Source organism: Paenibacillus endophyticus (assembly GCF_014192395.1).
Lineage (GTDB): Bacteria > Bacillota > Bacilli > Paenibacillales > Paenibacillaceae > Pristimantibacillus > Pristimantibacillus endophyticus.
The window spans coordinates 115343-173013 of sequence record NZ_JACHXW010000004.1; the positions used below are offsets into that span (position 1 = coordinate 115343).

53 protein-coding genes (2 of these 53 running past the window's edge) are annotated in these 57671 nt (G+C 46.5%); 7 read left to right on the top strand and 46 right to left on the bottom strand.

Annotated features, from left to right (window positions below):
* The 10 genes from FHS16_RS08060 to FHS16_RS08105 form a co-directional block, all read right to left on the bottom strand.
* Positions 1 to 381, bottom strand: partial view of a DUF4129 domain-containing protein gene (locus FHS16_RS08060; RefSeq protein ID WP_246431681.1) — the start only. It extends 945 nt beyond the left edge of the window; 381 of the gene's 1326 nt are visible here — the first part of the coding sequence; the start codon lies at positions 379 to 381; the stop codon falls past the left edge of the window.
* 2 nt (positions 382 to 383) lie between these two features.
* Positions 384 to 1526: a DUF58 domain-containing protein gene (locus tag FHS16_RS08065; protein WP_183560749.1), complete on the bottom strand. Its 1143-nt coding sequence runs from the start codon at positions 1524 to 1526 to the stop codon at positions 384 to 386.
* A gap of 10 nt (positions 1527 to 1536) precedes the next feature.
* Entirely contained in the window at positions 1537 to 2496 is a 960-nt protein-coding gene (locus FHS16_RS08070) for an AAA family ATPase (RefSeq protein WP_183560751.1), read from the bottom strand.
* Between the two features lie 15 nt (positions 2497 to 2511).
* Complete coding sequence (locus FHS16_RS08075) at positions 2512 to 3435, bottom strand: polysaccharide deacetylase family protein (RefSeq protein WP_183560753.1); 924 nt, start codon at positions 3433 to 3435, stop codon at positions 2512 to 2514.
* On the bottom strand, positions 3432 to 4415 hold the full coding sequence (locus FHS16_RS08080) for a phosphotransferase (protein WP_183560755.1): 984 nt from the start codon (positions 4413 to 4415) through the stop codon (positions 3432 to 3434). Before FHS16_RS08080 ends, FHS16_RS08075 begins: the two co-directional genes overlap by 4 nt.
* 5 nt (positions 4416 to 4420) lie before the next feature.
* Positions 4421 to 5101, bottom strand: a complete 681-nt coding sequence (locus tag FHS16_RS08085; RefSeq protein WP_183560757.1) for an MOSC domain-containing protein — start codon at positions 5099 to 5101, stop codon at positions 4421 to 4423.
* 455 nt (positions 5102 to 5556) lie between these two features.
* Positions 5557 to 6153, bottom strand: a complete 597-nt coding sequence (locus FHS16_RS08090; protein WP_183560759.1) for a response regulator — start codon at positions 6151 to 6153, stop codon at positions 5557 to 5559.
* Between the two features lie 64 nt (positions 6154 to 6217).
* Positions 6218 to 6829: a DUF3298 and DUF4163 domain-containing protein gene (locus tag FHS16_RS08095; protein ID WP_183560761.1), complete on the bottom strand. Its 612-nt coding sequence runs from the start codon at positions 6827 to 6829 to the stop codon at positions 6218 to 6220.
* A 15-nt stretch (positions 6830 to 6844) separates the two neighbouring features.
* Positions 6845 to 7357: a GNAT family N-acetyltransferase gene (locus tag FHS16_RS08100; protein WP_183560763.1), complete on the bottom strand. Its 513-nt coding sequence runs from the start codon at positions 7355 to 7357 to the stop codon at positions 6845 to 6847.
* Positions 7354 to 8079: a phosphonate ABC transporter ATP-binding protein gene (locus FHS16_RS08105; RefSeq protein WP_183560765.1), complete on the bottom strand. Its 726-nt coding sequence runs from the start codon at positions 8077 to 8079 to the stop codon at positions 7354 to 7356. Before FHS16_RS08105 ends, FHS16_RS08100 begins: the two co-directional genes overlap by 4 nt.
* Positions 8080 to 8237: 158 nt before the next feature.
* Between FHS16_RS08105 and FHS16_RS08110 the strand changes: the two genes are divergently transcribed.
* Positions 8238 to 8462, top strand: a complete 225-nt coding sequence (locus tag FHS16_RS08110) for a hypothetical protein (protein ID WP_183560767.1) — start codon at positions 8238 to 8240, stop codon at positions 8460 to 8462.
* A 67-nt stretch (positions 8463 to 8529) separates the two neighbouring features.
* Here the strand turns inward: FHS16_RS08110 and FHS16_RS08115 are convergent, their stop codons facing one another.
* Entirely contained in the window at positions 8530 to 8667 is a 138-nt protein-coding gene (locus tag FHS16_RS08115; protein ID WP_183560770.1) for a hypothetical protein, read from the bottom strand.
* A gap of 145 nt (positions 8668 to 8812) precedes the next feature.
* Here FHS16_RS08115 and FHS16_RS08120 point away from each other — a divergent pair, with 145 nt between their 5' ends.
* Positions 8813 to 9547 carry an HAD family hydrolase gene (locus FHS16_RS08120; RefSeq protein WP_183560772.1) on the top strand — a complete coding sequence of 245 codons (735 nt, stop codon included), beginning with the start codon at positions 8813 to 8815 and terminating at the stop codon, positions 9545 to 9547.
* Between the two features lie 93 nt (positions 9548 to 9640).
* On the opposite strand, the gene FHS16_RS08125 is transcribed toward FHS16_RS08120, so the two are convergent.
* The 10 genes from FHS16_RS08125 to pdhA all read right to left on the bottom strand — a co-directional run bounded on the left by FHS16_RS08125 (position 9641) and on the right by pdhA (position 22464).
* Complete coding sequence (locus FHS16_RS08125; protein WP_183560774.1) at positions 9641 to 11899, bottom strand: type IA DNA topoisomerase; 2259 nt, start codon at positions 11897 to 11899, stop codon at positions 9641 to 9643.
* Between the two features lie 239 nt (positions 11900 to 12138).
* The gene (locus tag FHS16_RS08130) at positions 12139 to 13287 is read right to left on the bottom strand and encodes a hypothetical protein (protein WP_183560776.1); all 1149 of its coding nucleotides are present in this window, start codon (positions 13285 to 13287) and stop codon (positions 12139 to 12141) included.
* 476 nt (positions 13288 to 13763) lie between these two features.
* A complete protein-coding gene (locus FHS16_RS08135; protein WP_183560778.1) occupies positions 13764 to 15251 on the bottom strand; it encodes a glutamate synthase subunit beta in 1488 nt (495 codons plus the stop codon).
* 244 nt (positions 15252 to 15495) lie between these two features.
* A complete protein-coding gene (locus FHS16_RS08140) occupies positions 15496 to 15987 on the bottom strand; it encodes a dihydrofolate reductase (RefSeq protein WP_183560780.1) in 492 nt (163 codons plus the stop codon).
* Positions 15988 to 16023: 36 nt separating this feature from the next.
* A complete protein-coding gene (locus tag FHS16_RS08145) occupies positions 16024 to 16983 on the bottom strand; it encodes a thymidylate synthase (RefSeq protein WP_183560782.1) in 960 nt (319 codons plus the stop codon).
* A gap of 57 nt (positions 16984 to 17040) precedes the next feature.
* Positions 17041 to 17529 (bottom strand): acyl-CoA thioesterase, encoded by a 489-nt coding sequence (locus FHS16_RS08150; protein WP_246431663.1) that lies wholly within the window; start codon positions 17527 to 17529, stop codon positions 17041 to 17043.
* Positions 17530 to 17629: 100 nt separating this feature from the next.
* Entirely contained in the window at positions 17630 to 19045 is a 1416-nt protein-coding gene (gene lpdA / locus FHS16_RS08155; protein ID WP_183560784.1) for a dihydrolipoyl dehydrogenase, read from the bottom strand.
* Positions 19046 to 19048: 3 nt separating this feature from the next.
* Entirely contained in the window at positions 19049 to 20383 is a 1335-nt protein-coding gene (locus FHS16_RS08160) for a dihydrolipoamide acetyltransferase family protein (RefSeq protein WP_183560786.1), read from the bottom strand.
* A gap of 15 nt (positions 20384 to 20398) precedes the next feature.
* A complete protein-coding gene (locus tag FHS16_RS08165) occupies positions 20399 to 21376 on the bottom strand; it encodes an alpha-ketoacid dehydrogenase subunit beta (RefSeq protein WP_183560788.1) in 978 nt (325 codons plus the stop codon).
* A 20-nt stretch (positions 21377 to 21396) separates the two neighbouring features.
* Positions 21397 to 22464 (bottom strand): pyruvate dehydrogenase (acetyl-transferring) E1 component subunit alpha, encoded by a 1068-nt coding sequence (gene pdhA, locus FHS16_RS08170; protein ID WP_183560790.1) that lies wholly within the window; start codon positions 22462 to 22464, stop codon positions 21397 to 21399.
* 290 nt (positions 22465 to 22754) lie between these two features.
* On the opposite strand from pdhA, the gene FHS16_RS08175 reads away from it, so the two are divergent.
* The gene (locus FHS16_RS08175) at positions 22755 to 23492 is read left to right on the top strand and encodes an alpha/beta hydrolase (RefSeq protein WP_183560792.1); all 738 of its coding nucleotides are present in this window, start codon (positions 22755 to 22757) and stop codon (positions 23490 to 23492) included.
* 54 nt (positions 23493 to 23546) lie between these two features.
* Here FHS16_RS08175 and FHS16_RS08180 read toward each other — a convergent pair whose 3' ends face one another.
* Both FHS16_RS08180 and FHS16_RS08185 read right to left on the bottom strand, forming a co-directional pair.
* Entirely contained in the window at positions 23547 to 24038 is a 492-nt protein-coding gene (locus tag FHS16_RS08180; RefSeq protein WP_183560794.1) for a low molecular weight protein-tyrosine-phosphatase, read from the bottom strand.
* Positions 24035 to 24676 (bottom strand): trimeric intracellular cation channel family protein, encoded by a 642-nt coding sequence (locus FHS16_RS08185; RefSeq protein WP_183561364.1) that lies wholly within the window; start codon positions 24674 to 24676, stop codon positions 24035 to 24037. Before FHS16_RS08185 ends, FHS16_RS08180 begins: the two co-directional genes overlap by 4 nt.
* 226 nt (positions 24677 to 24902) lie before the next feature.
* On the opposite strand from FHS16_RS08185, the gene FHS16_RS08190 reads away from it, so the two are divergent.
* Positions 24903 to 25541, top strand: a complete 639-nt coding sequence (locus FHS16_RS08190) for a thiamine diphosphokinase (RefSeq protein WP_183561366.1) — start codon at positions 24903 to 24905, stop codon at positions 25539 to 25541.
* 82 nt (positions 25542 to 25623) lie between these two features.
* Here the strand turns inward: FHS16_RS08190 and FHS16_RS08195 are convergent, their stop codons facing one another.
* The 21 genes from FHS16_RS08195 to FHS16_RS08295 form a co-directional block, all read right to left on the bottom strand.
* Entirely contained in the window at positions 25624 to 27597 is a 1974-nt protein-coding gene (locus FHS16_RS08195) for an endonuclease MutS2 (protein WP_183560796.1), read from the bottom strand.
* Positions 27598 to 28033: 436 nt separating this feature from the next.
* A complete protein-coding gene (locus FHS16_RS08200) occupies positions 28034 to 28810 on the bottom strand; it encodes an MBL fold metallo-hydrolase (protein WP_183560798.1) in 777 nt (258 codons plus the stop codon).
* The gene (locus FHS16_RS08205) at positions 28807 to 29478 is read right to left on the bottom strand and encodes a GNAT family N-acetyltransferase (RefSeq protein ID WP_183561368.1); all 672 of its coding nucleotides are present in this window, start codon (positions 29476 to 29478) and stop codon (positions 28807 to 28809) included. The genes FHS16_RS08200 and FHS16_RS08205 overlap by 4 nt, the downstream gene beginning before the upstream one ends.
* The gene (locus FHS16_RS08210; protein WP_183560800.1) at positions 29475 to 30155 is read right to left on the bottom strand and encodes a GNAT family N-acetyltransferase; all 681 of its coding nucleotides are present in this window, start codon (positions 30153 to 30155) and stop codon (positions 29475 to 29477) included. The genes FHS16_RS08205 and FHS16_RS08210 overlap by 4 nt, the downstream gene beginning before the upstream one ends.
* Before the next feature lie 36 nt (positions 30156 to 30191).
* On the bottom strand, positions 30192 to 31052 hold the full coding sequence (locus FHS16_RS08215) for a carbon-nitrogen hydrolase family protein (RefSeq protein ID WP_183560802.1): 861 nt from the start codon (positions 31050 to 31052) through the stop codon (positions 30192 to 30194).
* Between the two features lie 23 nt (positions 31053 to 31075).
* Positions 31076 to 32434: a HAMP domain-containing sensor histidine kinase gene (locus FHS16_RS08220; RefSeq protein WP_183560804.1), complete on the bottom strand. Its 1359-nt coding sequence runs from the start codon at positions 32432 to 32434 to the stop codon at positions 31076 to 31078.
* Positions 32431 to 33129: a response regulator transcription factor gene (locus FHS16_RS08225; RefSeq protein ID WP_183560806.1), complete on the bottom strand. Its 699-nt coding sequence runs from the start codon at positions 33127 to 33129 to the stop codon at positions 32431 to 32433. Before FHS16_RS08225 ends, FHS16_RS08220 begins: the two co-directional genes overlap by 4 nt.
* 201 nt (positions 33130 to 33330) lie before the next feature.
* The gene (locus FHS16_RS08230; RefSeq protein WP_183560808.1) at positions 33331 to 34890 is read right to left on the bottom strand and encodes an ABC-F family ATP-binding cassette domain-containing protein; all 1560 of its coding nucleotides are present in this window, start codon (positions 34888 to 34890) and stop codon (positions 33331 to 33333) included.
* Between the two features lie 86 nt (positions 34891 to 34976).
* Positions 34977 to 36593 (bottom strand): serine/threonine-protein kinase, encoded by a 1617-nt coding sequence (locus FHS16_RS08235; protein WP_183560810.1) that lies wholly within the window; start codon positions 36591 to 36593, stop codon positions 34977 to 34979.
* A 127-nt stretch (positions 36594 to 36720) separates the two neighbouring features.
* A complete protein-coding gene (locus FHS16_RS08240; protein ID WP_183561371.1) occupies positions 36721 to 37752 on the bottom strand; it encodes a glycoside hydrolase family 88/105 protein in 1032 nt (343 codons plus the stop codon).
* A gap of 34 nt (positions 37753 to 37786) precedes the next feature.
* Positions 37787 to 38623, bottom strand: coding sequence for a carbohydrate ABC transporter permease (locus FHS16_RS08245; RefSeq protein WP_183560811.1), 837 nt, complete (start codon positions 38621 to 38623; stop codon positions 37787 to 37789).
* A gap of 2 nt (positions 38624 to 38625) precedes the next feature.
* The gene (locus FHS16_RS08250) at positions 38626 to 39525 is read right to left on the bottom strand and encodes a carbohydrate ABC transporter permease (RefSeq protein WP_183561373.1); all 900 of its coding nucleotides are present in this window, start codon (positions 39523 to 39525) and stop codon (positions 38626 to 38628) included.
* A 162-nt stretch (positions 39526 to 39687) separates the two neighbouring features.
* On the bottom strand, positions 39688 to 41022 hold the full coding sequence (locus tag FHS16_RS08255; protein ID WP_183560814.1) for an ABC transporter substrate-binding protein: 1335 nt from the start codon (positions 41020 to 41022) through the stop codon (positions 39688 to 39690).
* Between the two features lie 116 nt (positions 41023 to 41138).
* A complete protein-coding gene (locus FHS16_RS08260) occupies positions 41139 to 42695 on the bottom strand; it encodes a response regulator transcription factor (RefSeq protein ID WP_183560816.1) in 1557 nt (518 codons plus the stop codon).
* Positions 42688 to 44442, bottom strand: a complete 1755-nt coding sequence (locus FHS16_RS08265) for a sensor histidine kinase (protein ID WP_183560818.1) — start codon at positions 44440 to 44442, stop codon at positions 42688 to 42690. The genes FHS16_RS08260 and FHS16_RS08265 overlap by 8 nt, the downstream gene beginning before the upstream one ends.
* A gap of 95 nt (positions 44443 to 44537) precedes the next feature.
* Positions 44538 to 45554: an SAM-dependent methyltransferase gene (locus FHS16_RS08270; protein ID WP_312890804.1), complete on the bottom strand. Its 1017-nt coding sequence runs from the start codon at positions 45552 to 45554 to the stop codon at positions 44538 to 44540.
* Between the two features lie 82 nt (positions 45555 to 45636).
* A complete protein-coding gene (locus FHS16_RS08275; RefSeq protein WP_183560820.1) occupies positions 45637 to 45975 on the bottom strand; it encodes a cyclic-phosphate processing receiver domain-containing protein in 339 nt (112 codons plus the stop codon).
* A 43-nt stretch (positions 45976 to 46018) separates the two neighbouring features.
* Entirely contained in the window at positions 46019 to 46834 is an 816-nt protein-coding gene (locus FHS16_RS08280) for an Fpg/Nei family DNA glycosylase (RefSeq protein ID WP_183560822.1), read from the bottom strand.
* 38 nt (positions 46835 to 46872) lie between these two features.
* Positions 46873 to 47688 (bottom strand): 5' nucleotidase NucF, encoded by an 816-nt coding sequence (gene nucF / locus FHS16_RS08285; protein ID WP_246431664.1) that lies wholly within the window; start codon positions 47686 to 47688, stop codon positions 46873 to 46875.
* 73 nt (positions 47689 to 47761) lie between these two features.
* On the bottom strand, positions 47762 to 49060 hold the full coding sequence (locus tag FHS16_RS08290; protein WP_183560824.1) for a ribonuclease H-like domain-containing protein: 1299 nt from the start codon (positions 49058 to 49060) through the stop codon (positions 47762 to 47764).
* Positions 49061 to 49113: 53 nt separating this feature from the next.
* Positions 49114 to 51360 carry a DEAD/DEAH box helicase gene (locus FHS16_RS08295; RefSeq protein WP_183561379.1) on the bottom strand — a complete coding sequence of 749 codons (2247 nt, stop codon included), beginning with the start codon at positions 51358 to 51360 and terminating at the stop codon, positions 49114 to 49116.
* A gap of 256 nt (positions 51361 to 51616) precedes the next feature.
* Here FHS16_RS08295 and FHS16_RS08300 point away from each other — a divergent pair, with 256 nt between their 5' ends.
* Entirely contained in the window at positions 51617 to 51904 is a 288-nt protein-coding gene (locus FHS16_RS08300; protein WP_221226294.1) for an autorepressor SdpR family transcription factor, read from the top strand.
* A complete protein-coding gene (locus tag FHS16_RS08305; protein WP_183560826.1) occupies positions 51901 to 52512 on the top strand; it encodes an SdpI family protein in 612 nt (203 codons plus the stop codon). The genes FHS16_RS08300 and FHS16_RS08305 overlap by 4 nt, the downstream gene beginning before the upstream one ends.
* A 31-nt stretch (positions 52513 to 52543) precedes the next feature.
* Here the strand turns inward: FHS16_RS08305 and rnz are convergent, their stop codons facing one another.
* Together rnz and metH are read right to left on the bottom strand one after the other, a co-directional pair.
* Positions 52544 to 53485 (bottom strand): ribonuclease Z, encoded by a 942-nt coding sequence (gene rnz / locus FHS16_RS08310; RefSeq protein WP_183560828.1) that lies wholly within the window; start codon positions 53483 to 53485, stop codon positions 52544 to 52546.
* Between the two features lie 111 nt (positions 53486 to 53596).
* Complete coding sequence (gene metH / locus FHS16_RS08315; protein ID WP_183560830.1) at positions 53597 to 57037, bottom strand: methionine synthase; 3441 nt, start codon at positions 57035 to 57037, stop codon at positions 53597 to 53599.
* Between the two features lie 141 nt (positions 57038 to 57178).
* Here metH and mtnD point away from each other — a divergent pair, with 141 nt between their 5' ends.
* Positions 57179 to 57671: the 5' portion of an acireductone dioxygenase gene (gene mtnD, locus FHS16_RS08320; RefSeq protein ID WP_183560832.1), read on the top strand. 56 nt of this gene lie beyond the right edge of the window; the window shows 493 of its 549 coding nt (coding positions 1-493); the start codon lies at positions 57179 to 57181; its stop codon lies beyond the right edge, outside the window.

Below are 57671 nucleotides of genomic sequence, written 5' to 3' on the forward strand. Positions count from 1 at the left end.
GATTACGCCTACCAGCATTTGCGTATTGGGAAACGAAGCTGTCCAGCCTTTCAGCTGGCCGCTCATGCCTCTGAACACCATAATGGAAGAAAGGATTGCAGCTACCGAAAACGCAAGTATGACAGAATCTCCTCCTGATAATATAGCCAGCGAGCCATGCGCGCAGCCTATCGCAACAGCCAGCAAAAGTCTTGCTCCATAACGCATGCTTGCTCGTTTCTTAGTGGCCAAAGAGCCTGCAAGGTAACCTAATGGAAACGTCACTATCCAAAGCCATATCGTTGGTTCAGGCAAAAGATATACAGCAGCAATAAGTACGATTGGCAAATAGAATAATAATTCAACTATGCCTTGTCCTAAAAATTTAAAGGGATGGGACATCCTCACGCAGGCACCTCTTCCCGCTCGGCTGTAGATGCCGCTTGTTCGTCGTTCTTGCTTTCATGCATGGCTTGGTCGGTCAACAGCCAGATTGCAACCGCATTTCCATTATATCGGAGCCGGTCTGCTTGTAACTCAAGCTCTTCATTCCAATAAGCAGTAATCATCAGAACATCGCGTTCACTGTAGCCGCTCTGTGCTTCGCGCTCTATCAAATGATGGAATAGCTCTGTACGTTCAATTTCCAGCTTGGCCATGCCTTCGAAAATTCCGAGCAAATGCTCGTTTCCGCCTCTTGGCTCAATATGAATGCTCTCATTCGTTCCCATGACTGGCATGTTCGCTGCAAAGCCAACCTCCATGCCTTGACGGATAACGGCTTCTGCCGCGCCTGCAGCCCATTCGATGCCACGCTCGATAAGCAGGAGATCCGTCACGCTCCGCCACATTCCTTCGGCATCATCAACGTTTAAATAGACCATTAGCCTGCGGTCAGCCGTGAAATCATATTGATGCACTTGCAGATCGCCAGTCTTGGCGGTTGCTTTCCAATTGATTTGCTTAAAAGTATCGCCTGCTTGATAATGACGAACGCCCGCAATGATAAAAGGGTCATTAATAATCCAGCGGCTGACCGATTGGTCTCCTTGCCAGCTGTGGTAGGGCAGCTCATGGACAGGTACCTCTGCTGGCTTCGGATACACAAGAAGCTCGCCATGAAGCGCAATTTGCTCGGAAGTATGCGACATACCAAGCAGATCCCCCCCGGTGAGTGTAACCGTCTGAAGCTTATACCAGCCGCGCTTTGCGCACGTAATGCGGTGAGTTCGTCTAATCTTCGTATAAGGCGGAAGAGTGAAGAAGCTTTTATGATTCTGATAGAGCTGGCCGCTGCTTACCGTGAGATTTTCTTGCTGCTTGAAGTGCAGGTGCGTGGACAGCTGCGACTCGACTCGAAGCCACGGAACCGGAAGCCACTTCGCATTGGCCATCTCTTCAACCAATTCCACCTGTTCGCCGCTATAACTAGTCTTTGAAGTGAAGCGACGTTCATATTTCATATGACGCAGCACAAACCGTTGAAACAATCGGCTTTGCAATCCGAGAATGAATATGGCAGCTACGATAAACCAGAATAAAATCATCTAGCTCCGCCTATTGTGCCGCAACGCCGGCTTCCGCAGGCACCGCGGTCATACGAATAATATCGTCTATAATCAGGTCTGCTTGATTCACCCCACGCTGCATCCCGCGAATAGCCAAGCGATGTGCCAGAACGGGCTTGGCCATTGCTTTGATATCATCGGGCGTAACAAAGTCGCGTCCACGGAGAATCGCATGAACCTGAGAAGCTCGAAGCAGCGCCTGGCTACCCCTTGGGCTAACGCCAACCGCAACCTCATCCCTCTTGCGTGTGTGCTCCACGATTTGCAGCAAATAGTGGAGCACATCATCTGTTACCTTAACTGCGGAATAAGCTTGCTGCGCTTGTTGAATCAGGTCTATACCTGCTACGGGCCCCAGCTCAGCAAGCGGGTCATTCGACTTAAAGCGTTTAAGCAGCTGCAGGCCCTCCTCGGTAGTCGGATAACCCATTTTTATTTTGAACAAGAAACGGTCGAGCTGTGCTTCCGGCAACGGGAAGGTGCCTTGGTTTTCTATTGGATTCTGAGTGGCAATAACCATAAATGGACGCGAGAGCAGCTTCGTCTCCCCATCGATGCTAATTTGCCTCTCTTCCATACATTCAAGCAAGCTGGACTGCGTACGCGGCGTTGCCCGGTTGATTTCGTCAGCTAGGAGCAAATTCGTGAACAAGGGTCCGGCCCGGAATTCAAATTCACTAAGCTTTTGATTGTAGAAATGAATGCCGCTCAAATCGGAAGGCAGCAAATCGGGCGTAAATTGAATGCGTCTAAAAGTAAGATCAAGCGACTTAGATAGGGATTTGGCAAGCAGTGTTTTTCCTGTACCAGGAACGTCTTCCAGCAAAACATGTCCCGAGGTTATGAGTCCAATGAGCAGTAAATCGACAACGTCCTCTTTCCCGATGATTACACGCCCGATATTTATCTTCACCTGTTCAGCAAGTTGTTTGATCGCATTGAATGACATGGTTCAGCTCCCTTATTATGTTATAAATCCAGTGCGTTCGCGCTGCAGCTTCTGAAGCTCTCGCCAGCGAATCATGAGAATTCCTTCGTCTTGAAGCGTTTGTTTAATTGCAGGGTCACGGAACAACTCCAGCTCCATTCCCCTCTTTAACGGCTGCCCGTGAAAAGCATTCAGCTCCTCCGTAACCAATGACGGGTGTATAATCAGCTCGGTTACCCCAGCGTGCAGACTTCGCAATAGCTGCTGCATGCTGGCTTTCAACGAATCGAAATCTTCGCCGTCCTGCAGTTGAAAAGGGAGACCGACTAGATAATCTAAAATGACGACTCCTTTTGAATCTGCAAGCTGTGCAAGCTGCTTCGCCTGCTCGGCAAGCTCAGGTGGTGCGATCTGACCGTTCTCCTGAAGCAAATACCTTGGCAGCCGGAAGGGCAGTCCATAGGAAGCGCATACATCTAACACATCAGGCAGAAAATGCCGGCCAGTTGCGAGTCCGTACAAGCTGCCCATATGATTGTCAGCGTGCGATGGCTTCATCCCCATAGCCAAAGCCATTTCTATCTGAGCGATTAGCTCCGCCTGAACTTGCTGGGCATCTGCGTGCTGCTCAAAGGTTTTGCAATCTTTTGGGAAATAGTTTTCATTCGTTACTAAGGAATCCGTTGAGCCTTTGCGATTAACGGGACCCCACCGATACGAATCCCACTCGCTTGTAAGTGTGAAGTGGACGCCTACGTCCAGATGCGGATGCCTTGCGCTCCAAAGCGCTGCTTCTCTCGCCCAAGCACATGGCATCATCAGCGTAGCCGAGCTAACCGTTTCTTCCAGCAATAGCTGCTGAATGCCTTTGTTTGCAGAATGACATAAACCATAATCGTCTGCATTTACGAGCAGCAGCTTCTCATCCTCGCCATATCCGAGCGCCTTTGCCAAACTCATGTGATCCCATCCTCCCAATTTTCAGTGATCCATTTGCATCCGAATGCCGATTGGTCAACAATCTGGCAAAGGACATCATCTTTATCCAGCTGGTCTCTAAACCGAACCGCGAAGTGCAATGCAACATCCAGCAACCTAAGCTTCATTAATCGAGGCAAAAGCTGAAGCTCCTCCGCAGTTAACGGGCATATGCTCTTATAGCCATTGACAAGGAGCTGTATTTTCATTTTCAACTCAGCATCTTCCGGTTTGAGCAGGTCCACAATAATAACCGCAAGCTCCATAGCCCTAACATCCATGGTAGCAAATTCAAAATCGAGCACTCCGATTATGGCATTCTCCCGTGAAACGGTATTGTTGAAGACCAAATCACCATGGATCCATTGTTTGGGCCAGCCTTCGAGCTCAACGCACACTTCCTTAAGCAGGTTCCGCTCCCGCTGCAAGTACTCGAAGTTAATGCTTCTAGCACGTAACGCGTCTGATCGATCAGCCATCGAGAGAAATGCAGCTTCATCCATCGCTGCATATGTGTACTCGAGCTCGTAATAAGGGCTATAAAGCGGTAAGCGGTCAGGCTTGATCGATTCCAACGCATTGGCAAGCAGAGCCGCAATTTGTCCAAGCGCATAGACATGTTCGGGATTGGACGCTGTCGGTCTGTCTCCGTCTATATAATGAAACAATGCCGACAGCGTGCCATCCTCTGCTATGCTCAGCGTGTCTCCCCGCTTATTTCGAACAGGAACGGGAATTTGAAACGGAAGGGATTGCTGTGCAAGAGCCGATAGCACCTCTTGCTCCAGCCTCACGATTTCGACATCTTTATGGTTATTATAAATACGGAACGCGTATCGTTCATTGCCCGACAAAATAACCCGAGTCGTATTATTCATTCCGCTATCGCGCTGATTGACCTCATACGGCTCAGGGAAATGATATTCATTCAAGTAGACGGTAAAATTGATATCGTCATTCAAGCTGCTTATCCTCCTTGCTTTTCCTTCAACAGCTTCTCCAGCCGTGCACCAAGCTGCTCCTGCCAGCTTGCCGCAAGCTCCTTCACGACCAGCAGCTCGCGAATGCCTTGGATATCGTCTTTATTGCGGTACATGACGCGATTGGCTTCTGCTATCGTTTTCCTTGCCTGATGACGGCTGGCTACTGTGAATGTTGTGCCGGTTGCGATTTGTCCCTCTTTGAGCACTCGGAAATAACAGCCTGTATAGCCGTTCTTCAGAACGCGGGCCGGCAACTCAGGCAAGGAATGCCTTAATCCAAGCTTATAACATGGCTGTCTCGGCTGGCTTACTTGAAGAATGGTTTCTCCGGCATGGATAACGTCGCCAATGCACAAGTCATCCTCCGTCCAATCCGATAAGGTGAAATTTTCGCCGAATGCTCCGCTGGTAAACGATAGATCCGCCTCTTCTTTCCAGCTCGCAAACCTTCGCTCAAAATAAACACAGACCGCTTTGTCCGGGCCTCCATGATTAATCAAGTCCCCTTGACCATCGCCATTTAAGCCCGTGCTCGATAAATGATGCGCATTTGGCGATGGAACCTTATAGATCCCTGATTGAATTTGCTTGGAACCATGAGCGATGGCTGCGGGCTCGCCAACGTTTAGGGAAACGAGAGTAGCATTATCCGTTTGTTGCGACATTCCTGCTTGCCTCCTATGTTTTTCGTATTTGACTATTATAATCTTCATCGGCAGAAGTTGGCAAAGAGATATAATATGATTAATTATTTATATCATTAAATATAAGCTGAAATCGCTTTCGACAAGTCCTATGCCATTAGTCTACGGGCATGTCGAAAACCACTCTTTTGTGTAGCATCTTGCGTTAGCCCGGGAAATGATTTTTTGAATTGTCCGAATATTTCCTACAATGCAATCGTATCATTTCCCCCCATCCGTTGTACAATCCCCCTCGATAAATGGCAAGCGGAACCCGTCATCTATGCTCCAGTCTGAGCTAATACGAATCTAATATATTGCCGTACCATGAAAAACGAGTTCATGCTTCGCTTGGCAATGCGTAAGAAAACGGTTTTCAATGTGAAAAAAAAAACCTCTCATCAATGAAGATGAGAGGCTCCTTTAGCTCGTTATGATTAGGTAGTGGCTTTTCTTGAATATTGATCGCATAACTGCAGGACTACGTTTTTCAACTCAATAATATCAAACGGTTTTGTGAAGCATTGACTGACGCCAAGCGCTACCGCATCCTCCAGCTTCTCTGGCGAAGCATAAGCCGATATGAGAACAACCGGGACCTCTCTTGCGATTGATCTTATGCCTTGTAAAATCTCAATGCCGTCCATGTCTGGTAATTTTAAATCCAGCAATACGCAATCGATCGATTCAATCGAGCAGATGTCCAAAGCGACAACACCGGTTTCTGCTTCAAATACACGTATTCCTGACGCAGTGAACAATTCAGAGAGCATAAGGCGAATCGAGTACTGATCATCCACAATAAGCAAATTGGCGGTATGCCCATCCTTCATAGTGTGCACCTTCTTTTCAGAATCAACGACTGCTTTTGGTTTGTTTAAATGCGTAGAGATTGATACTGTCGGAGCGATTGCCTGCGGGGCAGACCTATGTTTGCTGTCGAGATGCTCCTTTTCTATTTTACGCTGCTGATAGAAAATAAACGAGACAGCGACAACCAGTGCAGCAGCAAATAGAATAAGAAAATAAGACAATTTCGTATCTCCTTGGAAGCTATGCTGCCGAACAGCAGCTTTGCAAATGTAGGCGTGCTAGAGCTCAATCATTTACAAGCATCGCCCCAAGCGGTCCATCTTCGTTAATAATGTCCTGTAATTCATATACTGAAATCGGAAAATAAATAAAACCATAAACATACGCGGAGAGTTCGTATAATTGAAAATAAATGACAAGTGATCTATCCGCTACGTAATAGTCTTGGTCGGGACGAATCGATTTGAAGGGCTCGAGCGTCTCGATATTTCTGGCCTTAATTTGAGCGCTGACGATTTTGCTAATGCGGCCCACATAATCGGAACCTGGCTTGAAAAGCTGGGATAACGTATACGTTTGACCTGTCGATTGTTTAAAAGTTAGCGAATGCTGCAAGGTCATGCCGTGCGCCCCGCCTGTAAAGGCGTAATTATACAAGGATAGGCTTAAGTAATCCTTCTGGTTGTTCTTCTGCTCGAAGTAGCCCAGCATCTGGGCGTTCGGATCGTCCAGATCTCCTTGGCTGTGAACCAGCTGCTGAACGGTTTGATGTATGGTATGATTTATTTTTTTGTCAGCAGCCTCGCTTTTACCACCGCTCACATAAGGAATGGACAGCTCTGCTTTTGGAAACTCTGCGTTCGCGGTTTGAATGACGACAGGGGATTGAAATGACATGTGAAAGACACCTTCCTATTCGGTAAGATGCTTCAGTTTATGCAGCTCACGGCTCATCTCATACCACGTAATCCCCCCATGCGTAGATGCAGAAACACCTTTCAGCTCGAATTGCTCTGCCATATAGAATGGAATAAGATGCTCTTCGCACATTAATATCACTTTTTCGATATGCTGCACCTCGCATTGTTCGATCAGCTTGCGCAGCAGTTTGGCTCCGATCCCTTGCCTTCTCTGGTTTTCATCGACTGCAACGGTAAGGACGCAGAAGTTTCTGCCGTCCCGTTCGTCAGCTTGATCGCCTTTCATTTCATCCCCGCATGAGGACTTACCCGTACGGATGCCATTTGTCATTCCGACTAATCGGTTGCCCAACCATGCTGTCCAAAAAAACGCAAGATAATGGTCAAACCGAAACTGAAAGCCTTCGAGCGAAGCTGCTGCCTCGGGCGAATAGCAGCGGCGTTCAAGCGTTATTGCTTCATCCAGCTCTTCTCTACTAATAAGACGCAGCTCGAGTTCGTTCACAGCAATGATTTCTCTCGTTCTGTCAGTCGTCTGCCGCTGACGTCAAGCACGAGCTTGCCGCCTTTCAGGCCAAGAATCCGGTCGGCAAAACGCTCTGCCCAATCCCCTTGATGCATAACAGCGATGACGATAACGCCCTGCTCTTTGCATAGCGCTTTCAAATCCGTCAGCACTTGATCCGCTGTATGCGGATCAAGACCCGATACGGGCTCATCAGCCGCAATAACCTTCGCGCCATGAACGAGCGCTCTTGCGATAGCCATCCGCTGGCGTTCGCCGCCGCTTAGCGTGCTCGCCTTCTGATGGGCTTTATCTATAAGTCCGCGTTTCTCGATCATATCCATAGCGCCCATGTAATCGTCGCTCCTTACCATGCCTGTCCACCTGCGCCAAGCCGGAGTTTGTGAAACCGAGCCAATGATTACATTCTTAAGAGCCGTCTTGTTGGGGAACAAGTATGGCTTCTCTTCCACATAAGCTACCTCTTGCTTCACTTTCATTTTTCCGGAAAAGCCTTGCTTGAAAATATCTTTGCCATCGAATTGGTACGTTCCTTCCGTCCATTTTTCTTGGAGAGCGAGGCAGCGAAGCAAGGTTGACTTGCCGCTTCCGCTATCTCCTTTTATCGCAATAAAATCGCCAGGATAAGCCTCAAAGCTAATGTCGTCCAGCACCTTAGGCCCGCCGGGAATTCGTCTAGATAGATTCTTTATTCTAATCATTTTCCGCTCTCCTTCTGTTTGCAGCAACTGCTTCTATGAATCTAGTTTACGTTAAACAAAAAACAGTTTCCATACGAACAAATGTTTGGTATAATAAAAACAAGAACAAACGTTCCATTGATCGTCGAATTCAACCATTTGGAGGAGGCCTGATCACCATGAATAACATCTGCGAAAATTTCCGTTATGTAGAGAATGAACGTACTGGACGCGACTTAACTTTTAAGTTTTACGCCGATGGACGGCTTATCATCATCGATAATGTTGCAGAGGAGGTGATCACTCCCAAGGACTTGAAAGGCGCAAGCAAAGATTTTTATGTTCGCAGGCGAATAGCTTTTATTAAAAATCAATTAAGAGCCTCGCAGCTCAAATATGCATAATGTTACGTAAGAGGAGAGCCGGGAATAACCCCTGCTCTCCTCTGCATGTTTATATTCGCTGCTTTTTCTATGGAAGCTGTTTGTTTATGCCATTAAGGCTTGGTGGACGCTTGGCGAATTTGTCAGTTTTAAGCTTGCCTGATTGCCCGCGCAAGCTGGAATGATTTTGGAAATTATCGCCCTTATTGTTTCTAATGTTGACCATCTCAATCACCTCCACGTATAGCATGCCTAATATACTGGATAATGATGTGATATCCGTACAACCTTTCCTCGTACATTGACTCCACCCCTCCACTTGCGGTAGATTGATCATACAGTTTCAAGTCCCGCAAAGGAGATCGCATATTATGAAACAACAAATTATGTTTGACCTCGACGATACACTCATTCACTGCAACAAATACTTCTATTTGGTCATTGACCAGTTCATCGATGCGATGACGACTTGGTTCGGTAGCTCACCGCTAGTATCAGCCCAAGCGATCCGTGATAAGCAGATGGAGATCGATATTGCAGGAGTTGCCGTGTTCGGCTTTAAGAGCGAGCATTTCCCGCAATCATTTGTCGACACGTACATTCATTTCTCCCATTTAACGGGTCGCAAGCGCTCAACCAATGAAGAGAATCTGTTATGGAAGCTTGGCTTAAGCGTGTATGAACATGATACAGAGCCGTATCCAAATATGGAGCAAACTTTGTTTTCATTGGCAGAAGCAGGACACGAGCTGCATTTGTATACGGGTGGCGAGCTGCCTATCCAACGCCGCAAGATTGAGAAAATGAATTTGGAGCGCTATTTTGAGTCGCGTATCTATATCCGCCGTCTCAAAAACAGCGATGCGCTCGAAAACATCCTATCTACCGGCGTATTTGACAGGAACAGCACTTGGATGGTCGGCAATTCGATTCGCACAGATGTCGTGCCCGCATTGACTGCAGGTATACACGCTATCCATATGCGCGCCATATCCGAATGGGAGTACAACGTCATTCAGATCGAGGTAGAGCCGAAAGGCGCTTTCTTGACATTGGATCACCTGAAGGATGTACCTGATGCGATTCATGGTTACGTGAACCGCTAACATTCACTCCTTATTCACATAAATAGACCCGGCTTGTTCTCATCGCGCAGGAGAACAAGCCGGGTCTTTGTTTGCGTGCATAGTATAGCGGGATTATTGCTCAATGGATAATTCGCCTGTTTCAAGATTGCGGATGACAATTCTGCCTTCAGCAGGCGTACCATCTGCTAGCTGAAGTTTAAGCTTCGTCGTCTTTCCTTTCTCGACGAGCGATTTTACCTGCGAATCCGTTAAGCTGCGGCCATAGCTCTCTTTCCATATGACGAATTTGCAGCCTTCTTTGTAATGGGAGCAGCCATAGCCCTTCCGTCCCATAAAGATGGAACCGCCGCAGCCAGGGCTCGGACAATTCGTGATCAATGTTATGGTACCAGGCGATGCGGCTGCAGCCGAAGTGCTTTTTCTGGCGGCTCCGGTGGCTTTAGGTTTCACGGCTCGAGTCTTGGTAGCTGCTGCCGATTTGCCGGAAGCCCCTCTTCCAGCGCTCGGAGCTTCACTTTCAAAAGATGTTTTAGCCGCGCGGGATTGGACACGAACTTTATCCACGATCATGGTTGCAAATTTTTTGACATTTTCCATGAATTGCCCGTCTGAAGCGGTTCCTCTCGATATTTCGTTCAATCGCCGCTCCCATAAACCAGTCATTTCAGGCGATGTCAACAGGTCTATGCCAGCACCGCGAATCAGCTCGATTGCGGTTCTCCCCTTTTGGGTAACTAGAATTTTCTTTCCTTGCATTTCGACATATCCGACATTTTTCAGCCGTTCAATGGTTGCTGCCCTCGTGGCCGGCGTGCCTAAGCCTGAGTCCTTCATTGCATCGCGAACATCCTCATCCTCGATCTGTTTGCCGGCGCTTTCCATCGCTTTAAGCAGTGTTCCTTCGGTATAGTGCTTGGGAGGCTGCGTATCTTTTTCCTTCACGATTGCATCCGAGCATACAATTCCTTCGTCTGCCACAATCGAGAACGGTTCGCTTACTTCAATTTCCTCTTCATCCGCATCGTCTTTATCCTTGCCTTTCGCGGACGGTTTTGCCTTTTCCTTCTTCTGATCGGCATAAATAACCTTCCAGCCTAAATGCAGAAGCTCTTTCACCGTCGTTTTAAAATGCTCGTTCTCGACCTCTGTCAACACGGTATGCACCTTATACTCGGCAGGCGGATAAAATTGAGATAGGAATCGTCTCACGATGAGATCGTACAGCTTCTGTTCATCCGGACTTAGCCCGTTCGCTTTGCGGTTCGTCGGCAATATCGCATGGTGATCCTCAACCTTGGTCGGGTTGCAAATAAATTTATTGCCTTTGTGCACCAATGATCGGTTTGCTCCTTTGACGAGGTCGTCATAGGCCGTGCCTTGAAGCGCATTAAGCGTTTTGTGCATCTCGGGTATGTTCTGCTCCGTCACATAGTTAGAGTTCGTTCTCGGATATGAAATAACTTTATGCTTCTCATAGAGCGCCTGAGCGGTATCAAGCGTCTTTTTGGCAGAAAATGCATATTTCCCGTTCGCTTCCCTCTGCAATAACGTAAGATCATACAGCTTGAACGGATATTCCTTTGTTTCTTTCACCTCGTAGGAAGCAACGCGTCCTTCCTTGCCCTTTACCTTTGCCGCAATCGCTTCGACTTTAGCTTGATCAGTTGCTCGCTCACCCTGCCACATTCCTTTATAGGACATTTCCGATTGTGCAAAATGACCCTCCAGCTCAAAAAACTTCAAAGAAGAGAATGCCTCGATCTGCTTCTGCCGATCATAAATAAGAGCAAGCACGGGGGTCTGGACGCGCCCAACAGACAGCAGAACATTGTGTTTTGTCGTAAAAGCGCGTGAGCCGTTCATGCCGATAAGCCAATCCGCTTCGCTTCTTGCCGTTGCCGCTCTTGTCAAATTTTCGTATTCTGCTCCTTCTTTGAGCTCGTCGAACCCTTTCCGAATCGTCTCAGGCGTCAGATCAGAGATCCATAGCCGCTTGACGGGTTGATTGAGCTTCAGATGCCGTTGGATCAAGGAAAATATATATTGTCCCTCGCGTCCCGCATCGCAAGAGTTAACCAAAAGATTACTCCGCTTCGCAAGATCGCCGATTACTTTAAGCTGGTCGATCGTTTTTTTATTCGGCACCAGCTTAAATTGCGTTGGAATAATCGGCAAATCATTTATGTTCCATTTTTTATATTTGTCATCGTACGCATCTGGCTCCGCTAATCCAATCAAATGGCCAATGGCCCACGTTATGATGTAGTGCTCGCCTTCTAAGTAGGAACGGTGATTTTTTGCTTTCGGATCGATTGCGGCTGCAATATTCCGCCCCATATCAGGCTTCTCCGCAATGATTAATGTCTTCAAAAGTGATTCGCTCCTTCATTACGCAATTCGCAAATCGAGTAGCCCGCTTATTCTAATTAAGCGTCTGTTCGCTCGACTCTGGATTTCCTCATAAACATTTTACAGACTTCCGTGTCAAAATGGAATCCTTTTATCCGAATCAGGAAGCAAAATGCATGAAACAAAATAATAACCCAACGGGACGTTAAGCCCCATCGGGTTATCATTAAAGCCATTAATAGTATAAGGGCAACTTCATTTTACTGTTTCTTCGGATCATCTAGATATGACAAAATCGAATAAAAAATAGCGCGAACGCCGTCAGACCATTTCGGGTCTTCCGCATATTTCCGATTGATCCATTTGAATGGATCGATCTCGTCTGGTCGATTCAAGCTTAAATGATACACGGTCCGTGCGGCAATTTCCGCTGATTGCTTAATATTTGTATTGAATTCCTGCCAGCTATGAAATACATTAAACGGGTTATTGGCAATTTCTTTATGCCGCTTATTGGATGTCGGCACAAAACTCTGCTCTTGGCCAGTAATTGCAAACAAAATAACGGGATGAATATCGAATGATTTAGCTGCTGTTATGATAGCTCCGAAATAAGGCTGCTCAGCCAGTATGGATGATTTGGACTTCAAATACTGGATCAGCCGCTTCTGATCGATCTCATTGTAACGAAGCTCGGCAGGCAATCCGTCAACCTCAAGCGGTATGGGCTTAGCCGGCAACACGGTAGCTGGCGGTTGCAGCATATTGATAGATGGTCTGTTCAATGACCAGCCATAGAGGAGCGTAGCTGTTATCAAGCAAAAAGACAGAAAAACATAAATGGCATTTCTCCAGCTTGTTGTGCTTGCTAAGCTTCTTCTCCAACCGGGATGAGGCATGCTGATCACTTGGGCTTGTCCCATTGGCGCTTTAGTTTTTCCTCCGACAATGCCTTCAGCATCCAGCCTTGCCTTCAGCTGAGCTAGAATGCCATTCTCAGCGTCTTTCATATGAGTAACCGATTGCTCTTCAGGAATTCGCAGCTCGTCCATTAGACGCTGCATGAGAGGCTTCTCACAGCTAATGGCAAGCTGCTGCTCCACCCAATCATGCAACGGGTCGTATACATCAGAGTCCGACCGATCAAGAGACATGCAAGCTTCAAAAATATCTTCCGCCCTCACTGGCCGCTGCTTCTCCAAAACAGATGTCCTTATTAACGTTTCCGTGACCGTTTGCCTCAATGCAAGATCGAATTGCGGCAACTGCTTATGTATGATGCGTTTGACTGCATCCGCAACGATTTCTGCGCGTTGGTCATGCGGCATCGCCGCATATTTGCGCTGAACGTAGCTTCGAATATTCCTAATATCGGTTGGTGACAGAATATAAGCTTCTTCTGCTGGCATGACGAATCGCCCCTTCACGTCATCTCACACCGATTTTACCACAACTTTCCTTACGATTGGGAACTTCCTCTGCTAATCTTTCCTGAATAATCCGCTTCATAATAAATCCAGCTATTTGAACCTATTTACACATACGGTGAATGGGTATTCGCAGTCACAGCCTTCGTCAAGCGGTACGATTTGAACGATGGTCTCCATAAGCATACAGACGACAAATGAGCTGAAATCAAGTCCATCGTCTGGAGCATCAACATCTGGCGCTAGTTGGAAATTCAAGGTTACATTGCAAACTGCTCATCTCTTTACTCAATATGAGCCTCGAATGAGCGGTATATAATCTCCGTAATTCGATCAAATTTATATTTAATCATATTAACAATCATTCGATGCTCTACAGGCTCAAATAGCAAGAAAAGCGCCCGAAGGCGCTCCACTTTTTGTCTCTGTATTTGGTTTCTTGCTGACTTTCGCTTACCTTATGGAAGCATCGAAGCACCCATCAAATATTTATCTACCTCGCGGGCAGCTTCACGACCTTCGTTAATAGCCCAAACGACCAAGCTTTGTCCACGGCGCATATCGCCTGCAGCAAAAACTTTATCCACGCTCGTTACGTATTTGCCGTATCTCGCTTTTACATTCGAACGTTTGTCCTGAGCAAGACCAAGCTGTTCAATAATTGGCGTTTCCGGACCTTCGAAGCCTACAGCGATAAATACGAGATCCGCTGGCCAAACTTTTTCGGTGCCTGGAATTTCACTATATATTTTGCGTCCAGTTTCATCGACTGTACGCTCAATTTGAACGGTGTGAAGCTCCTTCAAGTTGCCATTGCCATCTCCTACGAACTTCTTCGTAAGAACGGAGAATGCACGCGGGTCTTCGCCGAATAGAGCTTTCGCTTCTTCATGCGCATAATCAAGCGTGTAGACATTCGGGAATTGCGGCCATGGATTATTGATGCTGTCACGCTCTAGAGGTGCTTTGGCATGCGTACCGAATTGTGTAACGGATTTGCAGCCATGGCGCAGTGCGGTAGCAACGCAGTCAGAACCCGTATCGCCGCCGCCGATTACAATAACATTTTTGTCTTTCGCCGAAATATAATTGCCGTCTTCCAAGTTGGAATCCAGATAGCTTTTAATTGTACCGTTCAAATAATCCATTGCCATATGAACGCCGTTCAAATCGCGGCCTTCCATTTGTACGTCGCGTGCTCTTGTTGAACCGCCGCAAAGCACAACAGCGTCGAAGTTCTCAACAAGCTCATTCGCCGTAATGTCTTTCCCGATCTCGGTATTCGTAACGAACTCTATGCCTTCAGCTTCCATCAAATCTACGCGGCGCTGTACGACATGCTTCTCTAGCTTCATTGTCGGAATGCCATAAGTGAGCAATCCGCCAATGCGATCTGCGCGTTCATAGACGGTAACGGTGTGTCCCGCTTTGTTAAGCTGGGCAGCGGTTGCCATGCCGGCAGGTCCGGAACCTACAACTGCAACGCGTTTGCCTGTGCGAACTTTAGGAGGCTGAGGAACAACCCAACCCTCATCAAAACCGCGGTCAATAATCGCTTGCTCAATCGTCTTGATCGTTACAGCATCGCCGATCAAGCCAACCGTACATGAACCTTCGCACGGAGCTGGGCACACACGGCCGGTAAACTCAGGGAAGTTATTCGTTTTATGCAGACGGTCAAGCGCTTCGCGCCACAACCCACGATAAATCAGGTTATTCCATTCAGGAATCAAGTTGTTCACCGGACAACCCGAAACAGAGCCTGCGAGCTCAATGCCTGTATGGCAATAAGGTGTGCCGCAGTCCATGCAGCGAGCTCCCTGCGTCTTAAGCTGTTCATCCGAAAAATGCTTATGAAACTCTTGCCAGTCCTTAATACGCTCCAGCGGGTCGCGATCGGCCGGCAGTTCGCGTTGATATTCCATAAAACCAGTAGGTGTAGACATGATCGCATTTCCTCCATCCATATTTCCCGTTAACCAATGCTACGATTCTCTTCAAACTATATCGGGAATCCATCAAATATTCAATAACAAACTTTCTTAAAAACGAATATTTTGTCTAAAGCACTCGATTACTATTTTACAATATCCTAGCATTCATGTGTTCAGATCGTTAATGGATTATACGTACAATCATTTGCACTTTATGACATATCGTTCGTCAAACGTTCGGTTTTAGCCATAATTACTAGGTAGTGCGACGAATGAAGGTCTGAAAAGTAAAGGCATGCTTATTCTTCTCGTCGCTCTCATGGGGCTCGCTTTCCACAAGCTTCCAGTCCGATTCAGCGAACAAAGGAAAGAATGCATCTCCGCCTTCAACTTCGACAGCTACTTCCGTCAGCAGCAGCGTGTCCGCGAGCGGAAGAAACTGTGCGTATACATCCGCGCCGCCTATTACGATCAGTTCTTCACCCTTGAAACGCTCAATCGCCTCAGCGACGGAGTAAACAATCTCACAGCCCACTGGTTCGTAATCCTTTTGGCGTGTCAAGACAACATTGAGGCGGTCGACAAGCGGCTTTGGGAGCGACTCAAACGTCTTCCGCCCCATCACGACCGTTTTGCCTAAGGTTGTTTTTTTGAAAAAAGCCATCTCGGCAGGCAAGCGCCATGGCAGCTTGTTATCTACGCCGATCGTCCGGTTACGATCCATTGCGGCTATTAGTGTAATTGACATGAAAGCAGCACCTTTCTACCCTTAAAGTTTGTCAATCTAAACAGCTACCGGCGCTTTGATCGCTGGCTGCGGATTGTAATTCTCGATGCTCAGATCCTCCATCGCAATGTCAAAAATGGACTTCTTATCCGCATTAAGCGCAAGCGTTGGCAAAGTGCCAGGCTCACGGTTTAGTTGGGTTTTAATTTGCTCCATGTGGTTCGTATAAATATGGGCATCACCCAGCGTATGGATGAACTCCCCAACCTCTAGTCCGCATTCATGGGCGACCATATTAGTAAGCAGAGCATAGCTAGCGATGTTAAACGGGATACCAAGAAAAATATCAGCGCTGCGTTGGTACAACTGACAAGACAGCTTGCCGTTAGTCACATAGAATTGAAACATCGTATGACATGGCGGAAGCGCCATATTGCTAGGCACGTCTTCCGGATTCCAAGCCGACACAATCAATCTTCTCGAGTCAGGGTTTTGCTTAATCGTAGCAACAACATCCTTTAATTGATCGATGGTATCTCCCTGTGACGTTTTCCATTCCCGCCACTGCTTGCCATATACGTTGCCAAGCTCGCCAAACTCCTCAGCAAATCGATCATCCGTGAGGACCTTCTGCTTAAAGAGCTCCATCTGCTCATTGTAATCCGCGGCAAACGCAGAATCCGTTTGCGAGCGCAATCCGAAATTCGTCATGTCTGGACCCGTATAAACCGTGCTCTCCACCCATCTTTTGAAAGCCCATTCATTCCAGATGTTGTTGTTATGCTGCAGCAAATAGCGAATATTGGTATCCCCTTGGATAAACCAAATCAGCTCGCTCGCTATAAGGCGAAAAGGAACGCGTTTTGTTGTTAGCAGCGGAAATCCCTCGCTAAGATCAAAGCGCATTTGATACCCAAAAACAGAAATTGTGCCTGTACCTGTACGATCTTCCTTTTTGGTGCCATGCTCCAACACATATTTTAACAATTGCAAGTAGGTTTGTTCGCTATTGCTCATTTCAATACCGCCCCCGATTCTAAATAAAAAATCGTAAAAATAACAATTATTATACCACTATTCAACTCGTCTGTCCTGCTTTCGTTTCTTTCTCAGCGCATAGCGTTCTGGTGCCGAAGCATGCAGCTTTTTTTCTTCGTCTGTCGTTGGAATAACGGTGGGGACGGAGGCTGGCTTGCCGTTCTCGTCTAATCCGACAAACGTAAAAAAGGCGGTTACCGTCGTTTTTCTCAAGCCGCTGAACAAATTCTCAGAGCTAACGGACACATAAACCTCCATGGAGCTCCTATTGGTCCACGTAACAAATGCTTCAACCTCAATGACTTCACCTACGCGAATGGGTGCCAAAAAGTCCAAGCTATCCGTAGATGCAGTGACGGCCTGCATCCGGGCATGCCGCATTGCAGCTATAGCAGCTACTTTATCCATATATTCCATCACCTTGCCGCCGAACATCGTCTCGTAAGGGTTCGTATCCAGCGGGAAAATGAGCTGTGTCATGATCGTCCTGGATTCACTTGCCGGTTTCATCGTCTCTTCCCTCATTATGAACACCTCTTTGCAAGAATCGAATGCGATAGATGCACAAAGAGGCCCCGTCGGCTGGGGAGCCGCGTGACCTCTAATGGTGCAAATGGAATGCGATTTATTTAATGAAAGTATGGATAGGATGGCCCAGTGCAACTTCAGCTGCATCCAATACAATTTCACCTAGTGTCGGATGTGCATGGATCGTAAGCGCGATATCTTCAAGCGTAGCGCCCATTTCGATACCAAGCGCAAGCTCAGCAATCATGTTGGAAGCTTCAATACCGATAATTTGCGCGCCTAGCACAAGACCGGAGTCTGCATCAGCTACAAGCTTAACAAAACCTTCGTTTGCATTTAGGGACATTGCACGCCCATTGATAGCGAACGGGAATTTGCCGACTTTAACGTTGTGGCCTTTATCTTTTGCTTCTTTTTCGCTGTATCCAACGCTTGCACATTCCGGATCGGAGAAACAAACAGCAGGAACGCATTTGTAGTCAATTACGCTTGAATGGCCGGAAATAACCTCAGCCGCTACACGACCTTCATACATGGCTTTATGAGCAAGTGCAGGCCCAGCAATAATGTCGCCGATTGCAAAGATATGCGGGATGTTCGTACGGCATTGCTCATCGACTTCTACCAGACCACGATCCGAAAGCTTCACATTGATTAGATCAAGGCCAAGCTCACCATCCGTATTTGGACGACGTCCAACGGTTACAAGCAAGTAATCTGCCGTTACTTTTTCTTCTTTATCGCCAACGGTGTAAGTAACCGTAACGTCTTTATCCGTTTGCTCAGCGCCTTTAGCTTGTGCACCAGTGATGATATCAACGTTCGTGCTTTTCAGTTTCTTCGCAACGATGGAGGACATATCCTTATCGAAGCCAGGAAGAATCGCATCAGAACCCTCGATTACCGTTACCTTAGTACCGAACTTGGAGTACATTTGACCAAGCTCAATGCCGATATAGCCGCCGCCGATAACGACAAGGCTTTTCGGAATTTCAGGCAAGGACAAAGCGCCAGTCGATGATACGATGCGGCCGCCGTAAGGGAATGCTTTCAGCTCGATTGGACGTGAGCCAGTAGCAATAATACAGTTTTTGAAACGGTAGCGCGGTGCTTCTTGATCGTTGAATACACGCGCTTCGTTTTCATTGATGAACATGACTTCGCCTTGGAAATACTGGACTTTGTTCGCTTTCAAAAGTGAAGCAACGCCGCCTGTCAATTTTTTGACGATTCCTGCTTTGAACTCTTGCACTTTAGTAAAGTCAACCTTCGCTTCGCCAACCTCGATACCGAAAGCGGAAGCATGGCTGATTGATTCATATTGATGTGAAGCGGAGATCAGAGCTTTCGATGGAATACAGCCCACGTTCAAGCATACGCCGCCTACATATTCTTTATCCACGATGAGTACGTTTTGACCAAGCTGAGCTGCGCGAATCGCTGCAACATATCCGCCTGGACCCGCACCAATGACTAGAGTATCAATATCTAGGGAAGCATCACCTACGACCATGTCTTATACCTCCATTATGAACAATTCTGGTTGTCCCAGAAGTGTTTTGATGTAATTCATAAAGTTTTGTGCCGTTGCGCCATCAATCAGACGGTGGTCAAAGCTGAGTGAAAGAGCCATTACAGGTGCTGCTACGATTTCGCCATTGCGTACAATCGCTTTCTCTGTAATTCTGCCCGTACCCAAGATAGCAACCTCAGGGAAGTTGATAACCGGCGTGAAGAACATGCCGCCTGCCGAACCGATGTTCGAGATGGAAATGGTGCTTCCTTTCAACTCGCTAGCAGCAAGCTTGCCATCGCGGCCGCGAGCAGCTAGATCACGGATGGAATCCGCAATTTTGAATAGGTTTTTACGGTCTGCATCCTCGATAACCGGAACGATAAGACCGTTATCCGTATCTGTAGCAATACCAATGTTGTAAAATTTGCGAAGCACAATTTCTTGGTTAGCTTCATCAAGCGTAGAATTTAAGATCGGGAATTCGCGGCAAGCTGCCACAAGAGCCTTCACGATAAATGGCAAGTACGTAAGCTTGGAGCCTTTTTTCTCGGCATAAGGCTTATATTTCGCGCGAAGTGCTACCAATTCCGTTACGTCAACCTCATCCATAATGGTAACGTGAGGAGCCGTGTAAACGGATTTGGACATCGCATTTGCAATGATTTTGCGAATACCTTTGAAAGGCACGCGCTCTTCAGGACGATATGCTGTGCCCGAAGCAGTATGTGCAGGCTTCGCTTCGCCAGCGCCTTTTGCAACTACTTCAGCATTGCTAGGTTGCTCGGCAGCAGATGCCGCAGTATCAGCAGCCGCAACAGCTGGCGTACCGCCAAAGCCTGTTACGTCATCACGAGTGATTCGGCCGTTTTTGCCCGTTCCACCAACTTGCGTCAGGTCTACGCCTTGCTCACGAGCGAACTTGCGCACGCTAGGAGTCGCTAGAACAAGACCGCCAGTTGCTTTTGGTGCAGTAGCTGCAGCTGCAGGTGCTTCCGCTTTCGGCGCTTCAGCCGCTGGTGCAGCCGTTTCTTTTGGAGCCGGTGCTTCTTCTTTCGGTGCTTCGGCTGCTGGAGCTGCTTGTTCTGGAAGTTCGCCTTCAGCGTCAATGATAGCAACGATTTCGCCAACGTGGCATACTTGACCGTCTTTTACAAGCACTTCCAATACTTTGCCGTTAACCGGACAAGGCACTTCTACGATCGCTTTATCGTTTTGGACTTCCATAATAATATCATCATCTGTAACCGTATCGCCGACTTTGATGTTTACTTTCACGATTTCGCCTTCGTGCAAGCCTTCGCCGAGCTCTGGGAAACGATATTCGAATTTAGCCAATGCTGGTAACCTCCTTTAAAAGTTCAATACTTTTTGAACCGCTGCAGAAACGCGAGCTACCGAAGGAAGCCATGCATCCTCAACAAGCGCAAACGGATAAACGGTATCCGGTCCCGCTACGCGAAGTACTGGAGCTTCCAAATGAAGAATGGCATGCTCGTTGATTTGAGCGATAATTTCCGCTGCCGCGCCTGACGTTTTCTGTGCTTCTTGAACGACAATCGCACGATTTGTCTTTTGAATGGATGCTACGATCGTTTCAATATCAAGCGGTACAAGACTGCGAAGGTCGATTACCTCTACGCTTACGCCTGTTTTTTCAAGCTCTTCAGCCGCTTTCACCGAAGTGTGAACCATCATCCCGTAAGTGAGGATCGTTACATCGGTACCTTCGCGGACAACATTTGCTTTGCCGATTTCAACGGTATATTCACCTTCTGGCACATCAGCCTTAAATGCACGGTAGAGGTTTAGATGCTCCATGAAAAAGACAGGATCATTATCGCGGATTGCTGAGATCATCAAACCTTTTGCATCATAAGGATTTGAAGGAATGACGACTTTAATACCTGGCGTTTGAATAGCCAGACCCTCAAGGGAATCCGTGTGCAGCTCAGCTGCCTTAACGCCGCCGCCGAAAGGCGTACGGAACACGATTGGTGAATTGTAGCGACCGCCTGAACGGTAGCGCATGCGCGCTGCTTGTACAAACATTTGGTCAAGCGCTTCATAAATAAAACCAACGAATTGAATTTCAGCAATTGGGCGGAAGCCTTGAAGTCCCATCCCCACTGCCATCCCTGCAAGCGCGGACTCAGCAAGCGGCGTATCAAATACGCGATCCTCGCCGAATTCTCCTTGCAATCCTTCTGTTACGCGGAATACACCGCCGACCTTGCCTACGTCCTCACCGAAAATGACAACGTTTGAGTCGCGTTTAAGTTCTACGCGCATCGCATCGCGAATTGCTTCCAACATATTCATTTGAGCCATGATCGTCTGATCCTCCTCTTCTATTGAAAATCGGCCTTTTGTTCTTCCAGGTGTTTCGGTGTTGTTTCGAACATGCTATCGATCAAGCCTGCAACAGTCATTTTTTCAACTGCTTCGGTCTTTTTAATTTGCTCGTTTACCGTTGCTTTTGCTTCTTCTTTCACGCGGTTTGTGTCTTCATCCGACCACAAGCCCTTTTTCTCCAAGAACTTGCCGAAACGAACGAGCGGATCTTTAAGCGCCCATTCTGCTTCTTCTTCTTTTGTACGGTACTTCGTCGTATCATCCGCCATGGAATGTGGACGGAAACGGTAAGTAAGCATCTCGATCAACGTTGCGCCTTCGCCATTGCGACCGCGTTCCGCTGCTTCTTGAACGGCTTTGATAACAGCAAGCACGTCCATGCCGTCTACCTGTACGCCTTTAATGCCGGCAGCAACTGCTTTGTGTGCAATGGACAGCGCGCCTGTTTGTTTAGCATAAGGAGTCGTAATGGCGTAACCATTATTTTGAACGGCATAGATAACCGGAAGTTTATACGCACCGGCAAAGTTCATGCCTTCGTAGAAATCGCCTTCCGAGGAGCCGCCATCGCCTGTATAGGTGATAGCTACGCGTTTTTCATTTTTCTTTTTGAAAGCCATGGCTACGCCAGTCGCATGCAAAATCTGTGCGCCGATAATAATTTGCGGCATAAGAACATGCACGTCGTCAGGTATACGGCCGCCCTCTTGGTGACCGCGGGAGTACAAGAAAGCTTTATACATTGGCAGACCATGCCATACGATTTGTGGCATATCGCGGTAGCCGGGACAAATGAAATCATCTTTATTCAGTGCGTATTCGCTGCCGATCATTGACGCTTCTTGGCCGGATACTGGCGCATAGAAGCCAAGTCTTCCTTGACGTCCAAGATTGACTGCGCGCTCATCCCAAGTACGTGTAAATACCATGCGGTACATCACTTCTTTTAATTGATCATCAGACAATGCCGGCATTAAATCCGAGTTAACAACATCCCCGTCGAGTGACAAGACAGAAAGCGGAGTTACCGGTTCCGTTTGAACTTCGTATGGCAATTTGCTCATTTTGAACGCTCACCTCAATCGAAATATTTGAAAATCGTTTACCTCTGTTATAGAATTATTATAAACCTGTTTAACGAAAATGGTCAAAGCAAAAAACAAAAAAACCTTTGTTTTTTCGCTGATTCTCATCATTCTGTTAAGAAATTGTATATGCTACAGACTTATTTTTTCTATATAACAGCATAATACAACAAGACAGAAATAGATGTGATTCCCTGTATGCCTTTCTATTGTTTACCCACAACCGTAGTTTTCCATTCAATAATTCCAAGTCATAAGGAGAGAAAGTCATGACAGATGAACGATATTTAAAAAGAACGATCGTAAAAGAAACCGTGCCTAGCCGTTACTTGCCTGAACAAGCCCGCAACCTGCGCATCTTTTTGCCGCCAGGCTACAATGAAGTATTGAGCTATCCTGTCGTATATTGTCAAGACGGCGAAGACTTTTTCAATTTCGGGCGAATCGCCACAACCGCTACCAAATTAATATTAGACGAGGGTTTGGAGCCTTTCATTATTGTAGGCGTCGATGTGGACAAGAAGCTTCGAACCGAAGAATATGCGCCTGACGGAGAGCGGCATGCCAATTACATTCGTTTTTTCGCAGAAGAACTTATTCCATTCGTTGAAGAGAGGTACTCCGCAAGGCAGAACCCGGAGCATCGCTTGCTTGCAGGGGATTCTTTAGGCGGCTCCGTATCGCTGCATTTGGCTCTGGCATATCCTCAGTTGTTTACTCGCGTTATGTCATTATCCGGCGCATATTACGGCGTTTCGCAGCACATTATCTCAGAAGCAGCCGACCTAAGCTGGTTATCGATATATATGATCGTAGGGCTTCAGGAGGACGCTTACGAAACCGATCGCGGCGTATTCGATTTCGTAGCATTGAACCGAAACACGAGAGCATTGCTGGAGCATAAGCAAGCATCGGTGTTCTACGAAGAGAAGGATGGCAAGCATCAATGGGGCTTCTGGCAAAAAGAGCTCGATAAGGCGCTATGCTATTTTATCGAGGTAGAATAATGAAAAAGCTGTTTAGATCGCTCTTAACCGAGCGTCTAAACAGCTTTTTTCGTATTACTGCGATTGATTGATATCAGATTCCACCCGTCGCAGAAGCTCTTTGCAGCCGCTGTCCACAAGCTCGTAAACAAATTCAAAATTGCCGTCATAATAAGGATCCGGAACATCAAGCAACGTATGTCCTTCTACTAGCTCCATGAATGTAAATAGCTTTGACTCGTCAAATTCGATTCCGGCATTCTCAAGCATCTGGCGCATGTCGCGCAAGTTTTTCGTATCCATGCATACCAGATAATCAAAATACTCATAGTCTTTGCCTGTTACTAGACGCGCCTTCATGCCTTGATACGAAATCCGGTGTTGATCAAGCAGCTTTCGCGTGCCCTCGTGAGGCGGATGTCCGAGATGCCAATCGCCTGTACCCGCAGAATCCACTTCAATGACATCAGATAATCCAGCCTTATCAATCTGATGGCGCATGACCGCTTCAGCCATTGGCGAACGGCAAATATTGCCTAAGCAAACAAACAAAACCTTGGCTTTCATGTACGACCTCTTTTCTGTTGCTCTTCGGAAGTATCGATATGAAGCGACCTTCTTGGCAGCTTCCACTTGTAATACACCGATAGCATCCTGAAGCTGATAATAACGACAAATAAAAACAACAGCTCTAAAGTCGATTTTAGCCAGCCCAGTCCAATGACTAGGCCTCCGAGCATCGCCCATACCGCATAAATCTCATCCTTAAGCACAAGCGGCTTGCGGCCCGCTAGCACATCGCGGATAATGCCGCCGCCGATACCTGTCAGCATGGCTGCAACAAGAACTGCGCTCAGCGGATGCTTCATTTGCGTGGCGTAAAGCGCGCCTTGAATAGCGAAAGCCGATAATCCAATCGCATCAAAAAAAGCTTCGCTTTTCCTCCATCTTTGAATCCAAACGACCGGCAGAAGAAACGCGATCGTCATCGCGATCATCGCGATTTTGAACAAGTAGCCTTGGCTCCATAGCGAGGTTACCGGCATCCCGATGAGCAAGTTGCGCACGACGCCGCCACCGAACGCAGTGACTAAGCCAAGCACGAATACGCCTAATATGTCGTACTCTTCCTCCATGGCGACAATCGCTCCGCTGACAGCAAAGGCTATCGTGCCAATGATACTGAAAATCCCAAAAATGTCCATGCTCACTGCAATAGCTCCTCGCTTCCCGTCCATGAACCGACCTGCTTCATCGGTTCTTTCCTAAACCATTTTAGCTGGGAGCAACCGGTTTCGCAACGACAAATTTTGCTATAAGAAGCGAGTATATTTCCCAACTATGAGCTTGCCTCTAGTTTTTAAGCGGCAAAAGGCTATATACTAATATTGGCTTATTGTACATTCTGTTAAGAAGAGAGGATCATACGTGATGCAGCCACGCATTGTCATTTGTACGGGCGGCCAGCTGGGCCCCTTTGCTCTTGAGCATATAGATACTGCCGATCTGCTTATCGGGGCAGACAGCGGCGCCCGTTTTTTAGTCAACCATGGATATCGGCCTGATATCTCAATCGGTGATTTTGATTCCGTCTCCGAGCAAGAACTGCTTGCTATCCGGTCCAGCAGCAGCCAGACGATCGCTTGTGATCCGATAGACAAGGATTATACCGATACCGAGATGGCTATGAGGCTTGCGCTTGACCTGCAGCCTCGCGAGATCATATTGATCGGTGCATTAGGAACAAGATTCGATCACTCCTTGGCTAACGTTCACTTGCTCGCTTTAGCTTCCGAAGCACAGGTACCCGCTTCTATAATCGACAACCATAACAAAATAACGCTTTTAACGGATACGGCTTTTATTAGTCATCATGGCTATCCCAATGTTTCTTTGCTTCCACTTTCCTTGAAGGTAACGGGAATAACGCTGACCGGCTTCCAATACCCGCTTGACGATGCTTCCCTGACCATCGGCCAGTCACTCGGTATCAGCAATGTTCTTTTGTCAGAGAGCGGCCGTATTGCAATTGCTAGCGGATTACTGCTCGTTATCCAAAGCCGGGACTAGTTGATGGAAACGTCACGCATAGGCGAGGAAAAGCTGCACGTAACCATTTGCGCTTCTCCTCGTCGTATTCGCAGCAATCCAATCAGCTATCCTCTTCCGGCGTAACAATCGACAGTCCTTCCACATGCTTTCGGCTCATCAGCTTGCGAGATTTTCTGTTCGCTTTCGATTCGAAAACGATGTCGAGATCGTACTGCTCATCCGGATACAGCTTCGTTTTAGGAATATAGAGCTTCATTCGCTTTTGATTGAACGTCAGTTTCTGTCCTTGCACTTGAACGATAACATTTCCGCGTTCATCTGCTGGTCGGTAAACAACCCCCATCCGTTTTAGCGGATATATCCAAACGGCATCTCCTTTCACAAAAGGCTGAGCTGCTGCTTTGACTGAAGCTTCTCCCTTATCCTCTACCTTTATCTCCAAAGATTTGCGAGTCAGATCTCCTTCATGCTTGGTCAATAGTACGATGCCCGCCTTAGCCTCTTCCCCTTGCTTTATCCCGCTATCGATCGGCTCTGCAGCAGAATTCTTTTTCTTCTCAAGCAACTGCTCTGCTCGCTGCATAACCTGCTCCGGCAATCCGAAGCGTCTTGCAATAGAAAATGCATGGCTCTCTCCAGCTTCACCAATCTCTAGCCGATAGAGCGGCTGTAACGTATCCGCATCAAAAGCCATCTTTCCATTCTGGCAGCCTATCGTTCGTGCTGCAAATGCTTTGATTTCATTGAAATGTGTAGTTGCCACAGTCAATGCACCGCTTTTTAGCAGCTGCTCCAATAAGGCGATAGAAAGTGCAATCCCTTCTGTAGGGTCTGTACCTGCTGCTAGTTCATCCAACAAGAGCAATGATCTTGGACCGGCTGCTTCCATCATCTCTTTCAACACGGTTATATGAGAAGAGAATGTACTCAACGATTGCTCTAAGCTTTGTCCATCCCCAACGTCTGCGATCACATGCTGGAAAATACCAAGCTCACTGCCCTCCTCTACGGGTACAAGCAGCCCCGATTGCACCATCAGCACGAACAAGCCGATCGTTTTTAAGGTTACTGTTTTCCCTCCAGTATTCGGCCCCGTTATGATGAGCTGCTTCCACCGTGTACCAAGCTCTACATGAAGCGGTACGCTCGATGAACCAATCAGAGGATGCCGTGCGCCGATCAAACGAATAACCGGCTGCTCTGACAATTTAATTCTTTGGCCGTTATAGGCGCGCGAAAGCTTGGAACGAGCTGTTATGAAATCAAAGGAAGCCATTGCTTCGACGTTCTGAAACAGCTCCGCGGAGAACGTTTCCGCTTGCTCGGATAAACGAGCCAATATTACGGTACGCTCTCTCTCTTCCTCGGCTTTCCATTGCTGCAGCTCTACTTGCAAGTCTGCGACATCATGCGGCTCAACAAATAAGGTTTGTCCGCTCGATGATTCATCCCAAACGGTTCCGGGAACCTGCTTGCGAAGCTCTCTCTTGACTGCAATAACGAAGCGGTCACGGCGTTTGCTGATGACGGGATCCTGTAGAGCCGTTCGATATTTGCCCAAAGCATGCTCCATTTTTTTCTGGATTTTATCCTCGGTTGCATAGATATGCCTGCGTATAAACGCAAGATCCGCACTAGCTTGATCGGTTATGAGTCCGTAACGGATACACCGGTTCAATTCTTCTCGCAGCGCGGGGCAATCATACATCGATTCCGCATATGATGCGATCGTTGGCGCAATTTCCCGTTTGCTGTTCATATACTTTTTCATTTGCACGACTGAAGTCAGCCATACGGCTAATTGTTCCAATTCCTGTTCGTTATAAATGCGGCCTTTTCCAAGCAAAGCCAGGAATGGATCTACACCTTCCATTGCAGACAAAGGAATGCTAGCCCCGCTCCCTAGCAGTAACGCTGCTTCCTGCGTTTCCTGCAGCCATGCTTCTACCTGGCGATGCTTGATGCTTGGCGCATGGCGCTCAGCGAGCAGTCTCCCGGCTGGCGACACGGTATAGCTAATAACCGCTGCCTTCACTTTATCGAACTCTAACCTTCTCCATGATGCTTCATTCATTTTTTCGGCCTCCTCTATTTTAAACAAAAAAAGAGACAGAAACAGAACGCGGGCGCGTTCCATTTCTGTCTCAATTGACTAAGCTCCAAGTACCCCTATATGCCTATCAAAAACGAAGGGCAAAAAATGGGTACAAAAAAACCGCGCTGGATAGCACGGTGATTGGGCCGCTGTCGAATTGCTTCAGGCGGAAATCCTCATGTCCATAACTCTTGGCGTCGGATAGCGAAATAGAGCCTCGCTGTATGGCGCAAAAAACCATACGTTAGCAGCAAGACCAACTTACTCTCCAACAATATCCAATTTATGAGTTAAGGACACCAGCAAACATTAAAATTTCCCCTTTAAGCATATTAACAAACACTTTCATAAACTTACGTCTTTAATGTACAAAATAGACAAGCTGTTTGTCAAGCTTCAACGCTTAAAATGAACACTAAAGGCTTAGCTCAAGGCCTGCACGAGCAAACCGGATGTTCGCAGGCAGTTTATAATCCTTTGCAAGATTAATATCATGAGACATATGGGTCAACAGCGTTTGTTTGGGCCGCCACTTGCTAATGAGGTCTAACGCTTCAATCACGTCATAGACGGACCTCGTTTCATAAGCAAAGGGCTCATGATAAAAGCTTGTGCCAAGGATAAGCAGGTCAAGCTCAGCCAGTGGCTGCTGCTGCTCGTCAGTCAAACCGATCGAATCCGAGCAGTATACCCACTTATATTTCGTTTCCTTATTCAAAAATGCAAAAGCATACGCATATCCGTTCTTGCCATGATTCACCCGCCAGCTTGTAGCTTGCCATTTGCCAATCATAACCGGTTGATCGAAAGCATGGAATTGAATCTGGTTCTTAAGCCAAGGGAACCTTTCATTAATTTCCGCAATAACCTCGGTTGGCGCATAAGCTATGCCCTTCTTTTGGGTCCAGCGGCAAGCATCTGCCCATTCCACTAACCCGCCGATATGATCAAAATGTGCATGAGTAATCAATAAAATATCAATTGCCCGCAAATCTGCTGCTTCCAATTGTTTGGCGAAATCAGGCCCGCAATCGATCCATACCACTCCAGCATCTGCGATTTCAAGCTGAACGGAAGAACGCAGCCTGCGGTTATGTCCAGTGGTTCGCGCCTCATTGCATACCTCACACCTGCAATAAATGCGGGGAACGCCCATGGAATCGCCGGTACCCCTGAAGATTATCTTTGTCATAACGGCAATAAAGATAAAGTTTCTGAAGCTTGAATATGTTCCATCATGCGTACCCATTGCTCTGGCTTATTGGGTAAAGCTGAGTAGTAGCCATTGAGAAATTCGGCTACCAATGCAGCATCAATGCTGTCCAAATCTTCATTCTGTGGGAGAAAGCATAAGTCGAGTTCGGCCACTGCATGACCTTCATGATCCCAAGAGGGATGCACATAGGCCAGATCAATCCGTTTGTAGCCAATATGAGACAGTACCTCACGCCGAACGAAAGGATTCATTGGCGAAACGCCTCCGAATGCATGCTCTTCCGCGCGGTAAGGATCATACACCTCGGCAAACATGCCAATCGGCGTTGTACCTGACTGTTCCGCGAGCTTTAGCAAATCCCGTTCGCGATTGCGAAGCAGAAATCTTCCTATACCAAGCGATGGCTTGCCGATGATTGTAAAGTCTGTCATTGCGACGCGTAGAGCTGGGTAATAACGGTACTCGGTTGAACCGACAACTTCTCCTTCATGAATGGCTACATAAACATGGATTCCCTTGTCTTCGAGCGGCTCACGCCATAATTCGTAAGCCAAAACTTCCTCTGGCGGGAAGATCGTCTGCAAAAGCTTATGAAGCGATCCGAAATATTGATCTTCTATAGATGTAATCCGATGATATATCAACATGATAGCTCTCTCCTTTGATTGAATGGATTGCGCCACTCCATAATGACTGCACAATGATTCGATTGCTCGTCTTCCAGATAATCGCGCGCAATCCCTACTGGTATTCGCCCGCATCTCAATAAAAAAGTGATGACGGGATCCTTCCATTCTCCAGTCATTACTTTTTCCAGATAAGCTTCCGGTGAACATTCTTGTATATGCTTCCCGTAGCCAGGCATCCTTCCGCCTCCTAGGAGGCGCGATAATCCAAGCTGAACGACTGTCTCGTACATCGACTGCATGAGCCATTTGCCAATTCCTGTTTTCCGAAACATCGGCACGACGCAAATATCGACAACATAGAGCGTATCGCCTTCTCCATTGTGGTTGCGAATATATCCGCTGTCGGTCATCTTCTCCCAGCTGTGTTCGTGGCTATAATCATTCATATTCACTAGCAAAGCAGTCATCGATCCGACAATACAGCCATCCACCTCTGCGCACAGGGCTCCTGCTGGAAAACGTTCGATATGCTCGAAGAGCTGTTCGCGATTCCATAAAAGCTCCACTGGGAATGGAGGAGGAAAGCTTAACCGCTGAACCTCAATAAGTGCTTCAAAATCCGAATCGTTATAAGGGCGAATGATGGCTTTGACCGGCTTGTCATCTTGGAATATGTATAGTTCTTTATGCAATGCGGGACTCGCTCCTCTCGCCTGGGCAGATTAAAGTTAGTTCCAATCCGTATAAAGATCCGTTCTGCGGTCCCTCCACGTCGTTACGGAGCCTTTTGCTCTTACCTCTTCGAGCAACGCCAGATCCAGATCGGCAACGACAAGCATATCATCATTTATGATCCCTTCACTTAGAATGCCGGCTGGCGGGAACGGAATATCATTAGGCGCGATGATAGCCGCCTGACCGAAATTCGCACGCATAAGATCCACTTTGCGCAGTGAACCGACCGTGCCTGTAGTCACGATATAGACTTGGTTTTCAACGGCCCTTGCATGGCAGCAATAACGCACACGGTAGAAACCGTGGCGGTCATCGGTACAGGATGGGCAGAATATGACGTCAGCACCTTTAGCACGCGCCATGCGTACGATCTCCGGAAATTCAATATCATAACAGGTTAACATGGCTATCGTTCCGAAAGCGGTCTCGAACACCTCAAGCCCTTCACCAGCTGACATATTCCAGCCTTCAACCTCTGATGGCGTAATATGAATTTTGTGCTGTACGTCAACCTTGCCATCTGGATGAAACAGATGCGCCGCGTTGCGCAGGCTTCCGTCTGCAGTCAGGATAACATGCGTTCCGCCTACAATGTATATCGCATATTCATTCGCCAGAGCTCGGAACAACTCCACATATCTATCCGTGAAGTCAGGCAGGCGGTCAATGGTAAGCGCTGCACCGTCACCATCACCGATTGACATAAGCTGTGTCGTTAAAAATTCTGGAAACAGCAGGAACTGAACGCCATATTCGGCTGCATTGCGCACATAATGCTTAACCTGTTCGGCAAATTGCTCGAATGATTCAATATCCGATAGCTTATATTGAACAGCTGCCGTACGGAATTTCATATTGAAGAAACCTCCCGCTTCGCTTAAGATTTACGCTGCTTGAATTGCAACGTAATTGTCGTGCCTAAATCTGGCAAACTGAACACATCTACCTTTCCTTCATGCAAGTCAATAATCCGCTTGGCAATTGATAGCCCGAGGCCGACACCTCCGGTTGCGCGGCTTCTGGCGCCATCCACACGGTAGAAGCGCTCAAACAAATGCGGAATTTCGTTCTCCGGGATGCCCATCCCTTTATCTTTGACCTCTATTTTTACGATATTCCTTACGAGCGTAATCGTAATATCAATCGGTTCTTTCGAATATTTGATGGCATTGTCCAGCAGGATAACGAGAAGCTGTCTAATTTTATCCTTGTCGCCAACCATCCGAACGACTTTGGACATCGCTTTCACTCTGATCGGTCGTCCGAATGTCGTTTGCAGCATCGTTGCGATCTCATCTACCACATGAACAACATCAAAAAGCTCTTGCTTTAGCCAATCCTCTTGCTCGGCTTCTGCCAGCATCAGCATCGATTTCGTTAAATTCTGCAAACGGTTCGCTTCTTTATCGATTGCCTCAATTGCCTCGTCCCTCAGGTTCACGTCATCTCGCCCCCACCGCTTCAGCATGCCTGCATAGCTGCTTATAACGGTAAGCGGCGTTTTGAGCTCATGAGACGCGTCCGCAACGAATTGCTTTTGCTTCGCAAAGGTGCGGTCAAGGCGTTCAATCATTTGATTGAACGCCCTGACAAGCTGCAGCAATTCCGCAGATTCTTCCCGGCTGCTCAGCTCGATCTGTCTAAGCTTGCCGCTTCGGTCAATCTCTCTCATCGTATTTACCATCTGTTGGATCGGCGCCGTTAATCTAGACGTAAACCAATAGGTTCCGAATATGGCGAACAAGATGGCCCCTCCGCTCGTCACGCTAAGCGCGGCAACCAGCACCTGCAAATAATCATCGAGCTCATCAAGTATACGGTTGATCTCAAGCATCGCAATTACGCGATTGCCGTCATAGAGCGGCACCCGCATAAATAAGATTCGCTCGCCGCCTTTCGTTATCATCCCTGTGTGGTGATGAGTCTCGAACGCTGCGGGCAGCTCCTGCAGCAGTTCATCAGAGCCCGTGATGTTAACGACTCTATTGTTCGGGGCAATGATCCTAATCATTTCATTTACGTTGTAATATTCGTTGAGCAGCTCCGGATAATTAAGCCCGCGGCCGCTCTGAATTCGGGGATTTTCCAGCATGAGATTCACCTTGTTCGCAATAACCTCTTCTTCGCTTTCGGTCGTGATCTTGATCACGTAAAAGTATACGAATATGTTAAAGAGAATCAATATGAAAATAAGCCAAAAAATCGTAAAGAGCGTAAACCGTTTGCGCAGCGTCATGCATCCGGCTCCTTAACCATATAACCAACACCGCGAACGGTATGAATGAGCTTGTGGCGATATCCCTTGTCCAGCTTTTGGCGCAAATAACGAATATAAACGTCGACCAAATTGGTCTCGCCAATGAAATCATAGCCCCATACCTCGGATAAAATATCCTCGCGAGACTTTTCATCATTTTTATTCTCGACCAGATATACGAGCAGCTCAAATTCACGCGGCGTCAATTCAATGAGTATATCCTTGCGATAAACCTTGCGTGTACGCAGCTCTATCGTTAAATCTCCAACCTTAATCATATCCGAGCCTTCCGCTTCCTTTGGATACTGCTGGAATATTCGCAGAATGTTACGGACGCGTGCAAGCAGCTCCTCCATAGCGAATGGTTTCGTAATATAATCATTAGCGCCGTGCTCGAAGCCGCTTACCTTATCCGGCACCGTATCGCGTGCAGTTAATAATATGATAGGTACCGGATTCCCTGCTTGACGCAGCAACCGCAATACTTCAATTCCGCTCATTTCTGGCAGCATCACATCAAGTAGCACAAGCTCCCACTCACCCGTTGATGCCATTTCATAGCCTGTCCGACCATCTGCAGCCGATCCAACTGTATAGCCCTCATGCTCTAATTCAAGCTGCAATATGCGGGAAATGCCCGCTTCATCTTCTACGACAAGAATTCGTTCCTTCATGTTGACGGTACACCTGCTTCCAATTGAAAATGATCGATATAATCAGCCTTCATGCTGTATCGCAAGCAATAAGGGTTAAATTTATCATAATGAAGACGTTTCACAAATGCAAGTAAGCCGATCTACGGAGAGCGTAGACCGGCACTTGCCGCAAGTCATGCGGTTCCTATCTGGAAAAGCCGGGTAATTCGGCTTATAGCCTTAGCTGCTTTGCTTCTGCATAGACCAAGCTTCTACATCCCACGTTTTGGTTACCCAATCCTCATAGAATTCAGGCTCATGAGATACGAGAACCACTGTGCCTTTATAAGCCTTCAGCGCACGTTTCAACTCAGCTTTGGCAACAACATCCAAATGGTTTGTCGGCTCATCGAACAAGATCCAGTTGCTGTCTCGCATCATGAGCTTGCAGAGCCGAACTTTCGCTTGTTCGCCGCCGCTCAATTGATTCAAGGCACGCGTGATATGCTCGTTTTTCAGTCCGCACCTAGCGAGAGCTCCCCGTACTTCGCTTTGGCTCATGAAGGAAAATTCATCCCACACATCCTCGAGCGGAGTCATGGTAGGCGCTTTTGCTTCCTGTTCAAAATAAGCCGGGTTTAAATAATCGCCAAGATAGGTCTTTCCGTCAAGCGGAGGAATTACCCCTAATATCGTACGTAGAAGCGTTGATTTGCCGACGCCGTTGCACCCAACGATCGCAATTTTGTCGCCGCGTTCAATGACCATATTCATTTCAGGCAGAAGCGGCTTGTTGTAGCCGATGACCATACCCTCTGCTTCAAACACTGTTTTGCCGCTAGTTCTCGACTCCTTGAAGTTAAAGGTCGGTTTCGCCGCTTCCTCCGGCTTGTCGATGCGGTCGATGCGGTCAAGCTGCTTCTCCCTACTCTTGGCACGGCCTGAAGTAGATGCGCGGGCTTTGTTTTTATTGATAAAATCTTCTTGTTTCTTGATGAAATCCTTCTGTTTCTCGTAAGCATCGATATGCTGGGCTTTATTCAAATCAGCCATTTCAAGAAATTTATCATAGTTCGCCGAGTAACGTGTCATCTTCGTAAACTCAAGGTGATAGATCACGTTGACAACCTGATTCATAAAGCCAGTTTCATGAGAGATGAGTACAAATGCGTGCGGATAGTTTTTCAGGTAATTGGTCAGCCAATTGATATGCTCTTCGTCCAAATAGTTCGTAGGCTCGTCGAGCAGCAGCACGCCTGGCTTCTCCAGCAGCAGCTTGGCTAGCAGAACTTTGGTGCGCTGTCCGCCGCTTAGTGCCGTAACATCCCGATCAAGCCCAATCGCATTAAGACCAAGCCCATTTGCCATCTCGTCTACTTTTACGTCAATCAGGTAGAAATCCCCGATCTCCAGCTCTTCTTGTATCTCCCCCATACGAATGAGCAGTGCATCTAATGTTTCTGCATCTGCTTCACCCATTTGCGCTGCGATCGTATTCAATTCCTCTTCTAAAAGCAGCATCGGGAGAAACGCGTCCTTCAGCACATCTCTAATCGTTTTTCCTGCTTCCAGCTTCGTATGCTGATCTAAATAGCCATAACGAACACGCGGCGTCCATTCTACCTTGCCTTCGTCCTTCAGCAGCTTGCCCGTCAGAATATTCATCAGAGTAGACTTGCCTGTTCCGTTAGCGCCAACAAGGCCAACATGCTCACCAGCCAATAAGCGGAAAGAAACGTTCCTGAATAAAACACGATCGCCAAACGTATGCGATAATTGCTCAACTGTTAACAAACTCATTTTCTTTTTATCTCCATTCATCTATAGACCATATTCAAAAATTGCTGATTCACGTTTTTACCCGTATCATTGTACCACATAATCGGTCATTCTGTGTTCAATTCATTGCAGAGAAGCTTTAAAATAGGCGCTAGCGCTTGATTTAGTTTGCTTGCCAACCTCTTATTGTCCGTAGCCCATTGGCCTCTCCACTGCTGTGACAGCAGTATTTCGTCTGGCAATCTTGGTACAATTGCATTTGGTTTTGCGGGAAACAAGGCCAACCATGCTCGCCTTGCGTCGAAAGACACATCTTTATTTGCGACAAATAAGAGTCGTGAGCCTGCTGCTTCGGTCTCCCAGCTCAGATCATGGAGCTGTTTAAGATCGCACGCTCGCCACTTGGCTACGGTGGGATCGCCTACAGCAATAACAAAGTGAGCACTACGCATTAATTGCAGTGCATGTGAATCGGTCCATCTTTGTGATAAATCGATGAAATGGACCGAGGCATCCGTTTGTCTGAGCATGTGCATAAAACGGTTATCTGCAAGCGTCATTTCCGTATCCTGTACAGCCTGAAGGGCAAACCAATTCATTGCGGGCAATTTCTGCCTATAAAGCATGTAACGCGGGTCTAGCGCCACAGCTTTCCGTTCATCAGGGTCATCCCATTTGCGTATCCCATTCAGCCAAGCATGCCATTCCGGTCTCGCATGTTCATATTCCGCAGCAGATACTGAAATGCCTTTATTACCGAGCAGATTGGCTAATGTATGAGTCAAAAACGTCGCACCTGCACCAGAAGATAAGGATAATACGCATACGGAGAGTGGTGACTTTGCTGTTTGAATCTCATTTGCAGCTACAGTCATATACTCATCCGAGACATATGACTGATACATAAAAGGTGCTAACGCTGTCTCAACTTCCCTTATAGATTGATAACGCAGCCGGGGATCAAATTGCAGCAGTCCTCTTAATACCGTTTTGAAAGCTGCAGGCGTATCCCTTTTCAAAAAGGAAAAGGAGTCGTCTCGGCTTGCATGATGAGAAACCGGATGGTAAATCAGACCGCCGCTTGCCATAAAAAACAATAAAGCGCCTAATCCATATATATCCGTTCGTTCGTCGCTTTGTCCGCTGCCAGCTTGCTCTGGTGCGGCAAAGCCCTTTGTGCCAAGCTGTACGGTATCTTGCCCCTTATCTGGCCTAAAGCGCCTGGAAATGCCGAAATCAATAAGCTTTACCTGCCACTTGGCATCGATCATGATGTTTGAAGGTTTCAAATCTCTATGTATAATGGGCGGGGCTTGCGTATGCAAATAATACAAAGCTGAACAGAGCTGTTTTACTGCATGCATAGTTTGCTTAAATGTCAATCCACTTCCATTTGCGCGGTAATAATCAGCCACGGTATGTCCATCTATATATGTCATGACGTAAGTCTCATGCAGATCTCCCGAAGCGGGATAATAATTCAAAATAGTAGGCAAATGCGGATGATCAACCATCATAAGCAGCTTAGCTTCCTCGGCTAGTAAGGCAGCGCCTGGACGAGGTGCAAGAACCTTGATTGCAGTGAGCTTGTTGCCCAGCCGCAGATCATCTGCTGCATATACAATTCCCATTCCCCCTCTTCCTAGAATACCGGCAATCCGGTATCGGCCATCGAGCACGCTCCCTGTAGGATATGGATCAAACCAAGCAGCATCATTTCCCATTATTTCCTCCTCCATAACAAAAAGCATCCCAATGCGGCTTGTAGAAACAAACGGCATCAGGATGCTTTCCTGGACTATTCTTATAAAATCAACTGTATCATAGAGCACTAGCGGGAGCAAGCTGCGTTTAGAAGACATGTTTTTTGGAGTTAAGAAGCTCGGCAAGAAACGCGAGTGCAAGTCCTTGCCCCCAGCCTTGCACACGCTTATGTGAAACTTCGCGATAACCTTGCTGATCGTTCATAACAGCCGTACCCGCTGAAACGTTCATGACCGAGCCATCCTCGGTAATTTGGCTTAAGATCCCCTCAATTGAACGCTGTATATACTTGTTGTACAACGTGCCAAAGGCGAACAAACCGGTTGCAATGCCAGCTGATCCAGAAGTCTCATGATAAGAGGTATCGTCATTAAGCACGGTATGCCATAAGCCATTTTCGGCTTGAAGACGTACGAGCGTGCTAAGCTGATCTCTCATTGAGCCTTCGATAATCATGAACGATGGATGCTGTACCGCAATATGCGGCAAGGCCTTCGCCATCGTCAGCGCCGCCCATGAATTGCCCCTCGCCCAAAAAATGGAGGACATGTGATTCTGAGCAATATTGTCCCAGCCATGATAATACATATTTGAAACAGGATCTTGAAGGAAATGCTCATGTCCATGATATTGTTTAAGACCATCCTCCAAATAATCGGCGCGATCAAGCAAATGCCCCATTCGCACGAGGAAGTAGCCTGCCATCATCATCGTATCTACCCAGGCCTGTTCAGGAAAATTGTAGGTTTCTGAATTTACGGTATGTTGGAACACTCCGTCAGCAAAACGAACGGCATCGTTCTTTAAGTAATCAGCCATCTGAATGGCCACTTCCAAATATTGATCATTGTCTGTTGCCTTATAAAGGGAAATGAGAGCATGCCCGATCGAAACACCGTTAACGGATAGCTTTGGGAGTCCATCCTCAAGCTTCTCGTCCACCCAGGCTTGCAGCAATGTCATATACCGTTTGTTGCCGGTTGCTTCATAGGCTTCCGCCACGCCATAGAAAGCCACTCCGCCCGGCCAATCCCAGCTAAAGTCCATTCTGAATGTACGGTCCACTACGCGGTCTATCACTTCTCGAATATGATTTTCGTCAAATTGAAGCTGCGGCATCTCCATCTTCCTCTCTCCTCTTTCATGTCTAGCCCTACTTCAAACCGCTTGTACTGATCCCTTCAACAATGTACTTCTGAAAAGCAAAGAATATAGCCAGTACTGGAATCAAGCTAACGATAGACATGGCGAACATCGCACCCCAGTTGGAAACGGTATCGCTGTCCAAAAACATTTTGAGTCCCATCGAAACCGGATACAAGCTTGGACGGTTCAAGTAAAGTACCGGTCCGAGCAAATCTTCCCAGCGCCAGTAAAAGGAGAAAATTGAAGCTGTTGCAAGTGCTGGCACGACCAGCGGCAATATGATCCGGAAAAACAATCGGAACTTTCCACAGCCATCAATAGTTGCAGCTTCATCAAGCTCGTTCGGAATGGTGCGAATAAACTGAACGAGCAGGAAGATGAAAAACGGAATTCCAAAATATTGCGGAACCACTATCGGTTTAATGGAATTAAGCCATTCAATTTTGGCGAATAAAATATATTGTGGTACGAGTACAACGTCATGTGGAAGCATTAGTGTAACCATCATGATGCCAAACCAGAACGTTTTACCCGTGAAGTTAAGTCTTGCGAAACCAAAAGCAATAAATGCCGATGACAAAACGGCTCCAATCGTCGCAATAATAACAATTTCGAGAGAGTTCATAATGAAAGTACCGAAGGATTGGCCTGCAATACCGATCCAGCCGATTTTGTAATTCTCCCATATCCAAGGCTGAGGAATGAGAGAATCCGCTGTAGCGAAAATCAGATTGCTTTGTTTGAATGAACTCATCAACAGCCATAATACGGGATAAACCATGACCAATGCGAGTGCTGCAACAAAAACGTGGTAAATTGGCCACTTCAATTTTTTAAATAGCATGATTAATGGCCACCTTTCGACTCATAATGCACCCATTTTTTAGATGTGTAGAACAGAATACCTGTTAAAATAGCGATGATGATCAGCATGATCCAAGCCATTGCGGATGCATAACCCATATCAAAGTAAACGAATGCTTGACGGAACAGGTATAAGGAATACAGCAAAGTACCATCCAGCGGACCACCTTCGCCTTTAGAGATGATATAGGCAGGAACAAATGTCATAAATGCCCCAATGGTTTGCATAATCGTATTAAACAAAATGATTGGGCTAAGCATGGGAATCGTAATTTTGAAAAATCGGATCATTGGGCCTGCACCATCCACATTCGATGCTTCATACAATTCTGGCGGAATGTTTTTAAGACCCGCAAGGAAAATCAGCATGGAAGATCCAAATTGCCAAACGGACAATGTAATTAACATCCAAAGTGCCGCTATCGGTTCAGCAAACCATCTCACGCTATCTAAACCGAGTGAATTTAGCAGAATGTTTATTACCCCTTCGTCTCCGAAAAGATTGCGCCACATAATCGATACGGCAACGCTGCCGCCGATAATCGAAGGAAGATAATAAACAGTCCGATATAACCCGATTGCTTTCGAGGCTGTATTCAAGATCATTGCGATAAACAAGGCAAATGCCAACCTAAGCGGTACGCCAATAAACACGTATAAAAAAGTAACCTTTAACGACGCCCAAAATTTGGAGTCATCCGTGAACATCGTCGAGTAATTCTCAAATCCAATTAAGGACGGTGTCGAGAGCAGATCATAATCCGTAACAGAAAAATATAACGATGCTGCTGCTGGAATTAAAGTAAAGAATAAAAATCCAATGATAAATGGTCCGATAAAAGTGTAACCGATCAAGTTGTTTTTAAATGATAGCGATTTCATCATATCCAGCTCCTATACGAAGTCTAGCTTGCCTTTTCTTTTGTATCCAAGCGGATCAGCTTAAGCTGCGCTTAGTGGCACAATCAATCGAATGGTTAAAGCTGAAAGTAGAAGATGCGATGGCCGATCTACTGACCAACCATCGCATCTACTCAAACAATATTACTTGTTTTTCTTAAGAATTGAGGTTGCTTCGTCTCTAAATTTCTTTGCCGCTTCTTCTGGCTTGATTTTGTTGTAGTTCATTTGTTCTGCAAGGCTAGTCAACGATTTGAATACCTCGGCAGAGCCGATTGGATCAGCTGGATCCATTAGAGAGCTGTTTGTTTCAGCCCATGCCACATAATCATATACTTGGATTTGTGCTTCAGTAGAGACTTCTTTCAGTGCTTCTTTGACTTTCGCTGCAACTGGAACACCACGGTCGCCTAGGATCAATTTATTTGCATCGATATCGTTTACGAAGAAACTTATAAATTTAGCTGCCTCTTCTTTTACTTTTGAATTCTCAGAAACGGAGAAGAACATACTTGGTTTCAAGAACAAGCCTTTCGTCATTTCAGGACCCGGCATCGCAGCAATAGCAAGCGGGCGATTAGCTACTTGCTGCAAGCCTACGAATTGATTCGACCATTGCCATACGCCAATACCTTGGTTAAGTACAAGATGACTGTCTTCAGCACCTTTGATTTGAGCCAGGACGTCTGGAGAAGGAACAGCGCCATCAACAACAAGTTTAGCCAGCATGCCGAAGAAATCTGTAAACATTTGGTCGTCTTCATAGCCAAGACCTGTACCTTCCGCATTAAACAATGTTTTGCCTAGCGTACGGAGATAGTATCCGAAGAATACTTCTGCACGCATACCGCTATCGAAGTACAACCCTGCAGCTTTTGCTTTCTCTGCCATTGCAACGTAGTCATCCCATGTGAAGTTTTCAGGAATGGAATCAATGCCTGCTTTTTTCAAAAGTGCCGGATCATAGTTAAGTCCAAGTGCATTGACACCAAGATTCATACCGTAAAGGCCATCGCCTAGCTTGCCGCCGTCAATCGCATTTTGACTGATGTCAGAAACATCGATTTGTTTGCCCAGGAAAGGTGTCAAATCTGCCAATTGTTTTCTGCCTGCATATTGGGAGTAGTTTTGCGTGTCAATTTGGATAATGTCGGGAAGCTCGTTTGCTGCCGCTTGTGGCGCTAGCTTCTTCCAGTAATCATCATAGTTCGCATATTCCATCTCGATCGTAACATGTGGATTTTTAGTTTTGTACATTTCGATAACCTTCATTGTATAATCATGTCGAGGCTGACCGCCCCACCATGCAATTCGAAGTGTTACTGGTTTTGCTTCGGTTGTTTCTGTTGATTCAGTTCCTGTTGCAGGTGTATTCGTGGAGTTAGTTGCGTTACCATTGCCATTATTCCCTCCGCAAGCGCTTACGAGAACCATCGCAGCAGTCATGAGAGTCAAAAGCATTTTCTTTGGTGCTTTCATTGTGTTACGCCCCTTCCAAACTCTTTAATGTTGTTTACAAGCTTTATTATAGGTCGAATGCAGAAGCATCGGAATTAAAAAAACCGCTTTCTTTGTTAAAAAAACAGAGGTCGCCATCATGGCGACCTTTTGAATTCGGATGGCGTAAATCCGGTATGCTTTTTAAAAACCTGGCTAAAGTATTGCGGATTATCGCCGAAACCGAATTTTTCTGCCAACTCGAACACTTTAACATCGCCGGTCATTTCGATCTCTACCATTGCCCGTTCCATTCTCAGACGAACAACGTAATTAGAAAACTTCTCACCCGTTTCCTTCTTGAAGAGCTTGCCCAAATAATCAGCATTCATATATAAAATCTCGCTAGCAACCCAATTTAGCGACAAATCAGGATTCGAAATTTGCTCTTCAATTACGCTTATCATCTTATGAATAATTAGAGAGTGCTTTTTCGAATGCGTATGATAATTTTGCATGCAAATTTTTTCTGCGCTTTCGGTTACGAATTGTTCGATTGTCCTAAGTGTACAGTAGCTGTCGAACCGAGTGATTTGCGTTAAGTAATCGTTAATCTCCTCAGGTCTGCCTTGCCGCACAATCGAAATGTAGAGCGGAATAACATAAGACTTCGATATATGGGTATCCATACGGCTATCAGCTAGCAAAGAAAAATAGTGCTGAAGCTCTGATTGGACAAATGCCCAATCACCTGATTTCACATGCATGCAAAGCGGCTCTTCGTCATAGATGAATGTATTGAGAATGTTGTCGTCACCACGCTCGACATCCATCTGAGTGATGATGCTGCCCTCACCCAAATAAAACTGGTAGTTTAAGCATTCCAACGTTTCACGGTACATTTTGCGGGCATCGGTTATAGGACCTGCATCGCTAACAGCAACGGTGGCATCGAGCTTATAATAGGTCGAAAATGTTTGTTTGATGGCAATAAGCATTGGAAACAAAATATCTTTATCGCTAATCTCCTTAATTAATAGCAGCACATGCTTGCCAATTGTTGTGCTTAATAGAACAATGGATTTGCCAAGCACATCTTGGGCAATGTTTTTTACGGCAAACATATGCTCGAACTCGAACTTGCCTTCTAATTGAAATAAGAGCAGCTGTACCTTGTCATTCTCAACGGTAATATGAAACAGATTTCCAAAGTCGTCCCAATCCCTCTGTCCAAAGGTTTTATTCGTAACAAGCTCTTTCAAAAATTGCTCCTTGGCATGCGGAAGCACTTTGGACAGCTCTTTCTGGATATTGGTCATGAACGTTTGCTGCGACTGCTGCTCTTCAAGCTCAGCAATCACTTCGGTTAGCGCATCCGTGATCGTATTCTCGTTGCATGGCTTAAGCAAATAATGTTTTACGCCGAATTGCATCGCTGTTCTTGCATAATCGAATTCACTGAAACCCGATAATAAAATAAAGGCAATATGCGGGTATTTCTCATGCACCTTCTCCACAAGCTGAAGACCGTTCATCCCCGGCATCTTAATATCGGATATGACGATATCCGGCATATGGCTTTCAATGAAAGCCATTGCTTCAAGTCCGTTGCGCGCTGTTCCAGCCAACTCCGACTGATACTCCTCCCATTTCACCGTAAGAGAAATACCTTCTACGATTATGCGTTCGTCATCCACCAGCAATACCTTATACATGGGAACCCCTCATTTCATAAGGAAGCATTAATTTGACTCTCGTACCACCGTTTGGCTCGCTTTCAACCATTAATCCGTAAGCTTCGCCGTATAAAAGCTTTATGCGATCCTCAATGTTTTTGAGACCCAGCCCTGAGCCCTTCGTTTGCACTTGTCCGCTCAGCAGTTGTGCAACAAAGGCTTCCTCCATGCCTGGACCATTGTCTTCGACCGTAATAAACAGCCAATTGTCCTCGGTAAATGCCGCGATTCTAATGCTGCAAGTGTCAATCATCTGTTCCAGTCCATAATTGATGGCGTTCTCGACCAGCGGCTGCAAGGAAAGCTTAGGAATACTGCAATGCATCAGCGTATCCGGTACATCAACCTGAAAGTCCAAACGCTCCTCGAACCTATATTTCTGTATCGTTACATAATGATTGATAATATCGAGCTCCTTGCTTAGCGGAATCAGCGGTTCCTTCAGATTGATGGAGGTACGGAGCAGCGACCCGAGCGCCTCTACCATCTGTGAAATATGGGTTTGGTTGCTCAGCTTAGCCGACCAATTGATCGATTCCAGCGTGTTGTACAGGAAATGCGGATTGATCTGAGCCTGAAGCGCTTTGAACTCCGTATCGCGTATGGTCAATTGCTTCACGTAGTTTTCATGTATGAGCTCGTTAATCCGTTCAACCATAATACGGAAGTTTCGGTGCATTTGTCCAGCCTCATCCATCGCCAGCGCCCTTTCGTTTGGTTCCTCCATATATTCAAAGTGACCGAGCTGTACGCGCTTCATCTTCGCATTCAAACGTTCGATTGGTTCTGTTATCCCTTTCGCAAAGCTGACAGCAATAAATAGAATAACGATAAAAAGAATCGCAAAAATAATAATAATCGTATTTTTCACTTTCACAACCCGGTCAAAAATATCATCGAATGGGATGAGCGTGAAGTAGGTCCAATCGGTGTAGGTGGACGCAATAAACGTTACAAAATATTGCCTGCCCTCGTATTTGATCACTTTATAGCCTTCTTTTCCTGACAAGGCTGCTAAAGAATCAATGGGGAACTCGGACGCCTCCGGGTAAACGGCTTCATTATGATTCATAATGATCAGCTGTGCATCATTGCTGTTCATGCCTTTCGCTAAATCGCGAAATAGCTTGTTCATATCGATACGCAGTGCTAATGTGCCAATGTAATCCAAGTTTAGCTGCTCAAAGGATCTGACCTCGCGAGCAGCAACTAAAGATTTATCATAGCTGTTTGGGGCTATCCATGTGTTCCCGCCCTTATTGACGGTCGTTAATTGCTTGAATTCATTAAGCCTATCTTGAAATAATGTAACCGAATTGGCGCCTACCGCATATTCATTATCATTTACGTCATAAAGCTGTGCAGACAAAACGTATTTATCCAATGCGCCTATATTGACCATTCGTTCCTTGACGGTCAACTTAACCACATAATTGTCATAATCCGATAAACCGCTTTTAATGGATCGCAGATAATGCTGGATCGTCGAATCGGTAGATAGCATGAACGTAAGCTTTTCCATCTTTTTAAGCTCATTCTCTATGCTGATTGAAGACAAGCTCAACGCTTTGGAGGATTGCTTGTAGATCTCCCGGTCATAGAAATCAAATGCATATTGTTGAATGATGATAGCTAAGACGGCAACAACCAGCATGATGACAGAGATTAAAACAAACATTTTATGCTTAATCCGAAGATTCATATAAAGCGCTTTCAAATAGATCAAACTATTGTGCCTCCCTCGAGCATCCGCATGTCCTGTTCATGGAATCAGCAATTTCGTTAAAAAACAGCGCCCTGCCAGTTGGCGGGCGCGGCTTTTTATTTCTTGATCAAATGTAATGTAATTTCCTCACGGTTGTGGAACAGCTGTTTTGCCTTCTGCAGTCTAAATTCCGTTGATAGTCTTGAAATCACGTCTCTGATGGTTTGCAACGGCTTGCGATGCATTAGCTTCACTGTAATGATCGCAGTTGCCCCGCTTTTAAGCGCAGGCTCTAGATCCAGAACGAGCTTGCACATGAGCATCGGGCTCCAGCTCATATCACAGACTAGCAGATCGAACGAACCGGGGTTGAACTTCACCTCTGAGGCATTTCGCTTCAAATAGGTGAGTGTTGGATACGCCATCAATGATGGGTGCAATTCAGCTGGGTCTATGGCTGTTACCCGTAGTCCACGCTCCAGAAGGAGCGATGTCCAGCCGCCTGGTGCCGCGCCAACATCAAGCGCATTTTGATAGTCAGCGTAATTTAGTTTGAATTCCCGCTCTGCTTCAAGAAGCTTGAACTTCGCGCGGGATACTTGTCCCTCTTCGCGCTGGAAACGCACCGCACCGCCTGGCCAATCCGAAAGCATGTCAGCAGGAGCGCCCAAACCTACATACAGCTTTTCAGCAGCAGCATAAATAGCAATAATAATATCCGGCAGCTGTACGACAGGCTCGGCTCCAATCTCTTCAAGGACAGCATCCAAAACGGCCTTCGTATCTGCTGCTGTATACATAAACGCAGTCTTGGAGGTTCGTCTAATATGTACGGCGACCCGTTTGTTCTCGAATGACAAAACGGCATTGCGCACCATGTTGGACAAATCCTCAAGGTCGTTCGCATTCCCTGTTATATCGATTGTACGGTCAACAGGCTGCATATGGCGAAGAAAGATCGGCTCTTGCTGAAGGATGGCTTGTAGCGTTCCATCACGGTCGAGCGGGCTCGTCCATAAAAAAACCTCACCTGCCGCAAGTTGCGTGAAGGTTACTCCATCTACAAGTCGGCGAAGCTCCTCCATCGCATAAGGTGCATAAGTTTGATTGGCTGTTCCGATCCATTGACTCACGTATGTTAAACCTCTTTCATTTATGAATTACTCAATACCCTGGGAAAGGAAGGGAGCTATTTTCTCCCGTCCCCCGTGTATGTTACGATAACCGTCCGGCAATTTGATTCAACAAAGCATCAGGCATCGGACCGTTATGCAGCTTCGTATCAACAGGAGCACTGCTCATGAGCATGTCGTACATCTGCATCCGACCTGCGCTGCTTGAAGTGTGTAAGTAGATTTGCTCCGGGTAACGGCCCGTTTCCACGATGTGTCGAACCACTTCATAGCCTGTTGGCTGCGCCCAGCCCAGATCGTAATCAAGCGATAGAATGCCAACTTGCTCTAAATCTAGAAGCTGCTTGCATTCCTCGGCATTTATGGCCAGAATGAATCCTTTGGGGCAAACTCGGTAATCATCCAAATAAACATGTATCATGATTGACCCCCCTGCTCAATGATTAGCTTCCGCTTGCGATCATTTAAAGATCCTTTTGACAGCTTGAGCAAACATAGGCTTTGCGAGCCGAAACATCGATCTTTTCAATCGCTGCTCCACAGTTGTTACACGGTTGACCTTCCCGGTCATATACTTGAAAAGAGGCGGGACGGTTGCCAGCGGCATGCTCGATGGCTGAAATCGAATGTTCACCGCCGCCGCCGTTTGCAATCGCTTCCTTTATTACCTTATGCATCGCAGCGTATAGGCGTTCCCAGCTCTCCTGCTCGAACATCGGAATTTTGGCATCTGGCCGGATAGCAGCGGAATAGCAGATTTCGTCCGAATAGGCCGCTCCAATTCCGGAAATGACGGTTTGATCCATTAATGCCGCTTTAATCGCGCCTCTTTTCTTTGCAAACCGGGCAACGAAACGCTCTAGCGTCAGCCGTTTATCCAGTGCATCCGGACCAAATTTACCGAGTTTCTCTTCCACTTCCTTGACGCTTAGAAGCTGTAAATCATTTGCCCGCAATCCTACGCCGTATAAGATCACTTCGCCAAAAACAAGCTTTAATTGCGCGCTGCGGCTCGGTAGATCCGTTTGGTTTCCGATATACAAATAAGCCCCTTGCCCCAAATGAAGCAATAGACGTTTCCCGTTGTCCAAATGCAGCAAAAGGTGAAGGCCGCGCCTCTCGACAAACCATAATACTTTTCCTATGATGTCACGTTGCATTTGCTCGTTGCTTGCTTGAAATATTTTGGAGCTTGATACCTCGATTCCAGATATTTGAGCCCCCGCAAATTTCTCAGCCAACAAGCTCCGGTAAATATCCAGTTCCGGCAATTCCTGCATGAAGTTTCGCTTCCTTCCTATGTCCTTCGTTAATATGGTTATGCTTCTCTATGTTCAGCTATATATGAACGAAGCTCTTCTAAATGTTCGCAAATAACCGTTGGTTCGCAGCCTGCTTGTTTTGAATAAAAAGATAGGTTATCAGCATTCGTAAGGCCGGTTAGAACAAGTGCCGTTCCGCAGCCTGCCGCTTCTCCGAAAGCAATGTCTGTCGCCAAATTATCTCCGACTACCCACGTTTCATTCGCTTGCAATCCAATCTCATGTAGTGAATATTTCATTATAATGGATGATGGCTTACCGATTAGAATCGGTTCTTTCCCGCCTGCAGCACGGAGCATGGCTCCGATTGAACCTGCTCCCGGTATGAGTCCGTCGCTAGAGGGCAGCAGCAAGTCAGGATTTGTCATGACAAAAGTTGCGCCGGCATGAATATACCTGACCGCTTTCGTTAGGCGATCATAAGTAAAAGCTCTGTCGATTCCCTGCAGAACGTAATCCGGCTGATCCTCCTCCGTTAACCGCAAACCAGCCTCGATAACGGCGTTTTTGAGACCGGCTTCACCAACGACGAATACGGCCGCCCCCGGATGCAATTGCGCAATATGCCCTGCAGCTGCTTGCGCAGACGTGCATACATCTGCCGCCGTGGCGGGAATTCCCATGCTCAGAAGCCGATCAGCTACTTCTTCCGGCGTTGCTGAAGAGTTATTCGTAACAAAGCGGTACGGCATATTCGTTTCTTGCAAATAAGAGATTAAGCGATCGGCATTATCTATCCGATGCGTGCCGTGATATAACGTTCCATCGAGATCAATGAGCAAACCTCGCATTATGTGTTTTTCCTTTATCATCGTCATGAAACCTCCCAGGCGTCTAACAGCAACCACGTAGGCCGTTTCATTCTATGCTGCTGCAATTCGGAGCTTATATCGTTTTTAATGCCTTTCGGCGTAGGCGGGCAATGCGATTTCGAAGAGCTTCAAGCTCTGCTTTCCTTTTGGTATCAGCGCGAAATAGCGACGATTGATGTAAGGCATGCTCAAAGGCCGTATTTACATAGCTGAGTGCAGAGTCGTAATTTTTAAGCTTATGCTCATAATACATCGCAAGTTCTATACTCGCTTCATGTGCGGCTGGTCCAAAATGAGTGGGAGAATGAATAATAGCCTTCTGCCACAATAACACAGCACGACCCCAATTTCCAGCCTTCTTGTCACGTGCGGCAAGCTTGACGAGTGTAGAAGGTTTCGAATGCTGGATGCTCATAAAGAGATCAAACAGCTGCGACGGCAGCTCTTTTCTCCCCATCCGTTCTAGCCAAAGTCCTGTTCTAACCATTTCCTCCGGTTCATCCGGAAGCGGGATATACGCTTCTATATTTCCATTCAACAAATGACCGAAGCGGATGGCTAGACTAGCAAGCGAGAGCATATCCGTTTCGTTATGCTTAAACACGCCTTCTAACGGTGCTGGATTGCCATCCGCTAAATATTGAAAATAAAGCTGCGGTGCAAGTGACCCAGGCACATCGTCAACACGCTCAATCCCAAGCCGTTCTTCCTCCACATGGCTTAGTTTGCAAGACACAAGCGTATTTCGCCAAATCGACCTTGCTGGGTGCAAGAAATCGAGATGCTTGGGCTCCCACATTTTACGGCCAAGTCCATTCATGATGAACCGACTTTCAACGAGAGGCCAATCGAACGTCTTCCCATTGTAGGTTGATAAAAAAGAAAATTGCTGAAGCTTCTCCGCCAAATACATAAGCATAGCTCTTTCTTCAGCTGGATGCCTGATTAACGTTTGCTCAATGACAAAGTGTCCCTTTGACATATATCCTATGCCGACCATAAAGGGGACGTTACCAGCCCCAACGCCTAATCCAGTCGTTTCAAGATCCAAAAAAAGTATTTGCTCCGCGGCTGATTGCTCCGAAGGATGAAATGCAGCTAAACCAGGCGCAGCGGCGTATAACTCTTGTAATGCATGCAAGCCATGACGGTAATCCATCGGATAGCGAGTTACCCTTCGTAGAAAACTTCCTGTTTCATTCGTCGCCAGCTCTACACCGAAGGCTGCCCATCCTGGCGATAATCGATCTGGATGCTCAGCTTGATCCGGCTCGGCCAGCGACTTGAATTCTATATTCGTTTCTTCGGCGACGATGTCCACTTTCGTGCTTTCCCCGCGCAACCGATTCATTCTATCGCGCATACTGCTCATTGCGCACCTCCGCTTCATCAAGCAGCTTTCTTCTCGATATTGCTGTTCACCAATTACAATTGAGACAGTAGCTGAACACTCATCAGTTTCACGTTAAGCCCTTCGATTTCCGTACCGATACAGGATGGGCATCCGTCTTCGCAAGGACATTTTCTAATCAATTTTCTAGCAGCTTCTTTCACTTCATCAAACCGTTTATAGACATCCTCCGCTAAGCCAATGCCGCCTGGGTAATGGTCATAAATAAAAATTGTAGGCAGCTGCGTATGCTCCGCTCTTATTTGCGATACGACGTGAATGTCGCTTCTGTCGCACATGACATGAATAGGAACGATATGCTTTAATACGTTGGCGATGCCGAGCAGAAGCTGCTCCTGTGTTTTAGTTTCGATCGCGGGATCTATTTCTTTCAACTCGATCCAAGTCGCGCTGGTGTGCAGTTCTTCCTCTGGCAAATTAATGGGACCATAACCGATGTTTTCAAAACTGCTCAACCTGATTTTCTTAAATAGCGTCGGCATCGCATTTACGACGACATCCCCATAATGGATAGCGGAGGATCGTTTATTCTCCGTCCGATCGGTTGCTAATACTTTAAGCTTAACGGCTAGGTTCGCATCTGTGTAATATTCGACATCGACTTTGCGAACGTATGCCTTCTTGTGCTCCCAATCCAGCTTTTCGACTTGGTGCTGCACGCCTTCATGCAAATAAATCGCTTCGTCGTGTAAAAGAGTCATTGCGCTAAATCGGTCCATTTCCCCAATAATTTTCACGTTTGCGGCTTCTGTCTGGTCGATAATAACGACATTCTCCTGCGCGGCTGAACGTAGACTGACCTCACTTGCCGGGAAAGCCAAATTAGCCCAATAAAACGTATCACCCGCATGGGTGAGCACTCGTTCTTCAGTAAGATACTCCAAAATGTCAGTTATCTCCAACAAACCGAATGGCTCGTCCTTTTTAAACGGCAGTTCGTACGCAGCACAGCGAACATGGTCGACCAATATGAGCAAGTTTTCCGGATTGATTCTCGCGGATTCAGGTGACCGATCAAAAAAGTATTCGGGATTTTGGACAATATATTGGTCAATCGGCGTGTTGCTGGCCACCATAAGAATAAGCGCTTCCCCATGTCGTCTGCCCGCTCTGCCAGCTTGCTGCCATGTACTAGCTACGCTCCCGGGATACCCAGTCATAATGCATACTTGCAGCTGACCGATGTCTACGCCAAGCTCCAGTGCATTCGTGCTGACAACGCCTAATATGTCGCCGTTTCTTAAGCCTTTTTCGATTTCCCGTCGTTGGTTCGGCAAATAGCCGCCTCGGTAGCCCCGAATGGATTTGGTGCCGATTTCGTTTTTGACGAGCTCTTGTATATGGCTTAAAATAATCTCTACCCTCACTCGGCTCCGTGCAAATATGATTGTCTGTATTTTATTCGTAAGGAAATCCCTTGCCAAGTGGTTAACCTCTACGGTTGCGCTTTTCCGTATGTTTAAAGGCTTGTTTACGATTGGCGGATTATAGAAAACAAAATGTTTTCTGCCGCGCGGCGCGCCATTATCGTCAATAAGCCGCATCGGGCTCCCCGTCAGTTGCTCTGCCAATTCCTTCGGGTTTGCAATTGTCGCCGATGTGCAAATAAATAAGGGATTGCTGCCGTAAAAATGGCAAATGCGTTTCAACCTTCGAATAACGTTCGCAACATGGCTTCCGAATACGCCCCTATACGTATGCAGCTCATCAATGACAATATATTTAAGATTGCTGAATAAACTGACCCATTTCGTATGATGAGGCAGAATAGCAGAATGGAGCATGTCAGGATTCGTAATTACGATATGTCCTACATTTCTAACAATCGTTCGAATCGCAGGAGACGTATCGCCGTCATAGGTAAAGCTTTTTATGTCGATGCCCATTTCGCTGATTATTTCGTTAAGTTCGCTTTTTTGATCCTGTGCGAGTGCCTTTGTCGGAAACAGATAAAGCGCTCGACTGCTATCGTCTTCAGCGATGGCTTGTAATACCGGCAGGTTATAGCACATTGTTTTTCCTGAAGCCGTTGGTGTTACGGCTACTATATTTTCACCTTTGCGAATGGTTTCGTAGGCTGTGTATTGGTGGGTGTACAGCTGTTCTATACCTCGATTGGCTAGTGCTGATCTAATTCTTGGATCAACGCTTTCGGGTATCGGTTTTGCCTTAGCTTCTTGAGGCTCGATTTCAGTCCAATTAATAATGTTCTCATTGCCTCTTAATTCTTGAATGATTTCCGAAAGTGTTTTCTTTTTTATCATAAATTCTCACCTCGCAATACCTTATATTTTAGCGAATATTTGTTCCCTTTACTAGTCTTTCCTTCTACTTATGCGAAGCATAATTATAACCAAACGAAGGGCTGACGCAAGTTTAGCTTTTAATTAGAAAACGCCCCGCATGCGTTGAATTGACAGCCATATCAGAAATCGATATAGTAAAATGATATTTATTAATTAGATACTTCTTTAAATATCTAAACATAAGCATGCTTAACTCGAAAGGATGGTTTTTATGTCCATCAATGACTCCTTTAAAGCGCTCTCAGATCCGAATAGACGAAAAATATTGGAACTGCTTCGTGAACGAGATCTGACCGCAGGTGGAATCGCCGACCACTTCCAAATGACAAAGCCCAGTATTTCCCATCATCTTAATCTGCTCAAACAAGCGGACCTTGTATGGGATCAACGCCATGGCCAGCATATTTATTATTCCCTTAACTCAGCCGTATTCAATGAACTATTAAACTGGATCATCTCCTTCCAGCCAACCAATTCTGAAGGGAATGAGAAAGCTTGAAATCTAATGTGCTATCATGGTTTATTGTTTCATTTGCCCTAATCGCAAGCATAGTCACCTATCCGTATATGCCGGAACTGATGGCCATACACTGGGACATAAACAAAGAGATTGACGGCCTAGCGAATAAAGCATTTGCCTTATTGCTGCTTCCCGCACTTATGGTCATCTTAATCGTTATCCTGCCAAAAAAACAAAACTTCCAACAGCATAAGCACAGTCTCTATGTGATTCAAAACGTTATCCTGCTCTCTCTTCTCGTTCTACATGGCGTAACGATTACATACGGCTACGGACTCAACATTGATATCGAGAAGGTTGTCATTCCCATGGTCGGTGTCATTCTAGCCGTTTCAGGTTTTTATATGCCTAGACTAAAGCCCGATAGTTTGATTGGGATTAAGACGGCTAATACACTGGCGAACGAGGCTGTTTGGAAAAACACGCATCGGGCGGCAGCAAAGTTTTATGTATATGGCGGCCTGCTCATGATAGTCAGCACATTCGTTCCGAATCCCTATCAAATGTTTGTGTTCTTCGGAATCATCGTGATTATCGTACTCGCATCCGTTTTCCTCTCGTTTCATTTTGGGAAAGACCAGAAATAAAAAAACGTGAGGAGCTCCTCACGTTTTTTTATTATTCCCTCTGACTCATACGTTTTACCTCAACCTGGAGCAAATCTCTGGCTGCCGTAACTGGCTCGAAATACAAAGCTGCCTCTCCTTCGAGCTGGCTAAGATCTTCGTTGCTATAACGTCCGCTAAAATGTGTCATAACGAGGTGCTTCGCCTTTGCACTTGCAGCTGTTTCGGCTGCTTCCTTCGTCGTGCAATGCCCGAATTCATGTGCTTTCTCCTCCATGCCTGCTGCAAAGGTTGCTTCATGAACGAGTAAATCCGCATCTAACGCAAGCTTGTTAGCGTTTGCACAGGGCTTCGTGTCACCTAGAACGGTTACGATTCTACCAATATAAGATGGGCCAGTCACCTCTTCAGAACGCACAACCGAACCGTCTGCAAGCGTGATGGATTGGCCTTGTTTAAGCCGACCATATAATGGTCCTGCTTCTACACCTAACTCGATCAGCTTATTGACTAGCAGTTTTCCTGGCTGGTCTTTCTCGGTAATGCGGTACCCGAAGCTTGGAATTCTGTGCTCAAGCAGCCTGGCCTCCACTTTAAATCGCCCATCTTCAAAAATTAACGCTTCATCTCCCGTTATTTCATGAATGATCAGCTCATAATCGAGCTGAGTAGCGCTTATGCTGAATATGGTCTCTATATATCGTTTGATTCCTGCAGGCCCATACAAATGTACGGGAGTAATTCCCCCGTCAAACGATCTGCTGCTCAGCAGCCCTGGCAAGCCATAAATATGATCGCCATGCAAATGAGTAATAAATACGAACTCCAGCTTATTTAATTTTAGCGATGTACTCATAATCTGATGCTGTGTCGCCTCTCCGGCATCAAACAGCAGCCAACTGCAATGAGGCTCTGGCAGCTGCAGCGCCATTGCGGTAACATTTCGATATTTGGAAGGACGGCCTGCTCCCGTTCCTAAAAACCACATTTTCATTTGTACATCCACCTCATTCTTAACAGCAGCTGAGTTAACTTCATGAATGGAAACGAAGAGCCCTCTCAAGCTCGCATACACGAACGCTCAAGGGCTCTCTTCTACCTTAAACTATACTTTTTCAACATTGAAATACTGCGCTTCAGGATGAGCGAATACCATTGCGGAAACGGACGCTTCCGGCTCCATCATACAACCTTCGGTTAGTTCCACCCCAATATCCTGCGGCCTCATGAGATCAAACAATGGCTCCTGGTCTTCAAGATTTGGACACGCTGGATAACCGAATGACACTCGAATGCCTTGGTAGCGTGCACCATGTCGCTGCTTCATCGTCATTTCCGCTGGATCAGGATAACCGCTAATATCGCGCATAATATGGTGGACGCGTTCAGCCATACCTTCCGCCACCTCAAGAGCAACAGATTGAAGCGCATGTGAACGAAGATAGTCCCCGTTATCCTTCCATTCATTAGCAAGCTCGCGAATACCCTGTCCGGCTGTGACGACTAAGAAACCAACGTAGTCCATCACGCCGCTTTCCACCGATTTCAAGAAATCCGCCAAACATAGATATGGTTCTACCTGCTGCCTAGGGAATGTAAAACGCTTGATCTCTTGCAAAGGATCAACCGGGTTGTAAATGATAACGTCATTGCCCGAGGATTGCGCCGGGAAGAAACGGTACATGCCATGCGTCTTAATGATACCGTCCGATGTCCCTTTTTGCAAAATTTCATCAACCGTAGCTTTAAGCTGCACAGCTTTTTCATTGCCCTCTTTAAGCAAGTTGTCGACGTTGCCTTTCAGTCCAAGGTGATGACCAAGTAGCATCTGCATATTAACATAAGGAATAACATGCGGCAGCGGTACATCCCTAAGAATGTGTCGGTCCAAATCAGGCGGCGTAAAAACAGGAGCGTCTGGAGAGATTTTGGAACGAACGGCTCGTGTCAGCTGTGGCAATGGTTTTTTCTCTTCTTCTTCTAATCCGCCCGAAGCTTTGAATGCGGCCATTTCTTCTTCCATCCGCGTTCGGTGCTCTGGATCCATCAGCTTATTCGCAATATCGAGACCATCCATTGCATCTTTGGCATAAAGTACAAGGCCGTCATATTCTGGACCGATTCTCGTTTTTGTAAACTTCCTCGTAAGTGCCGCGCCGCCTACAAGGATTGGAGCATCAATACCTGCCGTACGCAAATCCTGCGCTGTAATGACCATCTGCTGCGCAGATTTAACGAGCAATCCCGACAATCCGATTGCGTCAACCTTTTCATTGCGGTATGCCTCGATTAATTGCTCCGGCGGTACTTTTATGCCCAGATTTATTATTTTGTAGCCATTGTTTGATAAAATAATTTCGACCAGGTTTTTCCCGATATCATGAACATCGCCTTTAACCGTAGCAAGGATGATTTTACCCTTTACAGAAGATTCGTTTTTCTCCATAAAAGATTCCAGATAGTTAACGGACGCCTTCATGACTTCTGCGCTTTGCAGCACTTCTGCAACAATTAGCTCGTTTCCGTTAAACAGCCTGCCTACTTCCTCCATTCCGCGCATTAACGGTCCGTTAATGACTTCCATCGCGGAATATTTTTTCAACGCTTCGTCGAGATCCGGAATCAAACCTTCCTTCGTTCCCTCTACAACATAAGAACCAAGCCGCTCTTCTAGCGAAAGATTTGAAATTTTCTCTTTTTTCTCAACCTTCTTATCGCGGAAAGCAGCTACAAAGGATGCTAGCGTCTCATCAGTCGTGTTATAGATTAGTTCCTCTGCCAGACGACGTTCTTCATCCGGAATAGAAGCATAGCGTTCCAGCTTTTCCGTATTGACGATTGCATAATCAAGTCCGGCTTTTGTCGCATGATACAAATAGACGGAGTTAAGCACCTCGCGGCCAGCATCCGGTAGACCAAAGGAAATATTGCTAAGTCCAAGGATCGTTTTGGCAAGTGGGAATTTCTCTTTAATCATGCGAATGCCTTCCAGCGTTTCGACGGCTGAGCCAATATACTGAGGATCTCCAGATCCGACAGGGAACATGTTCGGATCAAAAATGATATCCTCGGCGTTCATTTTATACTTTTCCGTTAACAGCCTATAGGAGCGCTCAGCAACCTCCATCTTCGCTTCACGGGTTACAGCTTGACCGCGTTCATCGATTAGAATCATTACGACAGCTGCTCCATATCGGTGAATCAACGGTAAAATTTGTTCGAACTTGGATTCGCCGTCTTCTAAGTTAATCGAGTTAATTATCGCTTTTCCTTGCGAATATTTCAGACCGAGCTCAATAATATGGTCATAGGTCGAATCGAGCATTAATGGTGCTTTGATCTTTTTTACAACCTGCGGCAAAAACTGATGAACCGCATAGGCTTCATCAATGTCTGTATCCTGCAAGTTGATATCGATGACATGCGCGCCGCCCTTAACCTGCGCACGCGCAATTTCGGAAGCTTCATCAAACTTTTCTTCTTTCAGCAGTCGTTTAAACTTACGTGATCCGGAGATGTTCGTACGTTCACCAATCATGATTGGGCGGTTCTCTGGTTCAATGTAGACTGTCTCAATTCCGGAAACCGCGTTCGGATGCGAACCCATCTTGTTACGCGGCGCATATTTGGCCATCGTCTCACCCATCACACGGATGTGGTCAGGTGTCGTTCCACAGCAGCCCCCTGCGATGTTCAACCAGCCCTGCTCGGCAAACGCAGACATCTTTTTCGCAAGCGATTCAGGCGATTCATGGTAATGTCCGTTCTCATCCGGCAAGCCCGCATTCGGATAGCAGCTGATTGCAGAATTAGCAATCTCGCTCAACGTGCGCAGATGATCCCGCATAAACTCCGGCCCTGTCGCACAGTTAAGACCGATGGAAATCGGCTTTAGATGCTCCAAGGAAATATAAAAGGATTCGATGGTTTGACCTGCAAGCGTCGTGCCCATCGGCTCAATGGTTCCGGATATCATAATTGGAAGCTCTTTGCCGAGCTTATCGAATGCGTTGCGGATTCCGATGCTGCCAGCTTTTACATTCAACGTATCTTGTGATGTTTCAAGCAATAGCGCGTCAACATCTGCTTCAATCAAAGCAAGCGCTTGCTCATAATAGCTCTCTACAAGCTCATCAAAGGTGACGCCGCCGGTTACAGACAATGTTTTTGTCGTAGGTCCGAGTGCGCCGGCAACATAACGAGGCTTCTCTGGAGTACTGTATTTGTCGCATGCATCACGAGCAAGCTTAGCAGCAGCCAAGTTGATCTCTCTAGCCTTCTCAGGTATGTCATAATCAGCCAACACTACACTTGTAGCTCCGAAGGTATTGGTCTCTAATATGTCAGCGCCTGCTTCAAGATATTGCTCGTGAATCAATTGGATAACGTCAGGACGAGTCAGCACGAGCATTTCATTACAGCCGTCCAGCTCTGGTCCGCCAAAATCATCTTCATTCAATCCAGCCTGCTGGATCATCGTCCCCATCGCGCCGTCCAGAATGAGAATACGCTGTTGAAGCATTTGTTGTAAGGTCGGTTTCGACAATTTATTACACCCTTCCCAAAATCATTAACACATAGTTTAGCAGAATACCTTCTGTGTGAAAAGGTAATCCATCGACAATCCAATTATTTTGTTTTATAATCAGTATATCATTTAATTTCTATAGGAAAAGAGGGAATGTTCATGGCTGAAATTAGAATTCGCAATACAGAGGAACGGATTCAAGGTGAAGAGGCTGTCCGTGCATTTCTAGATAAGCAAGAGGTGCTTTACGAGCACTGGAACCCAGCCAAGCTGGCAGAAGGGCTTCAACAGAAATTTGTGCTTTCCGATGAAGAAAAACAAGAAATTTTGACGACATATGACGAGGAAATCAAAGATCTTGCTGAGAGACGCGGTTATAAAACATGGGATATCATCGCATTATCCGATGCTACACCAAACCTCGACGAGCTGCTTAAAAAGTTTGAAAACGTCCATACGCATACAGAAGATGAAGTTCGTGCCATTACAGCCGGACGAGGTATCTTTATCATTAAGGGTACGGACGACGTAGGTTACTTTGACGTTGAGCTCGAAGCTGGCGATGTCATTTCCGTACCGGAATACAAGCCGCATTTCTTCACGCTTATGGATAACCGTCAAATCGTTGCCGTACGTCTCTTTATTGAAACAG

Coding starts and splice junctions, on each gene's coding strand:
- FHS16_RS08065 (WP_183560749.1), bottom strand. CDS start 1,526: ATGATTTTATTCTGGTTTATCGTAGCTGCCATATTCATTCTCGGATTG.
- FHS16_RS08070 (WP_183560751.1), bottom strand. CDS start 2,496: ATGTCATTCAATGCGATCAAACAACTTGCTGAACAGGTGAAGATAAAT.
- FHS16_RS08075 (WP_183560753.1), bottom strand. CDS start 3,435: ATGAGTTTGGCAAAGGCGCTCGGATATGGCGAGGATGAGAAGCTGCTG.
- FHS16_RS08085 (WP_183560757.1), bottom strand. CDS start 5,101: ATGTCGCAACAAACGGATAATGCTACTCTCGTTTCCCTAAACGTTGGC.
- FHS16_RS08095 (WP_183560761.1), bottom strand. CDS start 6,829: ATGTCATTTCAATCCCCTGTCGTCATTCAAACCGCGAACGCAGAGTTT.
- FHS16_RS08105 (WP_183560765.1), bottom strand. CDS start 8,079: ATGATTAGAATAAAGAATCTATCTAGACGAATTCCCGGCGGGCCTAAG.
- FHS16_RS08110 (WP_183560767.1), top strand. CDS start 8,238: ATGAATAACATCTGCGAAAATTTCCGTTATGTAGAGAATGAACGTACT.
- FHS16_RS08115 (WP_183560770.1), bottom strand. CDS start 8,667: ATGGTCAACATTAGAAACAATAAGGGCGATAATTTCCAAAATCATTCC.
- FHS16_RS08120 (WP_183560772.1), top strand. CDS start 8,813: ATGAAACAACAAATTATGTTTGACCTCGACGATACACTCATTCACTGC.
- FHS16_RS08130 (WP_183560776.1), bottom strand. CDS start 13,287: ATGCCAGCAGAAGAAGCTTATATTCTGTCACCAACCGATATTAGGAAT.
- FHS16_RS08135 (WP_183560778.1), bottom strand. CDS start 15,251: ATGTCTACACCTACTGGTTTTATGGAATATCAACGCGAACTGCCGGCC.
- FHS16_RS08140 (WP_183560780.1), bottom strand. CDS start 15,987: ATGTCAATTACACTAATAGCCGCAATGGATCGTAACCGGACGATCGGC.
- FHS16_RS08145 (WP_183560782.1), bottom strand. CDS start 16,983: ATGAGCAATAGCGAACAAACCTACTTGCAATTGTTAAAATATGTGTTG.
- FHS16_RS08150 (WP_246431663.1), bottom strand. CDS start 17,529: ATGAGGGAAGAGACGATGAAACCGGCAAGTGAATCCAGGACGATCATG.
- lpdA (WP_183560784.1), bottom strand. CDS start 19,045: ATGGTCGTAGGTGATGCTTCCCTAGATATTGATACTCTAGTCATTGGT.
- FHS16_RS08165 (WP_183560788.1), bottom strand. CDS start 21,376: ATGGCTCAAATGAATATGTTGGAAGCAATTCGCGATGCGATGCGCGTA.
- pdhA (WP_183560790.1), bottom strand. CDS start 22,464: ATGAGCAAATTGCCATACGAAGTTCAAACGGAACCGGTAACTCCGCTT.
- FHS16_RS08175 (WP_183560792.1), top strand. CDS start 22,755: ATGACAGATGAACGATATTTAAAAAGAACGATCGTAAAAGAAACCGTG.
- FHS16_RS08180 (WP_183560794.1), bottom strand. CDS start 24,038: ATGAAAGCCAAGGTTTTGTTTGTTTGCTTAGGCAATATTTGCCGTTCG.
- FHS16_RS08185 (WP_183561364.1), bottom strand. CDS start 24,676: ATGGACATTTTTGGGATTTTCAGTATCATTGGCACGATAGCCTTTGCT.
- FHS16_RS08190 (WP_183561366.1), top strand. CDS start 24,903: ATGCAGCCACGCATTGTCATTTGTACGGGCGGCCAGCTGGGCCCCTTT.
- FHS16_RS08195 (WP_183560796.1), bottom strand. CDS start 27,597: ATGAATGAAGCATCATGGAGAAGGTTAGAGTTCGATAAAGTGAAGGCA.
- FHS16_RS08200 (WP_183560798.1), bottom strand. CDS start 28,810: ATGACAAAGATAATCTTCAGGGGTACCGGCGATTCCATGGGCGTTCCC.
- FHS16_RS08215 (WP_183560802.1), bottom strand. CDS start 31,052: ATGAAATTCCGTACGGCAGCTGTTCAATATAAGCTATCGGATATTGAA.
- FHS16_RS08220 (WP_183560804.1), bottom strand. CDS start 32,434: ATGACGCTGCGCAAACGGTTTACGCTCTTTACGATTTTTTGGCTTATT.
- FHS16_RS08225 (WP_183560806.1), bottom strand. CDS start 33,129: ATGAAGGAACGAATTCTTGTCGTAGAAGATGAAGCGGGCATTTCCCGC.
- FHS16_RS08230 (WP_183560808.1), bottom strand. CDS start 34,890: ATGAGTTTGTTAACAGTTGAGCAATTATCGCATACGTTTGGCGATCGT.
- FHS16_RS08235 (WP_183560810.1), bottom strand. CDS start 36,593: ATGGGAAATGATGCTGCTTGGTTTGATCCATATCCTACAGGGAGCGTG.
- FHS16_RS08240 (WP_183561371.1), bottom strand. CDS start 37,752: ATGCCGCAGCTTCAATTTGACGAAAATCATATTCGAGAAGTGATAGAC.
- FHS16_RS08245 (WP_183560811.1), bottom strand. CDS start 38,623: ATGCTATTTAAAAAATTGAAGTGGCCAATTTACCACGTTTTTGTTGCA.
- FHS16_RS08250 (WP_183561373.1), bottom strand. CDS start 39,525: ATGAAATCGCTATCATTTAAAAACAACTTGATCGGTTACACTTTTATC.
- FHS16_RS08255 (WP_183560814.1), bottom strand. CDS start 41,022: ATGAAAGCACCAAAGAAAATGCTTTTGACTCTCATGACTGCTGCGATG.
- FHS16_RS08260 (WP_183560816.1), bottom strand. CDS start 42,695: ATGTATAAGGTATTGCTGGTGGATGACGAACGCATAATCGTAGAAGGT.
- FHS16_RS08275 (WP_183560820.1), bottom strand. CDS start 45,975: ATGATACATGTTTATTTGGATGATTACCGAGTTTGCCCCAAAGGATTC.
- FHS16_RS08280 (WP_183560822.1), bottom strand. CDS start 46,834: ATGCAGGAATTGCCGGAACTGGATATTTACCGGAGCTTGTTGGCTGAG.
- nucF (WP_246431664.1), bottom strand. CDS start 47,688: ATGATAAAGGAAAAACACATAATGCGAGGTTTGCTCATTGATCTCGAT.
- FHS16_RS08290 (WP_183560824.1), bottom strand. CDS start 49,060: ATGAGCAGTATGCGCGATAGAATGAATCGGTTGCGCGGGGAAAGCACG.
- FHS16_RS08300 (WP_221226294.1), top strand. CDS start 51,617: ATGTCCATCAATGACTCCTTTAAAGCGCTCTCAGATCCGAATAGACGA.
- rnz (WP_183560828.1), bottom strand. CDS start 53,485: ATGAAAATGTGGTTTTTAGGAACGGGAGCAGGCCGTCCTTCCAAATAT.